The organism is Geopsychrobacter electrodiphilus DSM 16401 (assembly GCF_000384395.1).
Classification (GTDB): domain Bacteria; phylum Desulfobacterota; class Desulfuromonadia; order Desulfuromonadales; family Geopsychrobacteraceae; genus Geopsychrobacter; species Geopsychrobacter electrodiphilus.
Map to the genome: position 1 here is coordinate 921084 of NZ_ARWE01000001.1, position 57671 is coordinate 978754.

Here is a 57671-nt window from a genome sequence, read left to right on the forward strand (position 1 = left end):
CGCAATCAACTGATCATAAGCATCGCCAAGTTCAACCTGCAGCCAGGCTGTAAAGCCGACCGGGCAGCGGTTAAATTCCAACGTCAACGCATCAATCGACTTACCAGCCTCATCCCGATCGAACTCACGCTCAGTCGGTGCGCTGCCGTGCTTCATCAATCCAGATAGATCGGCTAAACTCATTTGAAACCCTCCATCAAAACGCCTGCTCAACTAAAAACGGGTTAGCCAGCTCAACCTCTAATCTGGCCTTCGTGGCCGCCAATACCCGATCGGCCATCTCATCACCATAAAAAGACCGGATATGCGGCTCACACAGCGTGTGCGAATCATTGTCTTGAGCGGGGATATTCTGCTCGCGTTGGCACAGACAGCAAATCGACCGAACTTCCATCACAGCCCCCTCGCCAGAAACGCATGATCAATCACACCATCGAGGCCGCGATACTTGCACGGCAGATAGTTCGGGCAATCAGGCAGCACCTCATCAGCCGCATACGCCGCCAGCGCCTCACGGCACCGCTGAGGCAACAACACACAGCTGGTTTTACGCAGACATCCATTACAATCAACGACGTTCTCAGACATTTGCAGCCTCCCTGTCTCGCAAGGGTTACCTGAAAAAAACCGATCACTTGTCGACACCAGCAACGCAATACCCAGGGACTTGCAGCTGGCTCTCAAGGTCAGACGTACCAGACCAACCGAAAGCCACCAAAATCAGCACCACCACCAGGTATCCATACAGATTCTTTTTCATGGTTTTGCTCCTGAATATAAAAAGGGCCAGGGACCGCAGGAGGGGGGTAGCAGCCCCCAGCCCTTTACACCTGCCAGCCGAATTGCCAGCAAGATCAAATTAAAATAAGTGCCTGTCTTTCCAGGCTGTCATGCGACCAGAGGTTTGTGCGGCTCCTAGTACCGGAAAACCTTTAGCGAGTCCCGGGAGTGCGGGTGTCTGGTAAACCGGGGACTGTCACGAGCGTCAACTCTGCCCCTAAATATCCATGAGGGTGCCGTTTCGCCCTTTTCACCTCTCCCTGTGTCGCAAACTCTTTCGCCGCCAACCGCTCACGCGCCACCCGCTTCAATCGCACCAATAGCGGGAACAGATTCTCGGCTAAATGCTGATACTGCTGGTCGGTCAGATCGGATCGCTGCACCTGGTAGGGTCGATTGACTAGATTCGTTGATTTATCGCTTGCCATCTGCCATCCTTCCCAAAACCAATCAGAGGGGATAAAAATGGAACTCATCACCTACCTGAACAGGTCCGCAGTTAAGATCACTTGCTCTTTTTGCGGATCACCGTTCGTCGTTTTTGTTGAAAACCTTGCGCCACATAACCTCTACCCGTGCCCAACCTGTGGAACCCGAAGAGAGTTCGTTAAAGAGGATCACCTTTCGATCCTCGCTCAGAAATCCGAACGGGATCTGCCTGGCAAGGGTTGAACGTTTTGCAACGTTCATTCAGGGCCATGATCTCCGTCTCAAGCCGCTGAGCATCTGCAGCGGTCGTCTCACGAGCCAGCGCAGGGGTAAACGGTAATGATCGCTCGGCATCGTCCCAATCCCAATCATCAATAAACTCAAGATGCTCACGATCCTCATCTGTCAGCGGCTCCAGGTCGTCAAACGAGCGACCCTGAATCTCGACACCACAGCAACGGCAAAAGGTCAGATATGATGGCGAGATATAAACGCAGTCGCCAAAGTCGTGGCCCTTGAATAGGCAGATCAGTTTTTTAATCAGGCGCGAAAGGTATTTCATGCCTTACCCCTCCGTGCCAGTACGACGATCCTCACCACTGCGCTCAGGCTTGTGATGACCGTGGTCGATACACTTCTGCTGTTGGTTGTCGATCACTTCTTGCAGTTCTTCCTGCGTGTGGATCTGCTTCAGCACCAGGTCAAACTTCAGCTCCTCAATCACCCGCTCAACATCAAGAATCTGCTCCATTGCCCGGACGAAAGTTGCCCGATATTCCGGATCACTCTTGAAGTCGATCTTCAAATACTTCTCGGCCAGATCATCAGTCGCCAAGAGCGCCTCTTTCATTTCCTTCTGCATTTTGGAAACGATAGACGCCGGGTCATTGCGGATATTGTTCAATTCTGGATAGTTGCGCAGCATAATGTGTTGTCTGATGGGGCAGGTTTGGCAGTGATGCAGGAGGATCTCAGGTGCGTTAAGGACCTCAGATATTCGGATTAATGTGCGAGCATCTGGCGGGTTCTTAAGCTCATCATTTTCAATTTTAGAGATAGTCCCCTTTGTTAACCCAACAAGAGCACCGAGGTCCTCTCCGCGCATCTTGGCTTTATTTCTTGCCGCTTTTATTTGCTGGCCTAAAGTCATTTCAACCTCCAATGTTTCCTTTTGTAAAACTTATAGTTGCTTAAAAGGATACTGTCAAGCATAAAAAATCATTATACGAAACATTTAGCACATAAAGGTTACCCTTGTATCACCATAAGCTACTAATTTATAAGGTGTATCTTTTAAAGAAACAAGTTTGACAAACGGAAATTTTTTATCTTAAATAGACACATGGAAGATAAAACAAGAGGCATAGGCAGGAGGGTTCGGGATATCCGCGAGAAGTTAAATCTCACGCAGGAAGACCTCGGAAAAATTCTCGGAGTTGAAAAAGGGACTGTCTCAAAATATGAAAATGAGGGTACAAAGCTGAGCCCAGATGCTCTCGCAACTATTGCGAGCATGGGTAAATCAACCATTGACTGGCTTGTGATCGGTAAAGGGCCAGGACCTGGCGCACACTCAAACACCAACGAAACACAAACGCCATACGGGGGCCTCAACCGAGAACTCGCGGCCGAGGTTGTCAGTTTCATCTTCGAAACTGCAAATGAACTCGGGGTGACGCTCATCCCCGAAAAAGCCAAAAACCTGTTCTTAATGATTCATGATGAATTCGCTGCCACCAAGCAGATCGACAAAGCCAAGGTTATTCAATTGATCCGCCTCGCGGCCTGATCCGCAACCACCACAGCAGAAGGAGGGGTCCTTGTCTGTAGAACAGTTCAACCAACAAAAACGAAGTCTTGCCCAGGCGTTCAGGGGGGCCGTTGATGCAGGTAAGCCTGGTCACAGCAAACAACCAGCGGCCATTAAGTGGCTGATACCGGTGCTGCTGATCTGCACCATGCTACCTATCGATGCTGCTGCCGTTTTTTTATCATTGACCGCAGCCATTACAATAATGATCACCATTGCAGCCGCCTGGCAGAAGATCATCATCCTCAACAAATCGACAACGCAGATCATTGCGGGTCTTGCCATCGTCTCGATTCTCTCCGGGTGTGGCCCGGTATTGTTCGGCACCCCAAATGACCTCAGCTTCTTCGACCTTGGCCACCACCCAGACGTCAAAACCTATACTGTGCAAAAAGTCGGTGTCTTCGGCTTCGGCCTTGAAGGGGCAACAGTTGAAACAGCCATGAAAGAAGCCGACATCAAAAATGTTATCGCCATGCAAACCGTCCGTGGTTACGGGCTGATCAGCATGTCGCGTATCACGATCGCTGGGAAATAAGAAAAGGGAACGAAAATAATGAGATATATAATTCTTATGGCCGCAACTGCTCTTTCAGGCTGTGTTTCATCAATGATTCTAAACATCCCTGATTTTTCAAAAATAGAAGACAACCATAAAACGCTAATAGCAGAGACAACCGATATCGGGCTGCAGACCTTGTATGAAAATCAAAGTTTGACCCACTACATTGTTGGAAAAACTAATGTGTATTGTTCCGAGTTGTTCTCAATGGATAAAGATAAATATCGATGTTTTTCTCTTGAAGGTAAAAACTTAACTCAAGGGATGAATCCGCTAACATTCAAACTGGCACCACTTAAAACTGTGGTCCCTGTAAAATTCGCAGCGTTGCATCAATAACGTAAATGAACGCCGCAATCCGCGGATCAGCGTCGCCGGAAAATAAGTAAAGGGGAGGGGAACAATGGCAGGAGCTATTCTCGCGAGTCTAATATTGGTAGGCATTCTGATATTCGCGATGGTTGCCTTTGCGAAGAAATCTCGGCCAGAAAACTATAACCAGTCAACGCAAAGCCCACTATCCGACACAAATTCGTTTGAAGCCACAGTTACCCGTGTCATTCGTACAGTAGATAGCCCAAAAAAAGACGCCTCACTTGAAAAAATGATCCTCGGCACAAAATGTCGGATCGAATGGTTTAGCGACTACCTGGATGTTTACAAAATATCAGACTCAGAAGAGCAACACGACGACCCAAGGCGGTGGGTTGATGTCTTTGTTGATAACGAGCGCTATGGATATGCATGGGGAGAAGGATATTGGACCCACAACTCAGATAATCTCGATAGAAGAGGTGATATTGAGCGGTGGATTTGTGAAATTCTTAACCAAAACTATGAGAGCTGCCTCCCTCACCAGCTTGAAACGCTATCAACGTTTGAGCAAGCCGGTGAATTTTGCATTAGAGGTAAGGGACCAACATTTAAGGTAACCGCCTGGATCAAAAAAAAAAGGCTATGTTGCTAATTTTCAGATAGACGATTTTTACAAAGGGAAGCTCAACATTAGATCCCAAAACATAGAACTCCCTATAAGGTGTTCAGGAATTTCTAGTAGTATTGTCGTTTGGCTTACCGCAGAAATTCATAAACTGCAAAAAGCAGAAGCATAGCGAGGTCAACACAATGATATATATTGTTGTTTGGGTTATTTGTGGGTTTATCTGCTCAGTAATCGCCGGATCAAAAGGTCGAAGCTCTGGAGCTTTTTTCTTTCTCGGAATTCTTTTTGGCCCCATCGGTATAATTATTGCCGCAGTCATCCCCAAAAACGACCTGGTTATCGAAAAAGATGCTATTCAAAACGGACATATGAAGAAATGTCCCAAGTGTGCTGAAGCGATAAAAGCAGAGGCTGTTGTTTGCCGATATTGTTCCTACGAATTTGGCGCAAAAAATGAACCCATTATAGGCGAAGCTCAACCCAATGAAATGAAACAGGTTGACTGCGGACATTGTTCAACAACTATCAACTACTCCACAAAACTTGCAGGGACAACGGAGCGTTGCCCAAAGTGTAGCAATTTGATGATCTTCCCAGCATAGATAACCAGTTGCCCGCAGGGTACACCCCTAACGGTCGGCCCCCTCCGCCTGCGGGGGGGCACTCTGCGGGCTTTTTATTTTTAAAGAATGAAACCGATGCTCGGCATCTGAAGAGGTTGGAAGCCGTAGCAGATGAATATCTCATCAAGGTTTGGACAACAGGAGGCGGGAACAATGGCAAACAAAGAAGTAACTGGCAAAAAAGCAGCTAGCGCAGCATCAAAAACTCTTAAAAGTCCCACTGCGAGCAAAGCCGCTAAGTCAGCAGCTGCATCTGCTTTGAGTCAGACAAAAGCACCAGCTAAAGTGACCTCACCCAAAGCCGCAACGTCAGCATCAAAAACACTTACAAGCTCGAAATCAAGCAAACCCGCAAAAAGTGCAGCGGCCTCGGCCTTAACACAGAAGCCAAATCGGAAAAAATAGATAAAACAGGAATAAACAGACAACCAGTTGCCCGCAGAGTGTTCCTTAACGGTCGACACCCCTCCTCCCGAGGGAGCACTCTGTGGGCTTTTTTATTAGAATCAAATACAAAAAGGTGGGGGAAATTAAGACCATATCGTATTTTGAACCCCCGTGTTACTGAAATTGGGTAATGCTCCAGCGCATGTAATTTTCTATGTGATTAATAATATTTGAAAAAGGAGTTAATGATGTACGTAAATCGAAAGGCAATGTATCAGGAATTGGAGCAGGCTAGAAATTCAAAAGTACTAGTTTATGTAACAGGAGATCGTCCTGGACTAGAAACCAGGATCGCGTCAGAAGTATATGACCTTTTTGTAAACCAGTTGGATAAAATTGGAATAACTAATAAAATCTCTCTTTATCTCTATACACGTGGTGGAGATACACTTGCTGCATGGAGTATTATTAATTTAATAAAACAATTCGCGGACGAAATTGAAGTTATAGTACCCTCAAAGTGCCATAGCGCTGGCACACTTATGGCCTTGGGTGCTAACAATATTATTATGACAAAGCAGGCCACTTTAGGGCCAATAGATCCAAGTATTAACGACCCACTGAACCCGCAGATACCAGGTGCTGCACCTGATGCAAAGGTTCCTGTTAGCGTAGAAGATATAAAGGGCTTCATAGAACTCGCAGTAGAAGAATGTAAAATGACAGGGCCAGAACACCTTAAAGACGTCATGTCAATACTTTCAAATAACGTTCATCCTTTGGTTCTTGGTCGTGTCTTTAGAGCAAAAAGCCAGATTCAAATGCTTGCAACAAAACTCATTAAAGAACACATTGAAGATGAAAGCATAGTAGAAAGGATTGTTAAGTTTTTATGTAGTGAATCTGGTAGCCATGATTACACGATTCACCGCAGGGAAGCACGGAATTCTCTGGGAATGTTAGTAGAAAAACCGGACGACGTACTTTACGCGAAGATAAAAAATATTTATGATGATATTGAAAATGAATTAGCATTGACCTCTCGATTTGAACCAAACAGCTTTCTTGGTACTGACAACCAAAAAACATATGGCCTTAAGCGGTGTTTGCTTGAAAGTGTTGAAGGTGGAAGTCACTACTACGTTAGTGAAGGTGTGATTCGTCGCCAGCAAATTCAGCCACAACCGGGGATAGTACAACAGGTAATCAATGATAACCGCAGCTTTGAGGGATGGAAATATGAAACACCATAGCAGCTCAGCAAAAGATTTTACAACTGAGCCACACTACATTAACTCTGTAGTTCACTCTCCCCAGATTCAAGGCTCGACTGACCCAACTTCTCTGATGTCGATCATAAAAAATCAGACGATGTACACCAGTGTTTTTAGTGTTACGCACTTCATTGGTGATTTAGAAGAAAATAGGTAGAGCTTTCATCATTCAATCTTTATCGGCTCTTCCCAATGCCCGTCTTCGTCTGTACTTGGAAGGCAATTCAATGTCTCGGGCTTGGGAACATGGTTCGAACGGACAAACTGAACATCACTGAACATCCGAATGGCCCGAGAGTCCAGGGATTGTTGAATGACCTGCGTATGGATCCACATGGTATCCTTGCCTGAGGCAGAATGGTTATCGAATAACCAGTTGCCCGCAGAGTGCTCCCGAGGGAACACTCTGCGGGCTCTTTCGTAAATAAGGCAAAATGAACGCCGCCATCTACATCCGCAAATCCCGTGAGGACAAAGACAAAGACTCCCACCGCCTCACTGTCCAACGTGAACAGCTTCCAGCCTATGCCATCGCGCAAGGCTGGAAGCCCCATATCTATGATGACGGCCACGCCAGCGCCGCCCGGGGTAAAGCCGAAGATCTGAAGCAACGCGCCCGACTCGAAGCCGACATCAACGCCGGTAAAATCAACATCATCCTCACCATCGAACTCTCGCGCCTCAGCCGCGACGACAGCTTGCAAGACTACACCGCCTGGTTGCATCTGTGCGGACAACACCAGGTTAAGCTCGCCACCCTCAGCCGCACCCTCGATCCAGCCCAAACCAGCGACTGGATGCTGCTGCTCCTGGAAGGCGGGTTCTCTTCGGTCGAAATGAAGATCATGCAGATCCGCATGGCAGAAGGGCGGCGGCAGGCGAAACTCGCCGGTAAATACCTGGGCGGCAAACCACCCATGCCCTACACTTATGATAAAGCCGAACACGCCGTCAAAATCGATCCACAACAGCTCAAAACCTTCGAACGCATCATCACCCTTGCTCACAACCACAGCGCCCGCAGCATCGCCGAGCAGGTGGGCCTGCCGCACATCCGCGTGCGCCGTATCATCGCCGATGATCGCCTGCTCTTTTACCAGGGCAAACGCCTCGACGAGCAGACCGGCAATGAGATCACCGGCCAATGGCCCGCCGTCATCGACGCTAAAACCGCCCACGCCATCGCCCAAAACCGCAAAACCGGACACCACAGCCCCCGGCGTGAGATCACCGGCATGCTCAGCGCCTGCGGCCTGATGATCTGCCAATACTGCGGCCGCTCCGTCCGCACCTGGGCCAACGGTAAGCCCCGCAAAAGCGACGGCCTCAAGCTACAATACTACGGCTGCCGACACCTCGACAAAAAAGGCGGCTGCGGATCCGCGCGCATGATCCCCCAGAGCGTCATCGACCAGCTCGTGCTCACCAACGTCTCCAACACCCTCGAGCGCCTCGATCAGATCAAAACCTACTGGATCGACCACAACAGCACCAACACCACCGCCCAGCAGATCAAAGCCATCAACACCGAACTCGACAGCCTGCAAAAACAAAAACAGCGCCTCATCGACGCCATCACCGAAGGCATTATCGACTTCGCCGACGCCAAAGAAAAACGCCAACAGATCGAAACTAGCAGCAACGCCTGTAAAAAACGCCTGGCCGAACTCACCAACCAAACCACCGAACCGCCCAACTGGGAGGACATCACCCTCACCCGGGCAGAGATCGACCAGCTCACCAAAAAAGAACAGCGCGAACTGCTGATAGCCATACTTGAAAGCATCACCATCGGCACCACCACCATCACTCTCAACTACAAATTTCCCCGCCACCCAGACGGCCGAACCACCGCCCAAATAAAACTCCCCGCACCCGGCAAAACCAACCCCAAAGGCCACTGGAAACCATAATAAAAAAGCCGCAAACCCTGACGGGCGGCGGCCTTGAAACTCATTATTATATAGCTCATACGCTCTACCAACTGAGCTAGGGCGGCAGATTGCGTCTGCAGTATTTAGCGCAATTGCCACCCTTAGTCAATCACTTCCAGCCAACCCTTCGAATTAGGCGCCGCGCTTAAGCTGGGCGGTCACCTCGGCAACATGCTGCCCCTGAAAGCGCGCAATGGCCAGTTCATTTTCACTCGGCATGCGTGAACCGTCGGCGCCGGCGAGAGTGGTGGCGCCGTAGGGCGAGCCACCCGAAACTTCGTCCAGGGTCAGGAGACGCTGTTCGCTGTAGGGAACTCCGACGATGATCATGCCGTGGTGCAGCAATGTGGTGTGAAAGCTGGTGATGGTGGTCTCCTGACCACCGTGCTGGGTCCCGGTTGAGGCGAAGACACTGCTGACTTTACCAATCAGGCCGCCTGTCATCCACAGTCCGCCGGTCTGATCGAGAAAGTTGCGCATTTGAGCTGTCATGTTGCCGAAACGGGTCGGGGTGCCGAAGATGATGCCGTCGGCCTCGGCCAGGTGGTCGGGGGTGGCCATCGGAATATGAGCAAAACTGTCACGGGCGGCTTTAGCGCCGCTCTTCTCCAGCGCCTCCTCCGACATGAGTTCGGGGACCTGGAGCAGGCTGACTTCAACCCCCGCGACCTGGCGAGCCCCCGCGCTGATAGCTTCAGCCAACTGATAAACATGCGAATACATGCTGTAAAAAACTACCTGGATTTTTGTCATGATGTGTCTCCTTATGCGTTCTGCGTCTGATGTTGGTTTTGGATACTTTTGCCTGTTGAACGCTTACTTGTCGGTCAGCATTTTGTCGACCGATAAGGCCCCGCCCCCCTTGATCAGCAGCACGACGGCAATGCCGATCGCCAGAAGATGAAACTCGAAACCTTCACCGCCCTGGTTGCCGGTCCAGTTCATAAAAAAGCCATTCTGCCAGTGGACCATGGCGATGGCGCCAATCATATTCGCTGCAACTCCAAGGGCCCCGAGGCGGGTCAGAAAACCAGTGATCAGACCGAGAGCACCTAATGATTCGGCAAGTATTACCAGCAGGGCTAATGCTCCCGGAACCCCCATCTGACCGGTCAAAAAGCCGTAGGTACCGGAGAATCCGTAGCCGCCAAACAGACCGATGGTCTTCTGCAGGCCATGGGGCAGGATGACGACGCCCAGGGTTAAACGGAGCAGCAGCAGCGACAGATCATTGTTGGTAGTGAGAAATTTTTTAAACATGATTGTTCCCTTTCGGCTGAATGAATCTGGTTTGAACGTTTGACCGAAAAAATCAGACCCCAAGGCCAAGTTTACGGCACAGGCGGCGCAGTTCAACCTGCTCAGGAGCGGTAAGCACCGCCAGACGGCGGGTAATATTTCCAATCTGGCACGGCATAATTTCTGCGATCAATTTGCGGCCGGCTTCGGTCAGCGCGACGCTATAGTAACGGCGGTCTTCAGGCAGTCTGTGCCTCTTGACCAGGCCGCGTTTTTCAAGGTTGTCGACCACTGTCGTTATGTTGCCACCAGTTTTGAGCAGCTTTTTACCGATATCCCGCTGACAGAGCGGGCCAAGGTGATAGAGGGCCTCAAGTGTTCCGAACTGCCCGACGCTCAAATTGATGGAGGCCAGATTTCGGGTGGTATCGCTCGTGACGGTCTCGGCACAACGTAATAAGCTGATGTAGGTGTTAAGGGCCAGGTCTTCCTGAGGGCTGCCCTGATGATGGGTCGGCAATTATGACTCCTTTAGTTATAATTTAAAGTTAAACTATCAAACGTCGAAGAAGTCTGTCAAGGGGGGCCGGGGACTTTTCCCAGTAGGAAGAGGCGTGATCTGTATGACTCGATTTTTGGAATTTTAGCTGCGTTGTTCGAGCGGCAGTTCAGTTTTTCGCACCACAGTTTTTAGGGCAAATGAGGATTGGACACGCAGCACGCCGGACAGGCTGGTGAGAAGGTTGTGGATGCGCAGGTAATCTGTATTGTCACGAACAATAACGCGCAGCAGATAATCACTGGCACCCGACATCAGATAGCATTCCAGGACTTCGCTGACCTTGATGATCTCTTTTTCGAACAGCTGCATCTTCTCTTGCTGCTGACCTTCCAGAGTCACCTGGACAAAGACGTTTCCCGGTTTGCCGATCGCCGCCTGATTAATCAGCATCACGTAACGGTCGATGATCCCGCTCTGCTCCAGGAGGCGCACCCGGCGCAGGCAGGCCGACTCTGACAGACCGGCCGCCTGTGCCAGTTGCACGTTACTCAGGCGACCATCTGTCTGCAGGGCGCTTAAAATACGGCGATCAATCGCATCAATGCTTATCTGTAGCTGATTATCCATGTTTTCCCTTGTTTAACGAAAGAATCTGCGACAAATATAGCAAATTAAAGCGCAGTTCGCAAGGACATGGCTAATGCTCTCTGATAGGCTTAAAAGTCAGGATGAGACAACCTACTAGTCGCTGCGAATAAAGGAGAAAGCTGATGATCGTTGGTATTTTGAAAGAGATCAAAACCGAGGAGAACCGGGTCTGTATGACACCGGCCGGGGCTGAAGTGATGTGTAATAACGGTCATCAGGTGCTGGTCGAAACCGGCGCCGGTATTGGCAGCGGCTTTAGTGACGCCGATTATCTGGCGGCTGGCGCCAGCATTGCTGCGGACAATAAAGAGGTTTTCGCCAAAGCCGAGATGCTGATGCATGTCAAGGAACCGCAGCCGAGTGAATACCCTCTGATTCGTCCCGGTCAGATCTTCTTCACCTATTTTCATTTTGCCGCCAGCGCAGAGTTGACCCGCGCGATGCTGAAGAGCAAGGCGGTCTGTATCGCCTATGAAACCATCACCCAGCCGGATGGCAGCCTGCCGCTTCTGACCCCGATGAGTGAGGTCGCCGGACGGATGGCGGCGCAGGAAGGTGCCAAATATCTCGAACGGTCGCAGGGCGGCCGCGGCATCCTGATGGGCGGTGTACCGGGGGTGGCCCCTGCGACCGTACTGGTTTTGGGCGGCGGGGTAGTCGGAACCCACGCGGCGCAGATGGCTTGCGGACTCGGGGCCAAGGTCTACTTGCTCGATATGAACCTTGATCGCCTGCGGCATCTTGCGGTCGTGATGCCGAAGAACTGTTTTCCGATGATGTCCTCGCCAGCCACGGTCCGTGACCTGGTGCAGGAGGCTGACGTCGTGATCGGCGCGGTCCTGCTGCATGGCGCCAAGGCACCGAAGCTGGTGACGCGCGAGATGTTGAAGACTATGAAGAAGGGGGCGGTGCTGGTCGATGTCGCCATTGATCAGGGGGGCTGCTTTGAAACCTCGAAGGCCACCACTCACAAGGATCCGATCTATGAGGTTGACGGGATCGTCCACTACTGTGTCGCCAATATGCCGGGCGCGGTGCCGCTGACCTCGACCATGGCGTTGACCAACGCGACGCTCCCCTATGCGCTGAGCATCGCGAGCAGGGGGTGGAAGGCGGTCGCCAAGAGTCACGTCGGCATCCGGGCCGGTTTCAACGTGGTCGAAGGGACTGTCTGCTATAAAGGGGTGGCCGAAGCGTTTGATATGGACTACGTTCCGGTCGAAGAGTTGGTGAAGGTTGAACCCTGACCCGTCTCGCGAGCTTCAATAAAAAGCCCCGGTGCAGAATTTCTGCGCCGGGGCTTTTTATCAGGTTGCCAGGTGTTTCTCGCGCAGCAGGCGCTTGTTGATTTTGCCGACGCTGGTCTTGTCAATCGCCTCGACGAACTGCACCTTCAAGAGCAGCGCCTGCTTGGAAACAATCCCCTTGTCGATGAAGCTGCGCAGGTTTTGCAACAGCTCCTTTTCGTTCAGCCCCGACTCGGCCTTTTTGACCACCAGGGCCAGGGGACGTTCCCCCCATTTCTCGTCAGGCAGCCCGATCACCGCGACCTCCGTAACCTGGGGATGGGTGCAGATCAGATCTTCGAGTTCGAGGGATGAAAGCCACTCGCCGCCGATCTTGATGACATCCTTAATCCGGTCGGTAATCTTCAGGTAATTCTGCTGATTGCGCTGGGCGACGTCACCGGTGTGCAGATATCCGCCCCGCCACAGGGTTTCAGAGTTCCGTTGATCCTTGAGATATCCCTGGGTCAGCCAGGGGGCGCGCACGACAATTTCGCCGACACTTTCGCCATCGCGCGGGATTTCGGCAAGGCTCTCATCGGCAATCCGCAGTTCGACCAGCGGCATCGGGCGGCCGGTTTTACAGCGCACCTCAACTTCTTCCTCTTCGCTCAGATCCTCTTCACCGATATGGGCGATAGTCAGCACCGGGCAGGTTTCGGACATACCGTAGCCGCTGAAGATATCGATCCCTTTTTTAAGCGCCGTCAGGCACATCGCCTTCGGCAGGGCCGCGCCACCGATCAGGACTTTCCAGTGGGAGAGGTCAATCTCGGCCCAGCGAGGATGGGTTATCAGCAGGTGCAGGATCGTCGGTACGCAATGGGAGAGGGTGACCCCCTCCTTTTCGAGGAGATTCAACAGCATCTCCGGCGCATACTTGCCGGGGTAGACCTGCTTAATGCCGAGCGCGGTCGCCACATAGGGGAAGCCCCAGGCGTGGACATGGAACATCGGCGTGATCGGCATATAGACATCTTTTTGATGAAAACGCCCCTGTCCGGCAGGCGTGCCCATTGCCGCTAAAACGCCAAGGGTGTGGAGGACCAGCTGACGGTGACTGAAGTAGACCCCCTTCGGCAGGCCGGTGGTGCCGGTGGTATAGAAGGTTGTGGCGCGGGTGTTTTCATCGAAATCGACAAAGGCGAAATGATCGTCGGCGCCATCGAGCAGTGCCTCGTACTCCCCCTCGAAACTGAGTGAGGTTTGGGGCTGCTGCTGCCCGTCCTGTAGCAGAATGTAGCTCTTGACCGTGTCGATCCGGCCCTTGATCTGTTCCAGGATCGGCAGGAACTCTTCGTTGACCAGGATGTAATCATCTTCGGCGTGGTCGATGGTATAGAGGATCTGTTCAGGCGACAGGCGGATATTGACCGTGTGCAGCACCGCCCCCAACATCGGCACCGCGTAGAAACACTCAAGATAACGGTGGCTGTCCCAGTCCATGACCGCGACCGTGTCTCCGGGTTTGACACCGATTTCGCTCAGGACATTGGCCAGTCGACAGACGCGCTGGCGAAACTCAGCGTAGGAAAAGCGCATCTGGTCGCGATAGACGATCTGCTGCTGCGGGTCGTCAACCACCGGCGCGTTCAGCAGATTTTTGATCAGCAGGGGATAGGAGTAGGCGCTCAGTGTGCGCTGGATCAGATTTGCGGACATCTTAAATGCTCCTGGCTCATCGCCGTTAGAGGATTCTGTGGGGAATATTCTTATACAATCTCACGCGGGGTCTGGTATGATCAAACTAAATTTATCCTTGTAATTAGCTCGGAAATGGAGGCTTGTCGATGTCAAAACCTTATCCATCGTTTACCCCACCTGATTTTTCTACCCCGGCATTGAGTGCTGCGCCAGCAGTTAAAGTTCAGGCGGCCAGTGCTGATGGTGTTGTGCCGGATAATTTTCATGGCACCTCCAATCATCCCGAATATATTCATTTAGGTGCAGGCCGCTGGGTGCTGGCTCCCGAAAGTCGGATGGATTCGGTGCTGGTCCTTAAGGGGGATGAACTCGATGTTATTGAGGCCCGTCGGGTTAAAAAGGGCGATCAGGTCGTGGTCGGCCGCACCGAAAACGGTGAAGAGGGGATTTTTGTCCACATTGATGGCTTTATTCCCCTCAGCGATGTTGCCGCGGACAAGTTCAGTTTTCGTACCCGAGGCACCCGGGAAACCCCTTTTTCACGCAGCTATGATGATCTCTATAAGGTGCTGCGCCATGATCGAGAGCATGGTCATATCGTCTGGGTGCTCGGTCCGGCGGTGGCTTTTGACAAGGATAGCCGTGATGCCATGCAGGGGTTGATCGAAAATGGCTACTGTCATGGCCTCCTGGCTGGCAACGCCCTGGCGACCCACGATCTCGAAGCAGCCCTTTTTCGCACCGGGCTCGGGCAGGATATTTATTCTCAACAGCTGCAGCCGCTGGGGCATTATAATCATCTCGATCTGATAAACAAGGTGAGGCGGGCGGGCTCGATCCGTCAGGCGATTGAGGATCTGGACCTGAAGGACGGCATCATTTACGCCTGTGAAAAGAAGAAGATCCCTTATGTCCTGGCGGGTTCGATCCGTGATGACGGCCCGCTGCCGGAAGTCATTCACAACGTCTATGATTCGCAGGATGCGATGCGCGTGCATGCGCGCAAGGCGACGACCGTGATCGCGTTGGCCACCCAGTTACATTCGATTGCTTTCGGTAATATGGTGCCCAGTTATCAGAGGATGGCTGACGGTGAGGTGCGGCCGGTCTATTTTTACATTGTTGACATGTCGGAATTTTCGGCCGATAAGCTTGCCAACCGTGGTTCAGCGCAAGCGGTCGCGATCCTCACCAACGCCCAGGATTTTATGATGAACCTGTGGAATAATCTCAAGGAGTGAAACCGATTTTGTCTAAACCAGATGACAAAGCCATGAAACAAAAAATTGTACGCATTATCGGGATCCCCATGGATCTGGGACAAAACAAGCGCGGCGTTGATATGGGTCCTGCGGCGCTGCGTTATGCGGGGTTGGCGGAGCGTTTGAAGCGGATCGGGCTGGTGGTGCAGGATGCCGGCAATATTATGGTGCCGGTGCGCGATGCGATCGATTCGCGCCAAAAGGGTTTTGTGCCGGCGATCGCTCAGGTGTGCAATGCGGCTTACCTTGCCGGAAGCCAGGCGGTCAGCGAGGGGATCATTCCCATCTTCATGGGGGGAGATCATTCCATTGCCATCGGCACCATCGGCGGTGTGACTGCCGATGGTGCCGAGACCGGAGTCATCTGGGTCGATGCTCATGCAGACTACAATACTCCTGAAAGTTCCCCTTCGGGCAATGTCCATGGCATGCCGCTGGCGGCACTTTTGGGGGATGGCCCAGATGAGCTGATCAGCGTCGGGCGCAGCGGCTTGAAGCTCAAACCCGAAAATGTGGTTTTAATCGGACTGCGTGATCTGGATGCTTCCGAAAAGGAACGCTTGAAAAAGAGCGGGATGCTGCTCTTCAGCATGCGCGAAATCGACGAGCAGGGGATGGGGAAGGTCGCCGCGGAAGCCATTCAGAAATTGGCCAACTGTACGCGAATTCACGTCAGCCTGGATGTCGACGCTCTTGATCCCAATGAGGCCCCCGGCGTCGGAACTCCGGTGCCCGGTGGTTTGAGTTATCGCGAAGCCCAGCTGCTGATGGAAATCATCGCAGACAGCCGTAAACTCACTTCTCTCGATATCGTCGAGATCAACCCGATCCTTGATCAACGCAACCGCACTGCTGAGGTTGCGGTTGAGCTGGTGGCTTCTCTGCTGGGCAAGAGCATTCTTTAGTTTCAACTCCTTAAAAGGTCACTCCGCAATTACGGTGAATATGCCGCAACTTGTGTTGCCCTCTCCGGCGGGCTGGGATGGAATCCTTGTCTGCCACCTGTTCATGGAATCCATTGTCATGCAGCTTCCCACCCCTCTTTTTGCCGGTCGTTTGCTCAGGCGCTATAAGCGTTTTTTGGCCGATGTTGAATTGGCAGACGGTACAATTGTGACCGCGCATACCCCCAACACCGGAAGTATGATGCAATGCGCCGTACCCGGCTTTGAGGTGCTGCTCTCGGCCAAAGATGATCCCAAACGTAAGCTGAAATTCACCCTTGAACTGATCCGAGTTAATGGCTACTGGGTCGATACCCACACTCAGCGCAGCAACCGGATCGTCGAGGAAGCTCTGCGCCAAGGCGCGATTTCTGAATTTCGCGACTACCATGTCAGCCGCGAATATTGCTTCGGTGCCAGTCGCATCGATTTTTATCTCGAGAAGGGCGAAGAGCGGGTGTTGCTCGAAGTCAAGAATGTCACCCTCTGTGATGACGCCGTCGCGCGTTTTCCGGATGCCGTGACGAAGCGCGGGCAGAAACATCTGCAGGAACTGAAAATGGCGGTTCAACAAGGCTGGCGCGGGGTCATTTTTTATCTGGTCCAACGTGGCGAGGCCACAAGTTTCAGCCCCGCCGACGAGATTGATGGCGAATATGGTCGCCTGTTACGTGAAGTGGTGAGCGCCGGGGTCGAAGCGGTCGCTTATAGAACCCTGACCAGTGACACGGAGAATCGCGTGGCGATGCGAATTCCGGTGATCCTGGATTAAAGGTCAAAAATGCGCGCAGTCGGTCTGATCACTGAATATAACCCTTTTCACAATGGGCATCTGCATCATCTGGAGCAGAGCAAAGTGCTGGCCGATGCCGAGGTTGCGGTGGCTGTCATGAGCGGGAATTTTTTACAGCGCGGTGAAGCGGCGCTGTGTGACAAGTGGCGGCGCACCGAGATGGCGTTGGCGGCCGGGGTTGATCTGGTGGTCGAAATTCCCTACCTCTTCGCCTGCAACAGTGCGCCATATTTTGCGCGCGGGGCGGTTCTGGCGCTGGAGGGGATCGGTGGGATCAATGCACTCTGTTTTGGCAGCGAAGCCGGAACTCTGGCGCCCTTGCAGCGTTGTGCCAGTCTGCTGATTGAAATGTGGACCAAGGTAGAGCGGGGGACGCAGCGCCTGCTCCGGCAGGGAATGAATTATCCGGCCGCGCGTGCGGAGATTATGCGCGCACTGCTCGACCCGGAAGACGGAGAGATCCTCAATTCGCCCAACAACATCCTGGGGATTGAATATCTTAAGGCGTTGACCGAGGTCGGCTCTGCGCTGACACCCTTGACTATTGAACGGCGTGGCGTCGGGTATCATGATCAGCAGGGAGTTGGATCGATCGCCAGCGCGACCGGCATCCGTCGCATGTTGCTTGAGGGGGAGGATGTGAGTCATTTTCTGCCAGTGCAGACGACGACTGCGCTACTGAACGCGGCTAATTCGGGGGAAACCCCTGATCCTGAGCTGTTCTTACGTCTGCTGCTCGCGCGGATTCTGCGCGGGGCCGAGAGTCTGTCGGGCCTATATCAGCTTGAAAACGGTTTGGAAAATCGTCTGTTTGAGGCGGCCCTTGCGGCCAGGACGCTCGATGAATTGATTGACGGTGTCAAGGCGCGTCAGCTGACGCGCACCCGGGTGCAGCGGCTCCTCTGTCATCTCTTGAATGAGGTGGAAGCGCGGCCAACTCAGGCGTTGCTGAGACAGGGACCTCTCTATCTGCATCTGCTCGGATGTTCGCCGACAGGTGAGCGATTTTTGGCGGCCAGTCGCAAGGCGCGAAAATTGCCGTTGATCAGTAATTATTCACGGATCCATAATCAGTTGCAGCGATTTTACGGAAACAAGACGAAGTCCTATCAATTGGCGCTTGAACAGTTACGGCTCGAACTGCTGGCCAGTGATAATTATGCACTGCTTCAGCCAGGATTTTCAGCCCGCCGTCAGCGTGATTACTATGAGCCGGTGAGACGGGTAGAAGGCCTTGAGCGTGAGGTGTGAGGTGTGAAGGGTGAGGTGTACGTCTGGTTCCGAGCTTAAGGTCTTCCTCACTCCTCACGGCCTTTCAGTTCTTCATTCATCAGAGTCCATCTGCGGTGGTTGTTGCGGGCTGATTTCGATCAGTTCCGGGTTGTCAATTTCGCGCTCGCCAGCAACTCCCATCTCCTTGAAGCGCCGTGCGCTTACCAAAACCCGATGATCGAGCGAGGTCATGGCCCGGTTATAGCTGCCGACCGCTTTCTCCAGCCCTTTCCCCATGGCGTGAAAATGCTCCTCCAGGATCGCAATCCGGCCGTAGAGTTCTTTGCCCAGCAAACTGATCGCCTGCGCATTTTCGGTCAGCTGCTCCTGTCGCCAACCGTAGGCGACTGAGCGCAAGAGGGCGATCAGGGTGGTGGGGGTGGCGAGCAGCACCTTCTGGTCGACGCCGGTCTCAATCAGTGAGGGATCCTGTTCAAGCGCCGCTGAGAAGAAGGTTTCTCCAGGCAGGAAGAGCACGACAAATTCAGGGGTCGGCTGAAATTGCTCCCAGTAGTTTTTGGCCGACAATTTACCCAGATGGTCACGCACCTGACGCGCATGATCCACCAGGTAGCGCCGGCGTGTCTCTTCGTCACTCGCCTCCAGCGACTCAAGGTACGCGGCTAGGGGGGCCTTGGCGTCAACCACAATGTTGCGTCCGTTCGGCAGGCGAATAATCATGTCGGGGCGCAGGCGCCCCCCTTCGCTATTGGCCGACTGCTGTTCTTCGAAATCGCAGTGTTTGAGCATGCCGGCCATTTCGACCACGCGGCGCAGCTGTATTTCGCCCCAGCGTCCGCGTACCGTTGGTGCGCGTAACGCCTTGACCAGGTTGCCGGTTTCACGGTCGAGGTTGCGTTGGCTTTCCATCAGGGTTTTCAACTGCTCATCGAGCCGCGCGTAAGCACCGGTGCGAACCTGTTCGAGCTGGCCGATCCTTTGATCGACCTTGGTCAACGCCTCGTGCAGTGGCTTGACCAATTGATCGATCGCTTGCTGGCGGGTGGCCAGATCGCCCTTCGCTTCACTCTGAAATTTTTCCAGCCGGGTCTGGGCCAGATCCAGAAAACTGCGATTATTGGCACTGAGAGCTTCGGCCGAAAGGGCGCTGAAGGCCTGTTGCAGCTGTTGCTGGTTCTGTTTAAGCAGGGTCATTTTTTCTATCGAGGACTGTCGTTCCGCATCGAGACGTGCGCGATATTCAATGGCCAGTCTTTCGTGCCGGCTGGCGCGCTTGCGACCGAGGAGCAGTCCAAGGCCCAGTCCCAGCAGGCCACAGAGTAATGACGCGCCAATCACGAGGAGTAATGGGGAGATTTCATTCACGGGGATGTCCTGTCCTGGCTCGGGGTTCAGAAGGCATTGCGACAAGGTAGCAGAGACCCTCGCGCATCAGCAAGTCGGGGTTTGCGAGTCGAGAATTGCGCGATAAAATGGAAAGGACCGGACGAATCCAGGAGTTTTGCATGAGTCATACTTTCAGTTTCTCAGACGTCACCCGGTATTGCCGCAGCAGTTTTCTGGCAGATAGTGCTCCGCAGCAGCAGCGTCTCGACTCTCTGCGTTGCTATTGTCTGGCGCAGCTGGATCAGTATCACCCGGCGCGTGCCAGCATGCTCGACTGCAGGGCCGGGTGCGGCACCTGCTGTAGTGTGAATGTTTCAGTTCTGCTCCCGGAAGCTTTGGCGATCGTCGATTACCTTGAAAGTCAGCCTGGAACAATCCAGGGAATCAAGGTTAAGCTTGATTCTCTATGGATCCGTATTCGCGGTATCGATGACGAGGATCGGGTCTGCATGCGACAGCCCTGCGCTTTTCTTGATGATGTCGGGGCTTGTTCCATTTATCCGGTGCGGCCGTTGTTGTGCCGCGGGGTGACGTCAACGGATGTGGAAAGCTGCCGCCAATCTTTCAACGCATTTCTTTTCAATCAAACCCTTGGGGTGCAGATGAATCTGTTTCAACGGGATCTATATGCCGCAGCTTATTTGGGCCTGAGTGAAGCTCTGGTCACACTGAAGTGTGATGCTCGGGGGTTTGAACTGACCGGGATCGTCCGTTATCTGCTGCATAATCCCCAGCAGCGTAGTGCATTGCACTCCGGGCTATGTCTTACCTGGAATGATCTGGCGTGATGACGGAGGCTCTTTAACCCTGGTGACTGATTAAGATAGAATACGCGAGCAGGCCGAAGACTGAGACACACGACATGAAAATCAGTGATGACCAGATGTGATCGGCCTTGCGTCGCTTGCGGCGACTGTTGATGAGCAAACCGCCGAGGCTGCTGAAGAGACAGATCAACAACAGGTAGCAAATGTACTCCATCAGTTCCAGATCCCAGGATTTTTGCAGCCTGAGATCGTAGAAGCGATCGAAGAAGGTTTCGACTTCAGGTTTTGCACGTGCCGTTACAAAGAGAGCGGCTACCAGGCTGACACCACTGAGGAGTCCTGATCCGGTCAGGAGTTTTATCCAGAGATCAGGGCCTTCTCGACGATCGGTGTTCCGGTGGGTCATCGGTCTCTCCTTGGTCCCTGTTCGGTCGATTACGGTTGTGCTAGGATAATGTTTCTAACAGATACGGGAGCATGCTACGAAAATGGGTCAGGGACAGCAACTGCCATCAGCCTCAAGCAAAGAGCGGGAGAAGACCAGCACTCCGCCGCTGTTTAAGGTTTTGATGCACAACGACGACTATACCACGATGGAGTTTGTCGTCGAGGTTCTCCAGGCGGTTTTTCATCTGAGTGACTCCGCGGCGGAACGGATCATGCTGGCAATTCACTTTCAGGGGCTGGGCCACTGTGGCACCTATCCCTATGCGATTGCAGAAACCAAGGTGCAAGAGGTTTGTACGCGGGCGCGCAAGGCGGGTTTTCCGCTGCGCTGTAGTATCGAAAAGGAATAAAACGAGGCTCTATGTTTAATCATGATGTTCAAATTGCATTTACTCTGGCGGTTCGTGAGGCGCAACGCCGGCGTCACGAATATCTGACCACCGAACACATCCTCTACGCCCTGCTCTTTGAGGGGAGCGGCCAGCAGATTATCAGTGTCTGCGGCGGGGATGTTGAAGATCTGAAGCGCCAGTTGGAAGAATTTTTTGACCAGCATCTTGTTTCATTGCCGGTCGAAGTTGAGGATGACGAAATCCCGCGTCAGACCCTGGCGCTGCAGAGGATGCTGCAACGCACGGTGCTGCATATGCAGTCGTCGAATCAGGCAGAGGTCGGAGTCGGTGACCTGCTGGCGGCGATCCTTGAAGAGGAGAACAGTCACGCCTGTTTCTTTCTGGTCGAACAGGGAATTGAGCGGGTCGATCTGCTTGATTATATCTCGCACGGCGGCGGAGATAACCTGACGGCGGAGCCCACTCCGGAACAACCGGGGGAACCTCAGCCGGATGAACGGAACAAGCCCAAACGGACGGCCACCGACCCCTTAAAGGCGTTTACTCATGATCTGGTGGCCAGGGCCAAGGCGGGGAAGATCGACCCCCTTATCGGTCGGGTGCCAGAGCTCGAACGTACCCTCCTGGTCCTCTGCCGGAGACGCAAGAATAACCCGATTTTTGTCGGTGAACCGGGAGTGGGGAAAACCGCGATGGCCGAAGGGCTGGCCTTGCGCGTGGCGAGCGGGGACGTGCCTGATCTGTTGCAGAACAGTGAGATCTTCGCGTTGGATATGGGGGCGTTGCTCGCGGGGACCAAGTTTCGCGGTGACTTCGAAGAACGACTGAAGGCTGTAATCAAGGCTTTGCAGAAGCGCGAAAAGGCGATCCTGTTTATCGATGAAATCCATACTATTGTCGGCGCCGGAGCGACCAGTGGCGGTAGCCTGGATGCGTCCAATATCCTCAAACCGGTTCTTGGCTCAGGCGAATTGCGCTGCATCGGCTCGACCACTTACGAAGAGTATCGCAACCTGTTCGATAAGGACCGTGCGCTCTCCCGGCGGTTTCAAAAAATCGATCTGGCCGAACCTTCGAGCGAAGAGAGCCGGGATATCCTTGAAGGTCTCAAAGATAAGTACGAAGAGCATCATCAGGTTCGGTACACTCCTGGAGCCCTTGATGCAGCGGTGCAGCTGGCGGTCAAGCATCTGCCGCAGCGACATCTGCCCGACAAGGCGATTGATGTCATCGACGAGGCTGGTGCCCAGCAGCGGTTGGCCCAGAAAAATAAATATCCGATCAGGGTCGATGATATTGAAAAGGTGGTGGCGCTGATGGCGCGTGTGCCGGTGCGGGCGGTCAGCGGTTCCGATCGTCTGCAGCTGCGTCATCTTGAACGTGATCTGAAGCGTGTGGTCTTCGGCCAGGATGGCGCGATTGAAAATCTGGTGCGCAGTATTCACCGCTCACGTGCCGGCCTGGGGCATCCCGATAAACCCGTTGGTTCCTTGCTCTTTACCGGTCCGACCGGAGTCGGCAAGACCGAAGTCGCCAAACAGTTGGCGCTGACCCTGGGGGTCAAGTTTCTGCGCTTTGACATGAGCGAATATATGGAGAAGCACTCGGTGTCGCGTCTGATCGGAGCCCCGCCCGGCTATGTCGGTTTTGATCAGGGTGGTCTCTTGACCGAGTCGGTACGCAAACACCCCTGGTCGGTCCTGCTGCTTGATGAAATTGAAAAGGCGCACCCCGATCTGTTTAATATCCTGCTGCAGGTCATGGACCACGGTACCCTGACAGATAACAACGGCGCCGAAACCGATTTTCGCAACGTCATCCTGATTATGACCAGCAATGTCGGTGGGCGTGAAATGAATATCACGCCGATCGGGTTTGGCGAGCGGAATGCACCAGCGTCCAAACTGGCGGTCGAGAAGACCTTTTCGCCTGAATTCCGCAACCGCCTGGACGCGACCCTGACCTTTTCCGCGCTCGGGCCGAAAGTGATGCTGCAGGTGGTGGATAAATTTGTCGCTGAACTCTCGGCGCAACTCGCCGAGCGTAAGGTGCTGATCAAATTGAGTGCGGCGGCACGGCGCCAGTTGGCCGAGCGGGGCTATGATCCGCTGTTCGGCGCGCGTCCGCTGGGACGTCTGTTGCAGCAGGAGATCAGTGATCCCCTGGCGAGCGAAATTCTCTTTGGCCAGCTTAAACATGGGGGCGAAGTGAAGGTTGGGTATCGGAACGACAGGTTCAGCTTCAGCTATTCCTGAGCTGCCTGTGTCCTGCCTCTACCTCTCGGATAAACTCTGGTTTCCGCCGGTCGAAGAAGCCGATGAAATTGGTCTGCTCGCGATCGGCGGTGATCTTTCCCCCGAGCGGCTGCTTCTTGCTTATAGCCTCGGGATCTTCCCCTGGTACAATCCGGGAGAGCCGATTCTCTGGTGGTCACCCGATCCGCGTTGTGTCCTCTTTCCCGAGCAGGTCCATATTTCAAAATCGTTACGGAAGGTGCTGCGTCGCGCCGAATTTCTGGTGACCTTCGACCGTGATTTTAGCGGTGTCATTGACGCCTGCCGTGCAATGCGCCGCGAGACGGGGACCTGGATTACTCCCGAGATGCAGCGCGCTTATATCCTTCTTCATCGACTCGGGTTTGCCCATTCAGTTGAGTGTTGGCAGGGCGAAGAGTTGGTTGGAGGACTATATGGGCTCGGTCTCGGCGGGTGTTTTTTTGGCGAGTCAATGTTCAGCCGAGTGGCCAATGGGTCAAAGGTTGCGATGGTTACCCTTTGTCGTCATCTCAGCCAGCTTGGAGTGCGGCTCATCGATTGTCAGCAGACGAGCCATCATCTGTTGAGCCTGGGGGCGTGTGAAATCTCACGCGCAGAGTTCTGTCAGGTGGTGAACGAAGAGCTGCTGGATGAGCGTCAGCATTTACGCTCCATCTTTCCAAAGGCGGTTTGAAGCGACACAGGCTCCGCCCCTTCAGAGGGGGCGGAGCCTGTGTCGTTATTAAGTCATCCGTTCACTTTAAGCCTGTTCCTTAAACCAGGCGATTATCTTCGCCGCTTCGGTGTCCCAGCCGGAATTCAGACGGCGCTCAAAAAATGTCTTAATCAGGCTGGCGAAGAGCTGCTCCCCCTCTTCGATACTGACCATTTTTGAGTAGAAGGCGGCTTCGACTTCAAGTTTTGGGTCATCAACCGGATCCTTATCCGGTTTGATCATCGGAGTGCGAAATCCTCCGAAGCTGAAACGCTCCCCTTTGAGGGTCAACTTCCAGCTCTGCTCTTCGCCGAGGCTCAGGTGCAGGGTCGCCTCGGCGATCCTTTTGCCACTGCGCAGGGCGGCACAAACTTCGGAAAAACGGTCCTGCGGCCCGGCGACCGAGATTTTTTGCTCTCCTTCAGTGCCGCTGCCGACCAGCAGCAGGCGGTTGTCAAGCCAGGCGTTGAACGGCTGGTTCATCAGTAATGGCCCTGGGGTGCAGACCGCATAGCCCGAATCCGAATTGAGGCTGCGGTAGAGCAGCCACTGCAGCAACTCTTCCCCCATCCAGCTGTTGGCCTCGATCTCCTCGAGGGCGGTATCGCTGTTGGCCTGATTCAACTCAGCCAGCTGTTCTTTCTGCTCAGCATTGGCGACGGCATTTGCGCGTGCCAGTGGCGTCAGCAGGCGCAGACGCAGTTCGGGGAAACTCTGGTGAAAGAGCCCCTGGAAACTATCGATCCGATTCTGGCTGAGGGAGGTAAAACGCAGGAGTCCGGAGTCAATCTTCCAGACGATGTCCGAAACCGCCGGCACCGGCAGGGTGCGACTGAAGAGCTGGCTGCTGGCGAGATCACGGATCGCCTCCCGTTCACTTTTTGGCACCCGATTAAATGTGGGGTGAGCTTCGAGGTACTCGGCGCTGATTCGCGTTATCTCACGTTTGAGCAGCGCCGCCGGGATTTTGCGGCGATCTTCGCGCAGGGCAAAACAGAGGGTACGTTCGCGCAGCAGCTGACGTTCTTCAGCGAACTCCGCTGCGTCATGGTCATCCATTTCAACCCAGCCGCAGCTGTATTCATCTATCGATTTTTCGATCGAGCGGAAGCGCTCGTTGTGCAGACGTTCAGAGACGAATTGGAATATTTGATCGGAGGGCAGGTCGCCGATAACTTCAAAATGACAAAGACTCGCAGCAGGCGCAAGAAGTCCCATGGTGTTTAATCCTCTCAGTTGGATGAGTGTGGCTGGGGGTTAACTATGGTCGTAAAAACGGCGGAGGTTCCAATATTGCAGATTGCGGTCCGCTACGCTGTTCAGCAGGGCGCTGAATGCCCCGCCTTATACCCCGAATTGATCCTGGGTGACAAGCAGATTAGGCGCCGCCTTTTTGCGAGCGGCTGCGGTTGGCTGTGGGCGGCGGGTTGCGTGATATTCAGGAATGATCCTTTATGAAACGCTCAATCCGTTTCTGATCCTGGTCCATAATGTTGATGAACTGCATGCCGGCGGTGAGGGTGCCATCGGCTTGTGGTTCTGTGACCCAGACGATTTCAGCGAGGGCACAGATCGGGGGGTTGCCGTCGTTGAGGTTGATCAGCATCAGGCAGATATCGGTTGGGTCGGCCGGCGGGTGGAGTGAAAAGCGGATGCCGGAAGAACTGATATTGAGTTGGCAGGCGGTGAACCCGTGCAGGGTCGGGAGGGTTTTGGCATTGACCAGAATTGAGGCGTTTTTTTCCCAGGTTGTACGCAGCTTTTGAAATGAGTTTTTCCCGAGGGTGAAGCGGGTGTCAAGAGTACAGTCGATCCGGGGTTGAGCCCGGCGTTGGAACATCTGCAGGTCTGGCAACACCAGGACTCTGATTAGGTTTCCCTCGAGTTTGGTGAGAAAATTCACCGAAACCCTGACCCCCAGTCCCATCGCATCGGCACTCAATTCAAACTGCATGTCTTCATGAAAGGCATATTGTTTGACGGCGTTGGGACCGTAAGGGAGACTTAAATCAAAGTAGTTTGTATCGCCACTTTCGATTTTGGCGCTCAGGAGTTCATTCCGTCCTTCAGTGGGGAGTGGTTGTTTGGCGCGGAGCTGCACCCTTTGCCCGGTTTTAAAGTAGCGTTGATAGATCATTTTTGGCCCGTTACAAAAAAAAGGGCACTATATTAGTGCCCCCCAGCAGAAAAACGCCTGATAGTCACAAAAATCAGAGGCTTACATGTCGTGGCATTTACTGCAATTATCCTCAACGGTAAACGCGGTTTCGCCGTCGTGGCAGGCGCCACAAGCCTCCCCCTTGCCCATCTGCTCCATGGTATAGTGCTTGTTCTTTTTTTGGTCGGGGATAAAAATACCGGGGTGACAATCGCTGCAGCCATACATGGCGGTATGGGTAGCGTGGGGGAATTTCGCGTCGCCGTCATCTACTTTAAAAGTAATGTCATGGGTCGGATGGCAGGAGTTACAGTCATCATCCACCGCAAACGCCCGTGTGCCGTTATGGCAGGCGCCGCATGCCTTCCCTTTACGCATATCATCCATGGTGAAAACCGGGTTTTTGCTCCGCACAACATTAAAGATCTTGTTGTGGCAGAGGGTGCATTTTTTCCCCAGAGCTTCGAGATGATTGGAATGGCTGAAGGTGACCGGACCAGTCGCTTCGACGTCAATTTTGACCGTATCTTTGATCCAGCGGGCCGAAGCCAGCCCAGGGAGAATGAGAACCAGGGTCAGAGCTAAAAGCAGTAGTGTACGCGACATGTATGTTGTCTCCTGTCAGGGGGATGAAGCGGGCATTATACAGAAAAACCAACAAAGGGCAAAATGGTTATTTACTTCTGCCCCTGATCGAATCTGGTGAGCCTGCCATAAGGCATGCTATGGTTCTGCCGCAGGAGGAATAAGTATGGCTCAGCCAAAATTTAATTGTTTTGCCGTGACCCCGCCCGGGGCCGAAGAGATCTGCGGACAGGAGTTGAGAGCGCTTGGGCTTGACCCGCAAGTGCAGAGGGGCGGTGTTGATTTTACGGTGATTGCGCGTGATCTGTATCGCGCAAATCTCTGGAGTCGTGTCGCCTCGCGTGTGCTGGTGCGCATGGGCCAATTCAAGTGCCGGGACTTCCCCGAGCTTTATAAGCAGTTACTTAAATTACCATGGGGGCGCTTTGTGCGTCCGGGGGTGCGCTGTTCCGTTCGCGTCAGTTGTCAGACTTCGCGGCTGACCCACACCGGGAGAATCAGCGAGACTGTTCTGACTGTGGTTGAAAAGGCGTTGGGGGGCGCCTCCGAGACGAGCGCGTTCGAGCAGCTGATCTTTGTCAGGTTTGAGAATGATCAGTGTCAGATTTCGATCGACAGTTCCGGTGAGCTGCTTCATCGGCGCGGCTACCGCAAGGCGATGGTGGCGGCACCTTTGAGAGAGAATCTGGCGGCCGCGATTCTGCTGAAACTCGGCTATGATGGTCGACAACCTCTGGTCGACGCAATGACCGGTTCGGGGACTTTCGCCATTGAAGCGGCTCTGATCGCCGGCGGGATAGCACCGGGGCGTCTGCGTGCCTTCGCCTTTATGGAGTGGCCACATTTTCGTCAAAAGGCCTGGGACGTCTGTCTTCAGGAGCAAGGGATTCAGGTCGAACCTGCCGGACTGATTCTGGCCCTGGACTCTGATCCGCTGGCGGTAGCTGCCGCCAGGGTGAACGCTCAGGCTGTACAGGTCGAACCCCGGATTGAGTTCAGGCAGGGGACGATGCAGGATTTGCATGCGCCCACAGCCAGGGGAATTCTGGTGATGAATCCCCCCTATGGTGAGCGACTGGGGGATGTCGCTCAGTTGCGGCCGCTTTATGCCGCCTTTGGTCAGCTGTGTCGTGATGTGTTCAAGGGCTGGACCATCGGCTGGATTTCGGCTGATCGGCGCTTTGAGCGGGAAGCGCAGCTTAAGTGCCAGCGACTCTGGACATTTTCGAATGGCGGGATCAAAGTCGACCTGCGTTTGCGGGCTGTCAGGGCGTCAGAAAAACCAGAAACAACTTGACTTGAATCGGGTGAATCGATATATATTGCGCCCTTATGGTTCACGCCATAAAAAATGAATGGAAGAGAGGTGATTGTTAGTGGAAATTACCGTCATCGATGGCAACGTCGAAAAGGCGCTTAAAGTTTTCAAACGCAAGCTTCAGCAAGAAGGGCTTTTCCGCGAAATGAAACAGCGGAAGTTCTATGAGAAGCCGAGTATCAAACGGAAGCGTAAAGAGAAGGAAGCCCAGCGTCGTCTGCGTAAGAAGCAGCGTGCCATGCGTCGTTTCACTTAAGAAGCTGCCACAGGTTCAATAAAAAAGGCGATTCCCATAACGGGGATCGCCTTTTTTATTGGTTTATTTTTGACCCCGTGACTTTATGTCGAAGGTGTCAAAAATGTGATTACCTGGGGAATTTCTTCCACTTCAGCCCGGAAATCTCTTCGACAAAACGCACGACCTGGTGGCTGTAGCCATACTCATTGTCATACCAGACATACAGGACGCAACGGTTCCCTTCAACGATTGTTGCCAGTGAATCGACAATCCCGGCGTGGCGTGAACCGACCATATCGCTGGATACGGCATCCGGCGAATTGGTGTAATCGATCTGTTCCTGCAGCTGGGAATTGAGCGAAATATCGCGCAGGTAGGTGTTGAGCTCCTCGACGCTGGTCCCTTTTTCGAGGGTCAGGTTGAGAATCGCCAGCGACACGTTGGGGGTCGGGACGCGGATGGCGTTTCCGGTCAGTTTTCCCGCCAGTTCCGGTAGCGCCTTGGCTACGGCTTTGGCTGCACCGGTTTCGGTAATCACCATATTCAGCGCGGCGGCCCGGCCGCGACGATTCTTGTTGTGATAGTTATCGATCAGGTTCTGGTCGTTGGTGTAGCTGTGACAGGTTTCGACGTGACCCGAGACAACGCCGAACTGATCATTGACCGCTTTCAATACCGGGACAATTGCGTTAGTTGTGCAGCTGGCCGCGGAGAAGATTGTTTCTCCGGCCTTAATGTCCCCGTTGTTGACGCCGTAAACGACATTCGGGATATCCCCTTTGCCCGGCGCGGTCAGCATGACCTGGGACACCCCTTTGGACTGCAGGTGCCGGCCGAGCCCTTCACGATCACGCCACTTGCCGGTGTTGTCGATAACAATCGCGTTCTTGATCCCGTATTGGGTGTAGTCGATCTTGTCCGGTGCGTCAGCGTAGATGATGCGGATCATGTTGCCGTTGGCAATGATCGCGTTCTCCTCTTCGTCGATTCTGATCGTCCCCTCAAAGTGGCCGTGAACCGAGTCACGACGCAACAGGCTGGCGCGGCGGGCGAGATCATCATCGCTCCCTTTGCGCACCACCGCAGCACGTACGCGCAGTTTGTTGCCACCTCCGGTCTGGTTGATCAGGATGCGCGCGACCAGGCGACCGATGCGGCCGAATCCGTAGAGGACCACGTCGCGTGCTTCGCTCAATTGATGGGCGCGGCCGGTATTGATTTCTGCGAGCTGTTCGGCAATGAAGGTGTCGATATCAGTGATCTTTTGTTCCTGGACCATGATTGCCAGTTTGGCGAGGTCGATCCGGCTTGGCGCCAGGTCGAGTTTGGCGACTGCTTTCAGAATCGGGGCAGTGTCGCTGACCCAGAGTTCTTTGTCGATGATCTGGCGGGCAAAACGATGTGCGCGCAGGATATCGATAGTTGATTTCTGAACCAGGGAGCGATCGAAGACTGTGCAGATCACTTCGCGGTCGCGGTAGAGGCGACCGAGCAGGGGGATCATTGCCTCAGCGATCTCTTCACGTTGTTTCCAGTCTTTGAAATAATTGTCGTCTTTACCAGTGGTCATTGGTCGAAGCCCTTTCCTGTGACAGTGCCCCTATAGGCACAGGTGGAGGTGTGGAAATCTATTGCGTTTTGGGGTGCCTGTCCGGCGCGGTGGATGGAAATCGCCGGTATACTAATCGAAATTTATTGGGGATGCAACAGCGGGCCGGGTGGGGGCTTGAAAGCCCGGTTGACGGTCTGATATTTCCCCCTGAAAACTGGACAACCCTGGTTTCTGCTGATATGAATATCTGATGACTGTAATCAATACGATATCGTCCTAAAAGGAGTATTTTCTATGAGTAAAACTGTCAGTTATAAGGATTTGGGGTTAGTCAATTCGCGTGAGCTGTTCCGTAAGGCGGTCTCCGGCGGTTATGCAATCCCTGCATATAACTTTAATAATCTTGAGCAGTTGCAGGCGATTATTCTGGCTTGTGTCGCGACCCGGTCGCCAGTGATTCTGCAGGTCAGCAAGGGCGCACGGAGTTACGCCAACGAAACCATGCTGCGCTACATGGCGTTGGGTTCGGTCGAGATGGCGCGCGAAATGGGAGCCGAGTTGCCGATCGTGTTGCATCTTGACCATGGCGACTCTTTCGAACTGTGCAAGTCCTGTGTTGATTCCGGGTTCTCCTCCGTGATGATTGATGGCTCCCATCTTCCTTACGCCGAGAATGTTGCTCTTACTCGGCAGGTGGTTGAATATGCCCATCAGTTTGACGTGAGTGTCGAAGGTGAATTGGGTGTTCTCGCGGGGATTGAAGACGAGGTTGTGGCCGAGAAGTCGACATATACCCAGCCGGATGAGGTGGAAGATTTTGTAGAGAAGACGGGGGTGGATTCTCTGGCGATCTCTATCGGCACCAGCCATGGTGCTTTCAAGTTTAAACTCAAAGCAGGTGAGTCTGTCCCTCCGTTGCGGTTCGATATCCTGGAAGAGATCGAAAAACGGATCCCCGGTTTTCCGATCGTGTTGCATGGCGCCAGCAGCGTGGTGCCGGCCTATGTCGCCCTGATTAATCAGTATGGTGGCAAGATGGAAGGGGCGATCGGCGTGTCGGAGGATCAACTGCGCCGCGCCGCCAAGAGCGCGGTGTGTAAAATCAATATCGATTCTGATGGCCGGCTGGCGGTGACGGCGAAGATTCGCGAATTCCTCGCCAATAACCCCGGCGAATTTGATCCGCGTAAATATCTGGGGGTCGCACGCAGTGAACTGGTTGAACTGATAAAACACAAGAATGAGGCCGTGGTCGGCAGTGCCGGCAAGGCTTAATCGGTGAGGTGTGAAGAGTGAGTTGAGGCGGGTCAGAAATGACCCGCCTCTGTTTTTTTGATTTTGTGCCGCTGGCTAAAACTCTGCCGTGAGAAGCAAATGTTCCTCGCCCCGTTGAATCTTCAGTTGCAGACTTTCCCCCTTCTGCATATTCATCAGCAGATAGAGCAGGTCAAAGCGTTCTTTCAGCTCAGTCGTCTGCGCTTGCAGTAGAATATCCCCTTTCAGGAGCCCGGCCTTCGCGGCGCTTGAGTCTGGCAGCACCATGGTGACCAGAATTCCCCGAGGATCTTCCTCAATTCCAACCCCGAGTTTGACCCCGGTTTTAACTTTTTCATAGCGTGTCAGCTTCAGATAATCCCAGGCCCGCATCGGGAACCCTGGCATCTTGACATCCATCAGTTCAGCTTCGCGCTCCTTGGGGATCTCGATCTCCTGCGATCCGATCAGCAGATAAGAGACCGGCAGGCGGCGATGCACGCGCCGCGGGATGCCGAAGCCGTAGCGCACGTGATTGCCGCCGGCTACGACCACGACCTGACGATCTTCACCGAGGGGGCTCCGCAGGTAGGTTACCAGATTCTGGGCCATGGTCTCGTCCCACAGAGTCTGAACGCGGATGAAACCATCGCGCATCGCTTTTCCCATGCTGTGGCCGCTATAGATACTCTCAGTCATCGAACGCTGATAGATATCAGTAAAATCGAGTTCCGGGAGTTGGGCGCGCAGCTCTTTCGGTAATTCCGTCAAGGGGGTTCTTCCGACCTTGTGCACCAATGATTTGGGTGCGTTCAGCGCGATCACCGGGATGTGTTTGTCGCGGCAGAAGTCAAGCAGTGGACGATAGAGTGCGAAGTTCATCTGCCAGTTTTCGAACCACTTGACCTGGCGTAAAAACTCAGCCTCCGTCAGTTCGCCAGCCGTCCAGCGGTCAAGGAGCGGCTGTTGTTCGGGAGTAAACATCTCCATCGCGAGGGTTACCCCCCCCGGATTTTTCTGAAAAAGACCGGCAAGAACATCAACCTGCAGTTGGTGTGAGGCCGGATTGTCATGGGTTTCTCCCACATAAACGACGCGGGTGTCGCCGATCGCGGCCAGCATCTCCTGCTCGGAAACCCTATGCCCTGTCGCGACGTGAAACAGATCACCTACTCTGGGGTTATTGAACGGGTAGGGCATTTCCGGGTTGCCGAGCAGTCGAGGGTTCGTGGTGCAGGCGGTCAGTGACAGCAGGATAAGGCCAATAGCCGCGGTGGTTAGTCTGGAGACCAGCGTCTGTTTCATCTGTTTCTTTCCTGGCATTGAAGGCTGTTATATTGAGGGGAATATCTTCTTTGTCGCTGATTAAAGCATGAGGTGACAATCTCCTTCAAGGGCCAAGCGATCGGTAAGACTTTTGAACCCCAATGTTTTTTTATTGACATCAAAGCGCCGATCGTATTATTCGTTCCTGACTTTTTGATTAGTATAACTAAACTAGAGGAGGGTATGGTGAACATCGGAGCTCGGCTGAAACGGCTCAGAATGCTGGATGCGCTGACCCAGGAAGAGCTCGCCAGCCGTACGGATCTGACCAAAGGCTATATCTCCCAGCTGGAGAACGACACCACCTGTCCGTCGATTGCGACCCTTAAGGATATCCTTGACGTGTTCGGTGTCAGCATGCAGGAGTTCTTTAGTGAACCGGTAGAGACCGAGGTTGTGTTTGGTAGCAGTGCACGGGTACAGTCGAGTGTCGCTGGCGGGGCGATCAAGGTTGAATTGCTGGTTCCGGGTGCGCAGAATCGTGACATGGATCCTGCGCTGGTGACGCTTGCGCCCGGAGCAGAGATGGCGCTGCAGGATGTGCACGAAGGGGAAGAGTTTGGCTATCTGCTCCTCGGCCGGGTCGAGATTGAGCTTGATGACCGGCAATATGTCGTGAAGAAGGATGAATGTTTCCTCTTCGCTTCGGATCGAAAGCACCGAGTTCGCAATGTGGGTAAGGGGCCGGCGAAAATCCTGTGGGTGGTGACGCCGCCGACCTTTGATTACACAGGCTAACGAAATAGATATTTTACTCCTGCTGCCCACGGGTGGCATGACAAAAAAAGGAGATGCTGATGAGTAAGGTACTGATTATTGGGGCTGGTGGTGTGAGTCGGGTGGTGGTGCACAAGTGCGCCCAGCGCCCCGATATCTTCTCTGCGATAACCCTGGCTTCGCGGACCCTGTCCCGCTGCGAGTCGATCGCCGCCGAAATCACAAATATCAAGGTGGCGACGGCCCGGGTCGACGCGGACGACGTTCCCCAACTAGTGGCACTGATCAAGCAGGAGCAGCCGCAGCTGGTGATCAACGTCGCTCTCCCCTATCAGGATCTTACGATCATGGACGCCTGTCTTGAGACCGGCGTTGATTATCTCGATACCGCCAACTATGAGCCCCTCGACACCGCACACTTTGAGTACAGCTGGCAGTGGGCCTATGAGGAGCGCTTTAAACAGAAGGGGATCATGGCCCTGTTAGGGAGCGGTTTCGATCCGGGGATGACCAACGTCTACACCGCGCTGGCGGCCAAAAATTATCTCGATGAAATTGAAGAGCTTGATATCATCGATGCCAATGCCGGCAACCACGGGCTCCCCTTTGCGACCAATTTCAACCCGGAGATCAATATCCGCGAGATCACCGCCGCCTGCCGCCACTGGGAAGACGGTTCTTTCGTTGAAACCCCGGCGTTGTCGACCAAGCGCAGATTCGACTTCCCCGAGGGGATCGGACCGATGAATATCTATCGTCTCTATCACGAGGAGATGGAGTCGCTGGTCAAGCACTTCCCGACGATCAAGAAGGCGCAGTTCTGGATGACCTTCTCTGACAACTATCTCAAGCACCTTGAGGTGCTGCAGAACGTGGGCATGACCCGCATTGATGAGGTCGAATTTCAGGGGCAGAAGATCGTGCCGATCCATTTTTTGAAGGCGCTGCTCCCCGATCCCGCGACCCTCGGACCTCTGACCAAAGGGAAGACCTGCATCGGTGTCATTGCGCGCGGCAAGAAGGATGGCGTGCGCAAGCAGGTCTACATCTACAATATCTGTGACCACGAAGCCTGCTACGCCGAGACCAACTCCCAGGCGATCAGCTACACCACCGGCGTGCCGGCGGTCACTGGCGCGATCATGATGCTGAATAAATCCTGGCATGCACCGGGGGTGTGGAACATGGAGCAGTTTGATCCCGAACCCTTCATGGCTGAAGTCGGGCCGATGGGATTGCCGTATGTAATAGTCGAAGGAGAATGGCCTCAGCTGTAGTAGGAATCCGGATTTTTCGCCAACTCGGCGTTGCCGGCGTCAGTCGCTTGTGCGACCTAGCCTCTGCTAGGCCTCCGCGCTCTTCCTTGGCGCCTTGATTTGACGAAAAATCCGAATCCCGGATAATGCAGCAATAATTTGAAGGATTGATATTACTTGATCGGTATTGATGTAGAAAAAATTCTTGAGCTTGCTCCCTCACCGGCCTATGTGGTCGATCTGGGACGTTTGCGGCATAATCTGGCGATTCTTGAGGATGTTCAGCAGCGCAGCGGGGCGAAGATCCTCATGGCTCTTAAGGCGTTTTCGATGTGGTCGACTTTTCCGCTGATGCGCAAGAGTCTGCAGGGGGTCTGTGCTTCATCTCCCTGGGAGGCGCGGCTGGGGCGTGAAGAGTTTGGCGGCGAGGTTCATTCGTTCTCGGCGGCTTTCAAACAGAGTGACGTTGTTGAACTGCTGAAGATCTCCGATCATCTGGTGTTTAATTCGTTCAACCAGTTTGAGCGCTTCCGTCCGCTCTGGGAGCAGGCGACAGGTCGGGTCTCCATCGGATTGCGGGTTAACCCGGAGCATTCCGAAGGGACGACCGAGATCTACGATCCCTGTGCCCTTAACTCGCGTCTGGGGATTCCTCGGCGCGAATTTGACGGGCGTTCACTGGCCGGGGTCGAGGGGCTGCACTTTCACACCCTGTGCGAGCAGCTGTTTGAACCACTGGCAAGGACTGCTGCCGTCTTCGAAGAGAAGTTCGGCGAGTATCTGCCGGGGTTGAAGTGGATCAATTTTGGCGGCGGACATCATATCACCCGCGCGGGGTACGATATCGATGGCCTGATTGCGCTGATCAAGTACTTTCGTGAAAAATATGGCGTCGAAGTCTATCTCGAGCCTGGCGAGGCTGTAGTGATCGGCACCGGACTGCTGGTTGGCGAGGTGCTCGATCTGGTTGACAACACAATCCCGACCGCGATTCTTGATGTTTCGGCGACCTGCCATATGCCGGATGTGCTCGAAATGCCCTACCGCCCCGAAATCCTGGGTGGTGCAGAGCCCGGCGCCCAGGCCTACACCTGTCGTCTGGGCGGGCCATCCTGTCTCGCCGGCGACATCATCGGCGACTGGTCGTTTCCTCAGCCGCTACAGGTCGGAGAGCGGCTGGCGTTTCTCGATATGGCACATTACACCATGGTGAAAACCAGCACCTTTAACGGCATTCAGCATCCGCATCTCTGTACCTATGAGCCGCAGACGGGGGAGTTGAGGGTGGTACGCAGCTTTACCTATGAAGATTTTCGCAGCAAATTGTCTTAAGGCTTGCCCTGCAAAAAAAAGGGCATTAACACAGATATCAAGACAGGGACACTATGGAAAAGTGGTCAATCAAGGACTCTGCCCGGGTTTATAACTTAGACAACTGGGGTGATGGTTTCTTCTCGATTAACAAGAAGGGGCATGTTTGTGTGCACCCCTCACCGAATTCGAAGTATGCCATCGATCTGCGTGGCCTGGTTGACGACCTGATCAAGCGTAAAATCAAACCGCCGATCCTGCTGCGTTTTATGGATGTCCTGCAGGGGCGGGTCTCCGCGATCAACCGCGCCTTTAAAAATGCCATCGTCGAGTATGATTATCCGGCCGGCTACCAGACCTTCTATCCGATCAAGGTCAACCAGCAGCGTCAGGTGGTCGAGGCGATCACCGAGTTCGGCAGCAAGTACAACATGGGCATCGAGGTCGGTTCCAAGCCAGAGCTGGTCGCGGCGATCTCCTTTGCCACCGGGAAGAAACTGCCGATTATCTGCAATGGCTACAAAGATAACGACTTTATTGAAACCGTGCTCTACGCTAATCGTATCGGCTACGATATCACCATCGTCGTCGAGAAGCTCTTTGAGCTGGAAAAGATCATCGCTCTGTCGAAGAAGCTCGGTATTACACCGAAGCTCGGCATCCGGGTCAAGCTGTCAGCGCGCGGCACCGGTAAGTGGGCCACCTCGGGCGGCAGCGATGCCAAATTCGGGCTGAAAATCTCAGAGCTTTTAGCGGCGGTTGAATTGCTTGAGGAGAACAACCTGCTCGGCAATGTCAAGCTGCTTCATTTTCATATCGGCAGCCAGATCACCAAGATCGATAAAATCAAGAATGCCCTCAATGAAGGGGCACGGATTTACGCAGAGCTGGTCAAGATGGGGGTCGGCCTGGAGTATCTCGATGTCGGCGGCGGTCTGGGAGTCGACTATGACGGCTCTAAGTCGAGCTATTTTTCGAGCGTCAACTACTCTGTGGAAGAGTATGCCAGCGACGTGATTTACCAGATCAAGAACGTTTGCGTCGAAGCGCAGGTCCCTTGCCCGAATATCATTTCAGAGTCTGGGCGGGCTCTGGTTGCGCACTATTCGGTGCTGGTAACCAATATCCTCAACACCAATACCCAGAACGCGCTGCCTGATTATGAAGAGTACCTGGAGGATGCCGAGGATCTGTCGCCGACGGTGCGCAAGCTGCGTGATATCTATCGCAGCATCGATCGTCATTCATTGCGTGAGGATTACCACGATACCCTGCAGCTGATTCAGGAGGCGGTCAGCCTCTTTACCCTTGGCTATCTGACCCTGAATGATCGCGCCCTGGCCGAGTGGCTGTGTAGCAAGATCTTCCTCAAGATCAACAACATCGTCGAGCGCATGCGTCCAGTACCGGAGGAGTTGCAGTCCTTTCAGCTGGCTCTGCGTCAACCCTACTTCGCCAACTTCTCGCTGTTTCAGTCGGTTCCCGACTCCTGGGCGATCGACCAGCTTTTTCCAATCATGCCGCTGCAGTGGCTCGGGCAGAAACCTGAGGTCATGGCGACCATAGCCGATATCACTTGTGACTCCGACGGTGAAATCAGCAGTTTTGTCGGCGAGAATGGGCGTACCAAGTATCTGCCGCTGCACAAGGTCGGGGAGGAAGAATATTACGTTGGTTTCTTTATGATCGGGGCTTATCAGGAGATTCTGGGGGACATGCACAACCTGTTCGGCGATACCAATGCCGTGCATATCACCTTCAACCGCAAGACCGGTTACCAGATTGATACGGTGATCAATGGCGACTCGACCGCGGAGAGCCTGAAGTACGTCCAGTACAAGGGACCGGAAATGCTCAAGCAGGTGCGCGACAGCCTGGAGAAGAATGTGGCCTTACGTCAGGTATCCTTTGAGGAAACCAGTCATTTCGTCGAACTGCTCGACAAGATGCTGACCTCCTACACCTATCTCTCCGAGTAGTCTGATTAAGTTCAAGAAAAACAAAAAAACCGGGGCCACTTTAAAAGTGACCCCGGTTTTTTTTGTGGAAATTGTGTGGCTGATTAAATCAGGCGCCTTTTTGAACCGTTTTACGTTCGTTCATAACCTTGTAGGCGCAGAGTGAACCGCACATGGTGCAGGCGCCATGTTCTTCGTCAACTCCCGACTCGGCCCGTAGGCGGCGAGCTTTTTCCGGGTCGATGGCCAGCTCGAATTGGGTTTTCCAATCCAGCTCTTTACGGGCCTTGGCCATGGCATGGTCTTTTTCAATGGCGCCGGGGAGTCCCTTAACGATGTCTGCGGCATGGGCGGCGATGCGGGCGGCCATCACCCCTTCGTGGACATCTTCAACCGTCGGCAGACGCAGGTGTTCACTCGGTGTGACATAGCAGAGAAAATCGGCACCGGCGGCACCGGCGATCGCGCCCCCGATGGCCGAGGTGATATGGTCGTAGCCGGGTGCAATGTCAGTCACCAGTGGGCCAAGGACATAGAACGGAGCGCCATGACAGAGGCGCTTTTGCAATTTAATATTCGCCTCTACCTGATTTAAAGGCACATGCCCTGGTCCTTCGATCATGACCTGAATGCCGGCATTTTGCGCGCGCTGGGTCAACTCGCCGAGGATAAGCAGTTCCTGAATCTGGGCGCGGTCGGTCGCATCGGCCAGACAGCCGGGTCGGAAACCGTCACCAAGGGAAAGCACCGCATCGTAGGGGCGCACCAGCTCGAGTAAACGATCAAAGTATTCATACAGCGGGTTTTCAGCATTGTTGTGGAGCATCCAGCCGACGGTAAAGGAACCGCCGCGCGAGACCACTTCCATGATCCGTCCCTCATTCTCCATGCGCGCTACGGTCTCACGGGTGACGCCGCAGTGAACGGTAATGAAGTCGACGCCGTCATCCAGATGCTTTTTGACCCCGGCGAAGATATCCTCAACCGTCATATCAACGATCGGTTTCCCCTGATGGAGGATGGCGTCACAGGCGGCCTGATACAGCGGCACGCTGCCGATACACAGATCGGTCTCGGCGATGACCGCGGCACGGATTTCGTCGATCGGGCCACCGGTCGACAGGTCCATCAGGGCATCGGCACCGGCCGCCTGGGCGACCTTGGCCTTTTCAAGTTCCTTGTCGATGCTGGTGTCGTCCTGGCTGGTGCCGATATTGGCGTTGGTTTTTGTGCGCAGCCCTTCACCAACGGCGAGGGGTTTCCCCCCCTTATGTCGTTTGTTCAGACAGATAACTACGGTGCCTGCGGCGAGTCTTTGACGCAGAATTTCCGGGTCAATATTTTCAATTTGCGCCGCCTGGCGCATCAAGTCGCTAATCTGCCCGTTACGGGCCATTTCCAGTTGAGTCATGATCTCCTCGAAAAAAACAGCAGCGCCACAGTCATTGGGGTGCTGCTGCTATGAAATGGATTGTGGTTTTCGACACCGGATCAGGCGAAGCCGTTTGGCCTGTGCCTGCGATGTCGGTTCAGCATAAAGGGGGAGAGACTTTCAGGTCAACTCCGATGCTCATGAAAATAGCGAAAGGCGGCCTCGACGTGATTGACCGAACCATGCCCCTTGCCAGATTCAACCGCCGTGATAATTGACAGGTCGATAAACTTTTTAGCCTCTTCAACGGCCTTGAGCAAGGGGAGTCCCTGGGCAAGAAATGTTGCAATTGCGGATGAATAGGTACAGCCAGTACCGTGGGTATTTTTGGTTTCGATTCGCGGAGAACGCAGTTCATGTTTTGCGTCACCAATCAGGAGCAGATCAACCGCATCATCATTGATAAGATGGCCACCCTTCATCAGCACATTACGTGCTCCAAGATCCTGCAGTAAGCGCCCTGCTTCTTCCATTTCGGCCAGATTCCGCACCTTGGTACCGGTGATCTTCTCGGCCTCAGGCAGGTTGGGAGTGAGCAGATAGGCTTGCGGGAGCATTTGTGAGAGCAGGCTGTCCAGGGCTTCCTTGTCCAGCAGGGGGGCTCCGCCCTTAGCGATCATGACGGGATCGACCACTGCCAGCAAACAGTGCCTGCGGATTGCCTGTGCCACCCGGGTGACGGTTCCGCCCCAGCTCAGCATGCCGGTCTTGATCGTATCCGTGCCGATATCATCAAGCACCGCGTTAAGCTGTTCGGTTACAAAATTTGAGTCGATGGGGAAGACCCCCTTGACCCCCAGGGTGTTCTGCGCGGTCAAGGCGGTGATGACGCAACTGCCATAACTGCCGAGCAGACTGATGGTTTTTAGATCCGCCTGGATGCCAGCCCCGCCCCCGCAATCGGAACCGGCAATCGTCAGTACGCGTCCGCGCGGACGGCCGAGTTTACGATTAAACAGGAGTGAAATTTCACGCGCGGCGATTCCTGGCGATCTGTCCTGCATGACCGAAGAGATAACGGCCACGGCGTCGGCACCCGCGTCAATGGCCAGATCCGCACCAGTGATATCGATGCCGCCGATGGCGACCAGGGGCACCCGGATGGCGCGCCGCACTTTACGCAGGGCGTCGATTCCGACCAGTTCAGGAGCGTCTTTACTTGACGTCGGAAAGATGCTGCCGAGGGCGATATAGTCGGCGCCGTGGGATTCGGCCTTTAAGGCTTGATCGACGCTGTGGGTGGAGACCCCGATAATTTTATCGCGGCCCAGCATTTGTCGCGCCTGGGAAACGGACATGTCATCCTGTCCCAGGTGAACGCCATCGGCATCGATCTCTTTGGCCAGTTCAGGAAAATCGTTGATGATCAGCTTTGCGCCCGCGGCATGGCAGGCCTTCCGAAGTTTTTGCGCCATGCCGAAGCGTTCGTCGGCCGTGGCCTCCTTAGCGCGATACTGGACGGTGCGGACACCGCCCTTCAGTGCACTCTCGACCCGTTTGAAAAGGCTTCCATCGCTATTATCATCGGTGATCAGGTAGAGTCCGGAAGGCATCAGCACGCTCCTGTCGAATGGGTTGAGGCGGCTAAAGAGCTCCGCATTGGCTGTTTAAAACGTTTTAGAAAATCGCGAGCAGCTGTCGATTTGGATCAGGCGAGCACAATGCGCTGGTTGAGCAGGTCGATTTCGCTGATAGTACCTGTAATCAGCCGGGTCTTGCCGAAGTTGTCGATCAGTTTCAGGCCATCGGCCAGCACCAGGATAGTTGAAATCTCTTCGAGGCTGGTTTCGTCGTCGCCAGAGATCAGTTTGTAGGGACCGTAATCAAGACACATGGATGGACCTCCAAGGGTAAAAAACTTAAGCTTGAAGATTAGCAGAGTGTGATAAATACTGTCAATTGGAAACCTCTGAGAGAGGCAGGATGGATTGTTCTCCCGGGCCCTTTACAGCTTGGTCGACAATCATTAAAATGCATCGACTTCATCCCTTTTAGCTCCGTTCGCGGTCAAAGGACAGGTATTGATAGCGCATAGTTTACGACCGACTCGGGCAGATATTGACCTCTCGGCTCTTGCTCATAACCTGCAGCAGGTCCGTTCCTGCTGTCATGCCGGGCAGGGTGTGATGGCAGTTGTTAAGGCCGACGCCTATGGCCACGGAGCGGTCACGATCAGCAGAGCCCTGGAAGCTGAGGGGGTCGAGCAGTTTGCGGTCGCTACACTGGAGGAAGGGCAGGAGCTGCGTGGAGCCGGGATCAAACGACCGATTCTGGTCTTTGGCGGCTGTTACCCGGGGCAAGAAGCGGCATTTGTTGAATACGCCCTGACCGCCGCGCTTCTCAGTCTGGCCGACGTGAAACGTCTGGAGGCGTTCGGCAGCGCACAGGAAAAACCTTTCCTGGTGCATATTAAATGTGACACCGGCATGGGTCGAGTCGGCCTGCTCCCAGAAGAAATTCCGCAGTTGATTACCCTGTTGTCTCAGTCCTGCGGGCTTGAGGTGAGAGGGCTGATGTCCCATCTGGCCTCTGCGGACGATCTGGCGTCCCCGGTGACATCCGATCAGGTACGGGTTTTTCGTGAGATTCTTGATCAATTTAAACTTGCCAATATCACCATCGCCGAGATTCATCTGGGCAGCAGTGCCGGGCTCTGCGCCTGGCCTCTACCTGAGGCTACGCTGGTGCGGCCGGGGATCATGCTTTATGGCGGCTACCCTTCAGCTGCATTCACCGAGCGTCTCGATCTGCGCCCAGTCATGACCTTTTCTACGCAGATCGCTCAGTTGCGCACCCTGGCAGCTGGTCAGGGGATATCTTATGGCCACACCCATCAAACCAGGGGGCCGACGCGTCTGGCAGCTCTGCCGGTCGGTTATGCCGATGGCTATAATCGTCTGTTTTCAAACTGTGGAGAGGTTCTGGTGCACGGTCAGCGGGTTTCGGTGGTCGGCCGGGTCTGTATGGACTGGATTCTGGTTGATGTCACCGAGGTCGCCGATGTCGCGGTGGGTGATCGGGTGGTGTTGCTCGGGAGCGATGGAGAAGAGACAATCAGTGCCGAGGACTGGGCCGAAAAACTCGATACAATCAATTATGAGGTTTTCTGCCGCATCAGTCAGCGCGTGCCAAGGTATCCGCATTCGGGACCGTTTGTGGGTTGAAAAGCCTTGCCCGTGGTCGATCTTTATGCTAGAAAAAAGCCCTTCTTCCGACATTTTTAACGCGTCGGGTCCCCCTATATATATTAATTGTTGATGGACAGCTGTTTGGCTGTCCATTCTTGTTTCGATTTTTCGGGGCCAGTTTGTTTCAGCAGCTGACCCGTTACGGAAAGGACAACTGTTTCTATGGCGACAATCAAGCGTGCCCTGGTGTCGGTCTCTGACAAGGCCGGAATTATCGATCTGGTTCGTGAACTCTGTGGTTTCGGAGTCGAAATCCTCTCGACGGGCGGGACTGCCAAAATGATCCGCGAAGCGGGTCTGCCGGTGATGGATGTCTCGGAATTTACCGGATTTCCAGAAATGCTCGACGGCCGGGTCAAGACCCTGCACCCCAAGGTTCATGGCGGGCTGCTCGGCCTGCGCGACAACCCGGCGCATGTCGCCACTATGGCCGCGCATGGCATTGAAAATATCGATATGGTGGTGGTGAATCTCTATCCGTTTGAGGCGACGGTTGCCAAGCCCGACTGCGCGCTTGAGGACGCGATTGAAAATATCGATATTGGTGGCCCGACCATGTTGCGCAGCGCCGCCAAGAATAATCGTTCGGTGACCGTGCTGGTCGATCCGAGCGATTACGCTCCGGTGCTGGCGGAAATGAAAGCCAGCGAAGGTGCGGTGTCGGCAGAAACCAACTTTGGTCTCGCGGTAAAGGTCTATCAGCATACTGCCTCCTACGATGGCGCCATCTCCAACTGGCTCGGCAAGAAGATGAGTTCAGACGATGCCGAATTTCCACCTGTGTTGAGTCTGCAATACAAAAAAGCCCAGTCGATGCGCTACGGTGAAAACCCGCATCAGCAGGCCGCTTTCTATGTCGAAAAACAGGTTGCCGAGGCATCCATCGCCACCGCGCGTCAGTTGCAGGGCAAAGAGCTCTCTTATAACAATATCGGCGACACCGACGCCGCGCTGGAGTGTGTCAAGCAGTTCAGCGAGGGTCCGGCCTGTGTCATCGTCAAGCATGCCAACCCCTGCGGTGTTGCCGTTGGTGAGACCCTGCTCGACGCCTATCTGCGTGCGTTTTCGACCGATCCTGAATCTTCTTTTGGCGGGATTATCGCAGTCAACCGAGAACTGGATTGTGCGACCGCCCAGGCGATTGTCGACAAGCAGTTTGTTGAGGTGATCATCGCCCCGGCTGTGGCCGAGGGCGTTTCAGAGATTATCGCGGCCAAGAAGAATGTGCGTCTCTTGGTGTGCGGCTACTGGTCCGAAATTCCGGCCGCACGATTTGATTTCAAGCGTGTTAATGGCGGGCTGCTGGTGCAGGATGCAGATCTGCTCTTGAATGGCGATCTTGAAGTGGTCAGCAAGCGTGTGCCGAGCGCCAAGGAACGTGAAGATCTGATGTTCGCCTGGCGGGTGGCCAAATTTGTCAAGAGCAACGCCATCGTCTATGGCCGTGATGGTATGACCATCGGCGTTGGTGCCGGGCAGATGAGTCGGGTCAATTCAGCGCGCATCGCGGTCATCAAGGCTGAGCACGCCGGTCTCGAAGTTCAGGGCTCGGCGATGGCTTCGGATGCTTTCTTCCCCTTCCGCGACGGAATCGACAACGCTGCCGCTGCCGGGGTCACAGCAGTCATTCAGCCGGGTGGATCGATCCGCGATGAAGAGGTTATTGCCGCAGCGGATGAGCATGGGATTGCCATGATTTTCACTAACATGCGCCACTTTCGGCATTAAGAGCGCGCCTTTTGCGCAATCTCGGCGTTACCCGGCGAAAAGACTTGTGCGACGTAGCTTGCGCTACGCCTCCGTGCCTTTTCTTGGGCGCCTTGACCTTGCACAAAAATCGCACTCCCGGATGAGGGGTGCTTGAAGGAGAGTCCTGATGAAAATTCTCGTAGTTGGCGGTGGCGGCCGTGAGCATGCGCTCTGCTGGAAGATTGGCCAGTCACCGCTTGTGGATACGCTCTACTGTGCGCCGGGAAACCCGGGCATCGCGGAGCTTGCCGAGTGTGTGCACATCGGCGCCGACGAGATTGATGCCCTGCTCGATTTTGCGCTGGCTGAAAAGATCGATCTGACCGTGGTTGGTCCCGAAGTTCCTCTGACCATGGGGATTGTCGACCGTTTTCAGGCGGCCGGGCTTGATATCTTCGGACCGAATCAGGCAGCGGCCCAGATCGAGGGGAGCAAAGGCTTCTCCAAAGATCTGATGGCGCGGCACCATATTCCGACCGCGGCTTATCAGAGCTTTACCGATCGTGATCAGGCGGTTGCATATATCAAGCAACAGGGTGCGCCGATTGTGGTCAAGGCCGATGGTCTGGCTGCCGGCAAAGGAGTCATCGTGGCGATGACCAAGTCTGAGGCGATCGCCGGAATCGATGACATCATGCTTGATAAGGTTTTCGGTACTGCCGGGTCGAGTGTGGTGATTGAAGAATTTATGGAAGGGGAGGAGGCGTCGTTCTTCGCCTTTACCGATGGCAAAAATATTCTGCCTCTTGCCTCATCTCAGGATCACAAGCGGGTATTTGATGAGGATGAAGGTCCCAATACTGGCGGTATGGGAGCCTATTCTCCGGCGCCGGTCGTCACGCCGCAACTCCATGACGAAATTGTCGCAACCATCGTAAAGCCGACCATCGATGGTATGGCTGATGATGGTCACCCCTATGTCGGTATCCTCTATGTCGGGCTGATGATTAAGGATGGCAAGCCGCGGGTCGTTGAGTACAATGCGCGCTTTGGTGACCCCGAGGCTCAGCCATTGCTGATGCGAATGAAGTCGGATATTGTACCGGTGCTGCAGGCCTGCGCACGTGGGAATTTGGCCGCAAGCTCTATCGAGTGGCACGACAAGGCGGCGGTCTGTGTGGTGATGGCGTCCGGCGGGTACCCCGCTGGTTTTGAGAAGGGGTTACCGATCTCCGGACTTGAGGATGCGGCACAAATTAACGGGCTGATGGTTTTTCATGCCGGCACGACATTGAAAGATGGTGCGGTAGTCAATAACGGTGGGCGTGTGCTGGGGGTGACCGGTTTGGGGGACACTGTGGCCAGTGCCATCAACAGGGCTTATCAAGGGGTAGCGAAAATTAGTTGGAAGAATGTTCACTTCCGCAAGGATATCGGGCAGAAAGCCCTTAATCGCTGATAGTCTGTGAGGCATGAGGAGTAAGGCATGAGGTAGGGGGCGTACTCTTCACTCCTGACGCCTCACTCCTCACCGTTTTTAACAGAATGGAGACAGCTATGAAGAAGAAGCCGTTGGTCGGGATCTTGATGGGCAGCGATAACGACTACGACATTATGGTCGAGACCGGCCGTGCGCTCAAGCAGTTTGATATCCCGTTTGAGATGATCGTATCGAGTGCTCACCGCACTCCGGAGAGGACCACGACCTTTGTCCGTCAGGCGAAGACAAACGGGATTAAAGTGCTGATCGCCGGAGCTGGCGCTGCAGCCCATCTGGCCGGTGCTATAGCTGCCGAAACAACTCTGCCGGTGGTTGCGGTGCCGATTGATGCGACCGCGATGCGGGGGCTTGATGCCTTACTGGCAATGGTGCAGATGCCCGCCGGGATTCCAGTTGCGACCATGGCGATCGGTAAGGCCGGGGCTCGCAATGCCGGGATTTTTGCCGCCCAGATAATCGCCACAAGCGATGAAACTCTGGCCTTGAAGCTTGAAGCGTACAAACAGGAGATGGTTGCCGGAGTGATCAAAAAGGCCGATGCGCTGCAACAAAGATTGAAGGATGATGGGTTGGATTGACGCATCTGCAATGCATGATTACGTGGAAGACAAAACTGTTTAAACACGATCCTGTCGGTGCCCCTGTCGCCAGGGAAGTTATGCACACCAAGTGTAAAGACTGTCATTAACCTCAAAATGACCCAACCCAGGGTAAGAGTTCTGTAAGAAATAAATCGTAGTTCTTCTCTTAAGTTGTATCAGAAGGGCCGATCTGACCTCAGATCGGCCCTTCTTCTATATTTGGCGCCAGCTTTGCATGCTTAATACCCCACTTTTCACTGGAGTCAGTAAATTGAATCCTGTACCCTACCGGAGTTTTTTAATGTTCCAGCTCAAAGATAGGTGTTGGTTATGATTGTTTTTATCAGGGGTCTGTTGGTCCTGGCTCTGTTAGTCGGCACTGCGGCTAATGTGCTCGCGACCGAAAGCTGTGTGACAGCGAATTGCCATGCGATTCTTGGCAAGGCCAAGTTTGTGCACGGTCCGGTTGCCGCGCAGGAATGCACGGTATGTCATGAAGAGACCGGTAAAAAACACCCCGGCAGCAAGGGTTCGTTCAAATTTCCTGAAAAGGGTGCGGCGCTCTGCTACCTTTGTCACGATAGCAAGACGGAAGGCTTTGCCTCGGTCCACCCGGCTCTCGAAGATGGTTGTGTCGGTTGCCACTCTCCGCATCAGTCCAACTATAAGCTCTTTCTTTACAAAGAAGGAGCCGACCTCTGTTACATGTGCCATGACAGTAAAACAGAAGGGAAGTCTTCGGTCCATCCAGCCCTCCAGGATGGCTGCATCTCATGCCATTCTCCGCATGCAGGGCCCGCGGCCAAGATGCTGCCGGCCGAGGGCGCAAAGCTCTGCGTGACTTGTCATGATGATCCTCGGGCAGGGAAGAAGGTCCTCCACGCCCCGGTGGCTGAGGGTAAGTGTACCAGTTGCCATAACCCGCACGCGGGAGACGCACCCAACATGCTGCCGGCTGCCGGGAAGGCGCTCTGCTTTACCTGCCATGATGACTTTACGGTAGGGATGACCTCGATACACCCGGCCCTGGAGGATGGCTGTACCTCCTGTCATGATCCGCATGGTAGCAATAATCGCAAGATGCTGGTGGAGACCGGCAGTAAGCTTTGTTATCGGTGCCATGATCAGAAGGCCGGGAATAAAGGAATGTTCGGCCACCCTCCGGTGGTCGAGGGGGACTGTCTTGCCTGTCATAATCCTCATGCCAGCAAGCAGAAATCTTTGCTGGTCGAAGCGATTCCGGCGCTCTGTTATCAGTGTCATGAAAGTAAAACGGAAGGAAAATCGCACGTTCATTCACCGGTCGCAGCTGGTGATTGTACTGATTGCCACAACCCCCACGAAGGCAAAGCCAAGGGGATGCTTCCGGCTGTTGGGCAAAAGCTCTGTTACCAGTGCCACGACAACAAAGCCGACAAGAAGGTGGTGCATGGTCCTGTTGCGGCCGGGGAATGTGAAAGTTGTCATGATGTCCATGCTTCGGATGCCAAATTTCAGTTAGCCGCTGAGGGCAACCAGCTCTGTTTTATGTGTCATGACGATAAGGAGGCCCTGGCGAAGATGGAGAATGTCCATCCGGCAGTGAAAGTTGGCTGCATTTCTTGTCATAATCCGCATAGCGGGCCACAAAAGTTCATGCTGCCCGAAAAGGGGGATGCGCTCTGTCTGCAGTGTCACGAGGATATTGGAGAAAAAGCCAAAAATTCCCCGGTCAAGCATGCCGCGCTTGAAGAAGGCTGTGAAACCTGTCATGACCCGCACGGCAACGGCAATTTACGGATGCTCCAGGGTGATCCGAAGGTATTTTGTGTGAGTTGTCATGATGACATGGGAGAGAAAATTGCTGCGGCCTCGTCCCAGCATAAACCTGTTGCGGAAGGTACCTGCTGGGCTTGTCATGATCCGCATGGCTCCAAGAATCGGGTGCTGCTGCGCCAATATTATCCTGAAGAGCTGTATGTCCCTTTTTCAGAAGAGAACTACGCGCTCTGCTTTCAATGTCATGATAGCCGTGCATTTATTTATCCCCGCACCAGTGAACTGACCAATTTTCGTAATGGCGACAAAAACCTGCATTTTGTCCATGTCAACAAGTCAACCAAGGGCAGGGCCTGCAAGGCCTGTCATGGGGTGCATGGCGCGGACCAGGACAAGCTGATTCTCAGTAAAATTACTGGCTTTGGCAAATGGGAAATTCCGATTAAATACACCCCGCAAAAATTCGGCGGCACCTGTACGGTCGGTTGCCATAAGCCCAAAACCTACAATCGTTCTCGAGCTGTGCAGAATGATTGAAAGTTATAGGCAGGGGAGAGATTCATGCCATATCTGAAGAGATTTTATATCTTCCTGAGCGTTCTGGTGCTTTCAGGTTGTGCGATCCAGGGCGGACCGAAACCACGCTATTTCTGGCCGATCGGTGGACTTGAACCTAAAATAGAATATGTCGACTTCTACGAATCGGACCGTGATGTCAAACATCCGGAGAGCGCGCTCTCTCAAGCAGTGCTCGGGACGGAGTTGGGAAAGCCGCTCTTCACCTCACCTCATGGTATCGGCAGTCGCGGCGATGAGGTCTTTGCCGTAACCGACCCCGGCGTCGGAAGGGTATTCGTGCTCGACCTGCCGAAAGGGGAGTTTCGCAAACTGAAAAACCCTGCAGGAGAAGATTTTGTATTTCCCATGCCGATGGCGGTGACTTATCGGCCTAATGGCGGCGGCTACGTCAGTGACACCAAACTCGGAGCGATCTACCGCTTTACCCCCAATGAGGTTGTTGTTCAGAAAATTGGTGAGGGCGCCGGTCTCAATCGACCCAATGGTCTGGCATATGACCCCCGTCAAAAGCTACTCTACGTAGCAGACACCTTAAATCACCAAATTGCCGTCTTTGCCGAAGACGGTACCCTCCTGCGGCGGATTGGCAAGCGTGGGAGTGGCCAGGTTGAATTTAATTTTCCGCTTGATATCGCCATTGCGCCGGATGGTGATCTGGTGGTACTCGACTCATTGAATGCACGCGTACAGGTGCTGCATCCTGATGGACGTTTTGTCCGGATGTTTGGCGAGCGGGGTACCGCCGCCGGTTCCTTTAAATTACCCAAGGGGATCGCAGTCGACGGGTTTGGGCATGTTTATGTCAGTGACGGGCAGGCGCATCGTTTTGTTATTTTTGACCTGAAGGGCGATTATTTGATGAGTGTCGGAAGCCAGGCTGTTGTGGTCAATGGTGAAATACACCCGGGAGGACTTGACTTGCCCAAGGGGATCGCCGCCGATCCCGATGGCAAGATATACATTGTTGATAGCCTCAACCGCATGGTGCATCGCTATCAATTCGTCAGTGATGCTTACCTCAGGCAGCATCCGATTCTTAAAGGGGAGCAGTATGTCCCCGAAAAATTGCGTTAGGGCGGTCAGCCTTAACTCAGTCCGGGCGACAAACGTTTGAAAAGAGAATGTTTCTTTTTGGCAAGGCTCTCTGACCGCATTGCCGCCTGGGGCAGAGATCTCTGATTCATTTTGACGTTGTTAAGGCTAAGACCAATATCTCAGGAGCTATTTCATATGGTTAAAAGATTGTTCATCGTTCCCCTCCTTTTATTGATGCTGGTCTCTTCGTCTTATGCCCTGGATATCGTCTACCCGGGGGATGGTACTTATGTGATCCACTCTGATTTTCTTATTATTCAGGCGGGTCCGAATGTTGATGGCTTAACCCTTGATATTGCTGGGGAAAAGAGTGATCTTTTCGACATTTCAGGTGCCGAATATAAAGCCGCTTTTGGTGATTTTCTGATTGTTCAACCGAGCTGGGCGCCAGGTAAAAATACGGTCAAGGTTGAAGCCTACAAGGCCGGCAAGAAAGTCTCCGACAAAACAACAAGTTTCTTCTTTCAGAATAATCCGCTCGAGCCACCACCCCAGGGGTTTAAGCGTTTTGTGATGCACACCCCTGAGCAAGAGGCTTTTTGCGTGGGTTGCCACAATATGAACCCGACCCCTGATCAGCTTGAAATGGTTGGAGAGAAAAATCCCTGTGCCAGTTGTCATAAGCGCATGCTCAATCATAAGTATGTTCATGGTCCGGCCGGGGCCTGGCAGTGTGCCTACTGTCATGACAGCAAGAGTAGACCGGCCAAATATCAGCCAAGGTCGCTAAATGGCGATCTCTGTGCTGAATGCCATGAAGATATTATTGAAAAATTTAAGGCATCGAAACTCTTGCACGGGCCAGTGGCCGTTTCGATGTGTGGTATTTGTCACGATTCGCACGCATCTGACTATCCCGCACAAGTGGTGTTACCTGTCAATAAATTATGCCTTGGCTGCCACGAAGGGGTCGATAAGGGGCCTCATGTAATCACTGGTTTTACCGGGAAACAGCATCCACTTGAGGGGGTGCCCGATCCTAGTCGACCACAGCGCGATTTGGCCTGTTCCGGTTGCCACGATCCACATTCCGGGTCTGCACGGTATTATTTTCAAGGGGGTGTCACTTCCCGCATGATGCTCTGCCAGAGGTGTCATCAGAAATAGCCTTCTCCGTCTTTGAAAACGGGGTCCTTTTACGCAGGGACCCCGTTTTTGTCAATCGCCTTAACTGTGTAAACGCACAGTAGATATTTATAAAAATAATCCCATGAATTTCATTAAATTATTACATTTTCTGTCAGCCTGAGCTGGTCATTCAACCCGTTTTTTAGTGATATGGCGTGAGCGCGGACAGGGTGCTCTCGAAGAGGGCCGTAAATGCAGGCCTGGTAAGGGTTTTCGCCTAGGTATACATATTGCTAGACGTCAAGGAGATATTCTAAAAATTGTTATTTTGAGTAAGTTAATGCCCCGAGTTGAAAGTTCCAGATGACCTCAAGAATATTCATGGCTGTTGCAGTTATCATCATCACCCTTTCTGGGTCGGTGGCCGTTGCAGTTGCCTCTCCCGGGCATTTGTCCGGGCTTCTCGAGTGGCGCTATGGTCAGCATACCGCGACGGAAAACGGGACACAGGTTCTAGATGCCGGCCATTTTACCCAGAAATATTCCTTGCTTTGGGATAAAGAAGGTCAGCTCATGCACGGTCGGATGGGCAAGTATAATGTCTCTCTTGGCTATGAGTGGTCCTGGATCGATTCGCGGCGCGATAACGACGTTAAAGTCTCAATAGACAATCCGCTCGACAAAATTCTCTATCGAGGTGATGTCAGTATCACTCCCGGTGGTCTTCCGTTTAATTTGCATCTTTATTCTTACGATATGCAGTCGACCCGTTTCAATTATGAAGAACTCGGGCAACTGTTCAATGTCCCCAATCAAGGATACAAGGGCGGGACAATTACCAGCATGAACAACGGTACGACCAAGATTTCCGGTGCAACCCTCACTGCTGGCGTTGTGAATGGTCAATATGGTGGTAAATATCGTGATGTTCTGACGACTCTGCCTCGCCTTTTGATCGATTACCGACAGGCTGAGGTGCATGATGTCAGGGGCCCCTTCAAGCGCGACTATGTCGACCGAGATCTCGCCTTTATCTCCCTGAACCAAAAGAATAACTGGCTGCATTATCGGGTTTATAGTCACACCGACAACCTCGATTCCAGCCAGAATTATCGTGAAAAGACCTACTTGCTCGGTAATGTCGATCATCGTAATCAACGCCAATGGGTCAACCTGACTAACTGGATACAGGTCTCATCCGATATCAGCTATGGAGAACACGTCACCAGCCCGGGTGTTAACCAGAACCTTCAGAAGCGATACGATCTTAACCTGTTTACGAAGGCGTCCAGAACAAAGTGGGAGGGGTCAAACTTCACGACATTTAACCGGACGAGAGATGAGAATTCTCTCGATAGGCAAATATATGTCCCTTTCTATTTTAATGGCGAACTGAACAGAGATACCAACTGGCGATTTCAATTGGTCGGTGATCGCCTCGAGCAAGATTATTATGCCGGGGGTCGGCAGAATACAGAAAATCTTTTCGCTTCCGGAAAGGTCGAGACCTTCCGACAGTCGCGTTTTATTTTTTCGCCAATTATTGAGGCGGCGAGAAAAGCCGGGACCCTAGGCCATGGCGTAGCCGGTCATGTGGGAGCGGATTTTTATTCGAATCCGATATATCGTTCCCCTTATGATTTTTTGGGGCAACTTGATCTGCTCTATTTTAATGGGACGGCCGATGCGGGGACTGATGTTGACTATGCCGAATTGACGGCCCATATGCGGATTGAAAAAGATCTCAACGCTCAGTTTCGTGGCGGGGTTGAACAAAAATTTATCTTTGGGAATGGTGTTTACAGTAATACCGTCAGTGACAAGATTTTTTCCATCGCAAATATCGTCTCGACTACTCAGCGGGACTCCGCTCTGCGCAGTACTACCGGGGTTTTTCTTGAGCACCATTCGCCATCCAGGTTGCGCAACCGGGTTGGAGCCAGCGTCGATTACCTGATCGGTGGCGTATCAGAGGGTGTGCAGCTGCATTTTGACCATGCCCTGGAGTATGACGGCAGGTCCTGGTCGGTCACGGCCAAGACCTCTTACCTGACCGGCGATGGCCTGCCTGCTGTGTCGGGGGTGACTCAGCAACCGACTAAAAATCAGCTCGATCACGTCTCGCGGATCAGCTATGCTCCCGGACGCACTGTCCATGCCAACGTCCAGTTTGATTACAACTATTACGATTATGGCAATAGTGTGACCCAAGAGCGCTATGGGGTGCGGCAGCTGGCGGAGTATGCTATCTGGAATCAGGCTGGGGTTATCCGTAAGTTGGCTGTCTTTGGTCAAGAATTTGAAATTGAAAACAATTATGCCACGGCGAGCGCTGTCGGAAATGATTTTACCGCCTTTACCTTGTATACAAATTATTATCCGACCAAAGCGACCCTTCTGGGCGCACGGCTACGCTATGACATTGACGGTACCCTTGGGACTGATTTGATCACCTGCTATTTGACTGCGGGTGTCGACTTTCGTCAGTTCAAGGTGAGTCTGGATTATTCATACGGCGACCGTACCCCTGGAGATGCAGTGTTGCGGCGTACTGAACAGCGGTGGGAACTCAACGTGCTGAAGACATTCTGACCCACTGGTTCCCTGTGATCTGGCTGCTTGCCAGAGAGTCGTTTGCACAGATTATCTTCTGCGCGGCATTGTCGTCAGGGTTGAGCTGGACCGGTGTCAGACTGTGCTGTAGAGCCTAATCAACCACTAAGAAAAATGCCCGCAAGGTCTTTACCTTGCGGGCATTTTTTTTTGGCAGTGCAACTCAAGTTGTCACCCGCTCAGGGTTTTGCTGGATTTTATCTCACCGCCCGTTTCTTCACGGAGGAGGCTTTTTTGTGCGTCCTGATCATTCAGGGTATTTACTATAGTCAACGCCAGCCATGTGGCCAAAGCCATAGAGATTGATTTTGCTGGGTCCGTATTGATTGCTGACGATAATTACATACTCAATTTTGAATCCAGGTGCCGCAAAGCGCTGCAGAAATGGAGCCGCTTCATAGCTGATGCTCACGCTGGACGGCAGCATCAGATCTTGTGGTTCAACGCCACCCTTGGCAAGAGCCATGTAAAGTTTGCCCTGAGGATTAAAAAGTTGCAGGTTTTCAAAGGCGGCGTCGAGGACGTAAATACGTCCATCATGATCGATAGCCATCCCTTTGGGCCGTGAAAAGGTGCCGCGGGTATCACCAAGTTGGCCGAATTCAGAGAGTTTTTGTCCCTCCGGTGAAAACTTGATTAACTTGAAGGTCAGCATATTGAGTACGGCGATATTTCCGTCAGGTGTTATTGCGACAGAGTCGGGCCAGGCAAGACCCGATTCTTTGTCGAAGGTTTTGACTACTGCGCCGCTTTTTTTATCAATAATATGCAGCAGGTTCTTGCTGACTTCGACCACGTAAAGGTAGTTGTCGTCAACCGCGATATCGTTCGGAAGCATACCTTCAGGTTGTTTATATTCCTTAAGGGGCTTGTTGTCTGGTCCGATCGCGAGGATCTGTTTTTTCCCAATATCGGCGACGTATTTGATCCCGCTCTTGTCAATCGCAATGCCCATGGGTTTGACAATGGACGGGTTGGCATACTCGAGCAGACTGGCTTTTTCGGTCTGCATGTTGAAACGCACCAGACCAGCGTAACCGATATCGGCTATATAGAAAGAGTCGCCATAAAATGCCGCGTCGCGTGCCCGCATCAGGGCCAGCCCTTTGTCGCCCACCTGTTCGGAGAGCATGCGTGAGAACCCGCCTTGCTTCAGGTCGTATTCGCTGCTGAAAGAGGTCAGAAACTGAATACGCGGGGGCGCCGGTTTGGCCGGATAGAAGACCTTCGGCAGCTGCGGAGTTGCACAGCCGGTTAATAAAAATAGGAGGCCGGTGATGAGCAGCAGAGGGAATTTTGCAAACTTAGTCATTGGAAAAACCCTTGTATTTTAAAGTGTTGGATCGGTGAGTCAGAGTGCCATTTCGGGCGGGGTTGGTCAATCGAAATAGTTGCCCTTAAACGCAAAAAGCCCGCCCTTGCGGGCGGGCTTTTTGTGCACTTGGTCTGGCGACTAATTACTTGGCGTGGCAGGTTAGACAGAGGGCCGAACCAGCGTTGTCGACGCGCAACAAGGCAGAGGCCGTTGCCGGGCCATTGTTGTGAACGTCGTGGCAGGAGGCGCACTCCATCTGGCCAGCGAAAAGCAGGTCTGAAACTGCTGTGGTCGTACCTGGGTCGTTCAGACCGCCATCAGCGCTAGCCAGGGCTGAGTCATAGAGGAATCCGACCGGGTGGTCGTCACCCAGGTTGGTGCCGAGGTTGGCGGTCGTTCCAGGTACTGCAACAGATATGGTGCTGGCCCCGGCGTTAACGCCGAAGCTGTCAACGGCAACAGTGTTGTCGTGGCAGGAGAGACAGAGCTTGCTGATGCCCGATGGCTGCGCCATGGTCGCATTCAGGGTGGCGCTGCTGTAGAGGGTGTACGAAGCGGTGGTGGTCGTGTGGTCCCACAGCGGTGCGTTGGTAACGGTGGTGTCAGCGTTGTGCGGGGTGTGGCAATAAACGCAGATCTCGGTGGTGACGGTTGGCAGCATACCGCTGAAGTCGTGGGCTGAGCCGGTGATGACGGCGAAGGCCGGGCTGGCCATCAGGATCGCAACAATTGCGCTTAACAGAACTTTTTTCATTTTACTACCTCCTGGAATTTTCCCGATTCTCTATCGGGACAGTGACTACAGCTTCGCCGGGATACATAGGTCATCACGGCAGGATTTAATTCGAGACCCCGAAGTGGGCGCCGATTCTAAGTAAGTTGATATCATGGATTAGCAACCACTATGCCAATTTCATTTTGGGGTACAATGCGGCTGTCTGGTGGCCTCTTTGCTGATCTTGGGGCCTGTATTACGGGATGCATGCGGAAGGCACTGGGCCCTTTTGGCGAAAACACCCGGTCATATAGCGAGCATTTTACGGGGTGTCACTGAGGCCAAAACCTGGGGCCAGATATCCCCGCTTGATGTTGACCCCAAGGCAAGCTGAATTTATGCTGGCTGCGAATATGGCCGTAGGTTGATTGCTCCTTCAGCGGCCTGACCGGTGTTTGATAATTCTTAAGGTTTCTGCTTGAATCCTTCCGGGCGTAGACCCTGCTGCAAAGATTGAATCCGCTGGAGAAGCTTGTTTATGTCTTATTTAAAAACCTGGGGAAGTGGACTGCTTCTGGGACTGGCTTGTCTTGCTGTTTACGGGCAGACCCTTGATATCCCCTGGTATCTTGATGACCTCCCTGGAATCGTCGAGAACCCACTTGTCAAGAGCGTGTCTGCCAGCCTTGCACAAGTCTTTCAACCCCGTGGTTTGTCAACGCTGAGCTTTTCCCTTAACCACTATTTTGGTCTGTTCGAGCCTGCGGGTTATCACCTTGTCAATGTTCTGTTGCATCTTCTGGTTTCCTGGCTGGTTTTTTTGCTCCTCGCAAGAGTCTGTAATTTCAAGCGCTGGGTTTCACTTTGCGGAGCTTTGTTGTTTCTAGTTCATCCGGTGCAGACCCAGGCCGTAAATTATGTGGTACAGCGGAGCACTCTGCTGGCTGCTTTTTTCGTTCTGTTGAGTATTCTCAGCTTCTTTGCCGCAGAGCAGACCCTGTCGCCGGGGAGCGGAGCAACCAGCAAGCGGCGATACTGGTTTTTGTACCTGCTAGCATTGCTCAGCGGAGCCTGCGCCGTCCTGACCAAGCAGAATACTGCGACCTTGCCACTGCTGCTGTTTCTTCTGGGGTGCTATCGTCAAACGCATTCCTCGCGTTGGCTTGCCCTACGGATTGCGCCATTTTTCGTAGCTCCTGTCATGGTTTTAGTTTACATGGTGCTGCTTCCGGTGTTGTCGGGGGAAGGCCTGGCGCGAGTCGCTTCGACCCATCTGCTGGCTAACCTGGAAGGGACGTCACCGCTGCATTATTTTGCAACCGAGCTCTCGGTCCTGCCACTCTATATCAAGTTAATTCTGTATCCGGTCAATTTGAGGCTCGATTACGCTTATCCGATTGTTACCCAGATTTTCACTGTTAAAAATATATCGTTGTTCGCCGGGCATGCTGCTGTGCTCGGGTCTGCCTTCTGGGCCCAAAAACGTCAGCGTGCATTATCTTTTGCCATTCTCTGGTTTTATGCGGCGCTTCTGGTTGAATCTTCGTTTATCCCACTGGATCCTGTTTTTGAGCATCGTCTCTATCTGCCGATCATCGGGCCGATCGTGCTTTTTTGTGCCCTTCTTGACTGGGGGCGGAGTAGGACAAGATGGATCGTGGCAGGGGCGGGTGCGTTGATACTGGTTTGCGGGGTGTTGAGTTGGAACCGCAATGAACTCTGGCGTCATCCGATTGCGTTTGCTGAACACGATGCCAGCAAGAGCCCCTATTCAGAAGGCCCCTGGGTTGCATTGTCCGGTCAGTATATGAAGGTTGGGCGGTTAGCCGAGGCGCGCAAGGCACTGGAACGTGCGCTTGAAATCAATCCGCAGTATCCCCTTATTTATGTCAATCTGTCCTCCATCAGTCTGCGTCAGGGCAATCCAGTCTCAGCACAAAATGAAGCTCTTGCTGGATTGAGGCATAATCCCGGCAATGAAAAACTGCAGAGGAATCTGGCTATTGCCTTTCTTCAGAGCGGTGAGCTGTCACGTGGCGTCGCCCTGCTTGACGGTCTAGCTCGCCGTCACCCCGAGGATTACAGTCTGCGCGTGTTGATAGGTCAGGCTTATATCGACCAGAAGCAATGGGGGCAGGCTGAAAAATGGTTAAAAAATGCAGTTGACATTGGGACCGACGGTGACCCTCTGCCCTACTATCTGCTGGGGGTTATTTCTTACCAACAGAAAAACTTGAAAGCGGCTGCT

Annotated in this window: 57 protein-coding genes (2 of these 57 cut by a window edge); 33 read left to right on the forward strand and 24 right to left on the reverse strand. The window is 53.5% G+C overall.

Annotated features, from left to right (window positions below):
* The 7 genes from D888_RS0104280 to D888_RS20660 all read right to left on the reverse strand — a co-directional run.
* Positions 1–183, reverse strand: the 5' portion of a protein-coding gene (locus D888_RS0104280) for a hypothetical protein (RefSeq protein ID WP_020675300.1). The gene continues 156 nt to the left of window position 1, outside the view; the window shows 183 of its 339 coding nt (coding positions 1–183); it begins with the start codon at positions 181–183; its stop codon lies beyond the left edge, outside the window.
* Between the two features lie 13 nt (positions 184–196).
* Positions 197–394, reverse strand: coding sequence for a hypothetical protein (locus tag D888_RS0104285; RefSeq protein ID WP_020675301.1), 198 nt, complete (start codon positions 392–394; stop codon positions 197–199).
* Positions 394–588: a hypothetical protein gene (locus D888_RS0104290; protein WP_020675302.1), complete on the reverse strand. Its 195-nt coding sequence runs from the start codon at positions 586–588 to the stop codon at positions 394–396. Before D888_RS0104290 ends, D888_RS0104285 begins: the two co-directional genes overlap by 1 nt.
* A 43-nt stretch (positions 589–631) precedes the next feature.
* Complete coding sequence (locus D888_RS24735) at positions 632–760, reverse strand: hypothetical protein (RefSeq protein ID WP_020675303.1); 129 nt, start codon at positions 758–760, stop codon at positions 632–634.
* 172 nt (positions 761–932) lie between these two features.
* Entirely contained in the window at positions 933–1208 is a 276-nt protein-coding gene (locus D888_RS0104300; RefSeq protein WP_020675304.1) for a hypothetical protein, read from the reverse strand.
* A 179-nt stretch (positions 1209–1387) separates the two neighbouring features.
* Complete coding sequence (locus D888_RS0104305; protein ID WP_020675305.1) at positions 1388–1771, reverse strand: hypothetical protein; 384 nt, start codon at positions 1769–1771, stop codon at positions 1388–1390.
* Between the two features lie 3 nt (positions 1772–1774).
* A complete protein-coding gene (locus D888_RS20660) occupies positions 1775–2371 on the reverse strand; it encodes a helix-turn-helix domain-containing protein (protein WP_020675306.1) in 597 nt (198 codons plus the stop codon).
* A 180-nt stretch (positions 2372–2551) separates the two neighbouring features.
* On the opposite strand from D888_RS20660, the gene D888_RS0104315 reads away from it, so the two are divergent.
* The 8 genes from D888_RS0104315 to D888_RS0104355 all read left to right on the forward strand — a co-directional run bounded on the left by D888_RS0104315 (position 2552) and on the right by D888_RS0104355 (position 8721).
* Entirely contained in the window at positions 2552–2998 is a 447-nt protein-coding gene (locus D888_RS0104315) for a helix-turn-helix domain-containing protein (RefSeq protein ID WP_020675307.1), read from the forward strand.
* Between the two features lie 31 nt (positions 2999–3029).
* Positions 3030–3557: a hypothetical protein gene (locus D888_RS0104320; RefSeq protein ID WP_020675308.1), complete on the forward strand. Its 528-nt coding sequence runs from the start codon at positions 3030–3032 to the stop codon at positions 3555–3557.
* An 18-nt stretch (positions 3558–3575) separates the two neighbouring features.
* Complete coding sequence (locus tag D888_RS0104325) at positions 3576–3920, forward strand: hypothetical protein (protein WP_020675309.1); 345 nt, start codon at positions 3576–3578, stop codon at positions 3918–3920.
* A gap of 64 nt (positions 3921–3984) precedes the next feature.
* Positions 3985–4548 (forward strand): hypothetical protein, encoded by a 564-nt coding sequence (locus tag D888_RS0104330; protein ID WP_020675310.1) that lies wholly within the window; start codon positions 3985–3987, stop codon positions 4546–4548.
* A 158-nt stretch (positions 4549–4706) separates the two neighbouring features.
* The gene (locus D888_RS23920) at positions 4707–5126 is read left to right on the forward strand and encodes a zinc ribbon domain-containing protein (protein WP_156826944.1); all 420 of its coding nucleotides are present in this window, start codon (positions 4707–4709) and stop codon (positions 5124–5126) included.
* 174 nt (positions 5127–5300) lie between these two features.
* Positions 5301–5552, forward strand: a complete 252-nt coding sequence (locus tag D888_RS23555) for a hypothetical protein (RefSeq protein ID WP_083928770.1) — start codon at positions 5301–5303, stop codon at positions 5550–5552.
* Between the two features lie 227 nt (positions 5553–5779).
* Positions 5780–6787, forward strand: coding sequence for an SDH family Clp fold serine proteinase (locus D888_RS0104345; protein ID WP_211215657.1), 1008 nt, complete (start codon positions 5780–5782; stop codon positions 6785–6787).
* 455 nt (positions 6788–7242) lie between these two features.
* On the forward strand, positions 7243–8721 hold the full coding sequence (locus D888_RS0104355; RefSeq protein ID WP_020675315.1) for a recombinase family protein: 1479 nt from the start codon (positions 7243–7245) through the stop codon (positions 8719–8721).
* 153 nt (positions 8722–8874) lie between these two features.
* Here D888_RS0104355 and wrbA read toward each other — a convergent pair whose 3' ends face one another.
* The 4 genes from wrbA to D888_RS0104375 all read right to left on the reverse strand — a co-directional run bounded on the left by wrbA (position 8875) and on the right by D888_RS0104375 (position 11110).
* Positions 8875–9495, reverse strand: coding sequence for an NAD(P)H:quinone oxidoreductase (gene wrbA / locus D888_RS0104360; RefSeq protein WP_020675316.1), 621 nt, complete (start codon positions 9493–9495; stop codon positions 8875–8877).
* A gap of 63 nt (positions 9496–9558) precedes the next feature.
* Entirely contained in the window at positions 9559–10002 is a 444-nt protein-coding gene (locus tag D888_RS0104365; RefSeq protein ID WP_020675317.1) for a DoxX family protein, read from the reverse strand.
* A gap of 52 nt (positions 10003–10054) precedes the next feature.
* Entirely contained in the window at positions 10055–10501 is a 447-nt protein-coding gene (locus D888_RS0104370) for a MarR family winged helix-turn-helix transcriptional regulator (protein ID WP_020675318.1), read from the reverse strand.
* Positions 10502–10624: 123 nt separating this feature from the next.
* The gene (locus D888_RS0104375; protein WP_020675319.1) at positions 10625–11110 is read right to left on the reverse strand and encodes an Lrp/AsnC family transcriptional regulator; all 486 of its coding nucleotides are present in this window, start codon (positions 11108–11110) and stop codon (positions 10625–10627) included.
* Between the two features lie 143 nt (positions 11111–11253).
* Here D888_RS0104375 and ald point away from each other — a divergent pair, with 143 nt between their 5' ends.
* A complete protein-coding gene (gene ald / locus D888_RS0104380; protein WP_020675320.1) occupies positions 11254–12378 on the forward strand; it encodes an alanine dehydrogenase in 1125 nt (374 codons plus the stop codon).
* A gap of 60 nt (positions 12379–12438) precedes the next feature.
* Here the strand turns inward: ald and D888_RS0104385 are convergent, their stop codons facing one another.
* On the reverse strand, positions 12439–14079 hold the full coding sequence (locus D888_RS0104385; protein WP_020675321.1) for a fatty acid--CoA ligase: 1641 nt from the start codon (positions 14077–14079) through the stop codon (positions 12439–12441).
* A gap of 128 nt (positions 14080–14207) precedes the next feature.
* Between D888_RS0104385 and D888_RS0104390 the strand changes: the two genes are divergently transcribed.
* The 4 genes from D888_RS0104390 (at position 14208) to D888_RS0104405 (ending at position 18311) form a co-directional block, all read left to right on the forward strand.
* A complete protein-coding gene (locus tag D888_RS0104390; protein ID WP_020675322.1) occupies positions 14208–15302 on the forward strand; it encodes a putative NPN-dependent ornithine cyclodeaminase in 1095 nt (364 codons plus the stop codon).
* Between the two features lie 8 nt (positions 15303–15310).
* Positions 15311–16228 carry an arginase gene (rocF, locus tag D888_RS0104395; RefSeq protein ID WP_020675323.1) on the forward strand — a complete coding sequence of 306 codons (918 nt, stop codon included), beginning with the start codon at positions 15311–15313 and terminating at the stop codon, positions 16226–16228.
* Positions 16229–16346: 118 nt separating this feature from the next.
* The gene (gene sfsA, locus D888_RS0104400; protein WP_020675324.1) at positions 16347–17039 is read left to right on the forward strand and encodes a DNA/RNA nuclease SfsA; all 693 of its coding nucleotides are present in this window, start codon (positions 16347–16349) and stop codon (positions 17037–17039) included.
* Between the two features lie 9 nt (positions 17040–17048).
* Positions 17049–18311, forward strand: coding sequence for a nucleotidyltransferase (locus tag D888_RS0104405; RefSeq protein WP_020675325.1), 1263 nt, complete (start codon positions 17049–17051; stop codon positions 18309–18311).
* Between the two features lie 72 nt (positions 18312–18383).
* On the opposite strand, the gene D888_RS0104410 is transcribed toward D888_RS0104405, so the two are convergent.
* On the reverse strand, positions 18384–19658 hold the full coding sequence (locus D888_RS0104410) for a DNA recombination protein RmuC (protein ID WP_020675326.1): 1275 nt from the start codon (positions 19656–19658) through the stop codon (positions 18384–18386).
* Between the two features lie 140 nt (positions 19659–19798).
* On the opposite strand from D888_RS0104410, the gene D888_RS0104415 reads away from it, so the two are divergent.
* A complete protein-coding gene (locus tag D888_RS0104415; protein WP_020675327.1) occupies positions 19799–20467 on the forward strand; it encodes a YkgJ family cysteine cluster protein in 669 nt (222 codons plus the stop codon).
* 13 nt (positions 20468–20480) lie between these two features.
* Here D888_RS0104415 and D888_RS0104420 read toward each other — a convergent pair whose 3' ends face one another.
* On the reverse strand, positions 20481–20852 hold the full coding sequence (locus D888_RS0104420; RefSeq protein WP_020675328.1) for a hypothetical protein: 372 nt from the start codon (positions 20850–20852) through the stop codon (positions 20481–20483).
* Between the two features lie 82 nt (positions 20853–20934).
* Here D888_RS0104420 and D888_RS0104425 point away from each other — a divergent pair, with 82 nt between their 5' ends.
* The 3 genes from D888_RS0104425 to aat are packed head-to-tail and all read left to right on the forward strand — an operon-like array spanning position 20935 to position 24195.
* Positions 20935–21243 (forward strand): ATP-dependent Clp protease adaptor ClpS, encoded by a 309-nt coding sequence (locus tag D888_RS0104425; protein WP_020675329.1) that lies wholly within the window; start codon positions 20935–20937, stop codon positions 21241–21243.
* Positions 21244–21254: 11 nt separating this feature from the next.
* Positions 21255–23501 (forward strand): ATP-dependent Clp protease ATP-binding subunit ClpA, encoded by a 2247-nt coding sequence (gene clpA / locus D888_RS0104430; protein WP_020675330.1) that lies wholly within the window; start codon positions 21255–21257, stop codon positions 23499–23501.
* 7 nt (positions 23502–23508) lie between these two features.
* Positions 23509–24195 carry a leucyl/phenylalanyl-tRNA--protein transferase gene (gene aat, locus D888_RS0104435; RefSeq protein WP_020675331.1) on the forward strand — a complete coding sequence of 229 codons (687 nt, stop codon included), beginning with the start codon at positions 23509–23511 and terminating at the stop codon, positions 24193–24195.
* 66 nt (positions 24196–24261) lie between these two features.
* Here aat and rdgC read toward each other — a convergent pair whose 3' ends face one another.
* The 3 genes from rdgC to D888_RS20665 all read right to left on the reverse strand — a co-directional run bounded on the left by rdgC (position 24262) and on the right by D888_RS20665 (position 26980).
* Positions 24262–25434, reverse strand: coding sequence for a recombination-associated protein RdgC (gene rdgC / locus D888_RS0104440; RefSeq protein ID WP_020675332.1), 1173 nt, complete (start codon positions 25432–25434; stop codon positions 24262–24264).
* Between the two features lie 220 nt (positions 25435–25654).
* Positions 25655–26353 carry a PilZ domain-containing protein gene (locus D888_RS0104450; protein ID WP_020675334.1) on the reverse strand — a complete coding sequence of 233 codons (699 nt, stop codon included), beginning with the start codon at positions 26351–26353 and terminating at the stop codon, positions 25655–25657.
* An 81-nt stretch (positions 26354–26434) separates the two neighbouring features.
* A complete protein-coding gene (locus tag D888_RS20665; RefSeq protein ID WP_020675335.1) occupies positions 26435–26980 on the reverse strand; it encodes a cytochrome c3 family protein in 546 nt (181 codons plus the stop codon).
* Between the two features lie 145 nt (positions 26981–27125).
* On the opposite strand from D888_RS20665, the gene D888_RS20670 reads away from it, so the two are divergent.
* Positions 27126–28256: a THUMP domain-containing class I SAM-dependent RNA methyltransferase gene (locus tag D888_RS20670; RefSeq protein ID WP_020675336.1), complete on the forward strand. Its 1131-nt coding sequence runs from the start codon at positions 27126–27128 to the stop codon at positions 28254–28256.
* 79 nt (positions 28257–28335) lie between these two features.
* A complete protein-coding gene (rpsU, locus tag D888_RS0104465; protein WP_020675337.1) occupies positions 28336–28533 on the forward strand; it encodes a 30S ribosomal protein S21 in 198 nt (65 codons plus the stop codon).
* A 109-nt stretch (positions 28534–28642) separates the two neighbouring features.
* On the opposite strand, the gene D888_RS0104470 is transcribed toward rpsU, so the two are convergent.
* Positions 28643–30085 (reverse strand): glyceraldehyde-3-phosphate dehydrogenase, encoded by a 1443-nt coding sequence (locus D888_RS0104470; RefSeq protein WP_020675338.1) that lies wholly within the window; start codon positions 30083–30085, stop codon positions 28643–28645.
* Positions 30086–30361: 276 nt separating this feature from the next.
* On the opposite strand from D888_RS0104470, the gene D888_RS0104480 reads away from it, so the two are divergent.
* The gene (locus D888_RS0104480) at positions 30362–31342 is read left to right on the forward strand and encodes a class II fructose-bisphosphate aldolase (protein WP_020675340.1); all 981 of its coding nucleotides are present in this window, start codon (positions 30362–30364) and stop codon (positions 31340–31342) included.
* Positions 31343–31417: 75 nt separating this feature from the next.
* On the opposite strand, the gene D888_RS20675 is transcribed toward D888_RS0104480, so the two are convergent.
* Entirely contained in the window at positions 31418–32626 is a 1209-nt protein-coding gene (locus tag D888_RS20675) for a ChaN family lipoprotein (RefSeq protein ID WP_020675341.1), read from the reverse strand.
* A 207-nt stretch (positions 32627–32833) separates the two neighbouring features.
* Between D888_RS20675 and D888_RS0104490 the strand changes: the two genes are divergently transcribed.
* From D888_RS0104490 to speA, 4 genes are all read left to right on the forward strand, one after another.
* Positions 32834–33385: a cupin domain-containing protein gene (locus D888_RS0104490; RefSeq protein ID WP_026362209.1), complete on the forward strand. Its 552-nt coding sequence runs from the start codon at positions 32834–32836 to the stop codon at positions 33383–33385.
* A 59-nt stretch (positions 33386–33444) separates the two neighbouring features.
* Positions 33445–34641, forward strand: a complete 1197-nt coding sequence (locus D888_RS0104495; RefSeq protein ID WP_020675343.1) for a saccharopine dehydrogenase family protein — start codon at positions 33445–33447, stop codon at positions 34639–34641.
* A 156-nt stretch (positions 34642–34797) separates the two neighbouring features.
* Positions 34798–35952, forward strand: coding sequence for a carboxynorspermidine decarboxylase (gene nspC, locus D888_RS0104500; protein WP_020675344.1), 1155 nt, complete (start codon positions 34798–34800; stop codon positions 35950–35952).
* 53 nt (positions 35953–36005) lie between these two features.
* A complete protein-coding gene (gene speA / locus D888_RS0104505) occupies positions 36006–37910 on the forward strand; it encodes a biosynthetic arginine decarboxylase (protein WP_020675345.1) in 1905 nt (634 codons plus the stop codon).
* Between the two features lie 88 nt (positions 37911–37998).
* Here speA and thiC read toward each other — a convergent pair whose 3' ends face one another.
* From thiC to D888_RS0104520, 3 genes are all read right to left on the reverse strand, one after another.
* Positions 37999–39300, reverse strand: a complete 1302-nt coding sequence (gene thiC / locus D888_RS0104510; protein ID WP_020675346.1) for a phosphomethylpyrimidine synthase ThiC — start codon at positions 39298–39300, stop codon at positions 37999–38001.
* Positions 39301–39446: 146 nt separating this feature from the next.
* Entirely contained in the window at positions 39447–40874 is a 1428-nt protein-coding gene (gene thiD / locus D888_RS0104515; protein WP_020675347.1) for a bifunctional hydroxymethylpyrimidine kinase/phosphomethylpyrimidine kinase, read from the reverse strand.
* Positions 40875–40969: 95 nt separating this feature from the next.
* Positions 40970–41155 carry a CooT family nickel-binding protein gene (locus D888_RS0104520; RefSeq protein WP_020675348.1) on the reverse strand — a complete coding sequence of 62 codons (186 nt, stop codon included), beginning with the start codon at positions 41153–41155 and terminating at the stop codon, positions 40970–40972.
* Between the two features lie 187 nt (positions 41156–41342).
* Here D888_RS0104520 and alr point away from each other — a divergent pair, with 187 nt between their 5' ends.
* The 8 genes from alr to D888_RS0104560 all read left to right on the forward strand — a co-directional run bounded on the left by alr (position 41343) and on the right by D888_RS0104560 (position 53372).
* Positions 41343–42485 (forward strand): alanine racemase, encoded by a 1143-nt coding sequence (alr, locus tag D888_RS0104525; RefSeq protein WP_020675349.1) that lies wholly within the window; start codon positions 41343–41345, stop codon positions 42483–42485.
* A gap of 186 nt (positions 42486–42671) precedes the next feature.
* Positions 42672–44237 carry a bifunctional phosphoribosylaminoimidazolecarboxamide formyltransferase/IMP cyclohydrolase gene (gene purH, locus D888_RS0104530; RefSeq protein WP_020675350.1) on the forward strand — a complete coding sequence of 522 codons (1566 nt, stop codon included), beginning with the start codon at positions 42672–42674 and terminating at the stop codon, positions 44235–44237.
* A 148-nt stretch (positions 44238–44385) separates the two neighbouring features.
* Positions 44386–45657 (forward strand): phosphoribosylamine--glycine ligase, encoded by a 1272-nt coding sequence (gene purD / locus D888_RS0104535; protein ID WP_020675351.1) that lies wholly within the window; start codon positions 44386–44388, stop codon positions 45655–45657.
* Between the two features lie 98 nt (positions 45658–45755).
* The gene (gene purE, locus D888_RS0104540; protein ID WP_020675352.1) at positions 45756–46277 is read left to right on the forward strand and encodes a 5-(carboxyamino)imidazole ribonucleotide mutase; all 522 of its coding nucleotides are present in this window, start codon (positions 45756–45758) and stop codon (positions 46275–46277) included.
* A 333-nt stretch (positions 46278–46610) separates the two neighbouring features.
* Entirely contained in the window at positions 46611–48575 is a 1965-nt protein-coding gene (locus tag D888_RS22900) for a cytochrome c3 family protein (RefSeq protein WP_020675353.1), read from the forward strand.
* 24 nt (positions 48576–48599) lie between these two features.
* Positions 48600–49691 carry a 6-bladed beta-propeller gene (locus D888_RS22905; RefSeq protein WP_020675354.1) on the forward strand — a complete coding sequence of 364 codons (1092 nt, stop codon included), beginning with the start codon at positions 48600–48602 and terminating at the stop codon, positions 49689–49691.
* 156 nt (positions 49692–49847) lie between these two features.
* On the forward strand, positions 49848–50819 hold the full coding sequence (locus tag D888_RS0104555) for a cytochrome c3 family protein (RefSeq protein ID WP_020675355.1): 972 nt from the start codon (positions 49848–49850) through the stop codon (positions 50817–50819).
* A gap of 342 nt (positions 50820–51161) precedes the next feature.
* Complete coding sequence (locus D888_RS0104560) at positions 51162–53372, forward strand: hypothetical protein (protein WP_020675356.1); 2211 nt, start codon at positions 51162–51164, stop codon at positions 53370–53372.
* 268 nt (positions 53373–53640) lie between these two features.
* Here D888_RS0104560 and D888_RS0104565 read toward each other — a convergent pair whose 3' ends face one another.
* Together D888_RS0104565 and D888_RS0104570 are read right to left on the reverse strand one after the other, a co-directional pair.
* Positions 53641–54705, reverse strand: a complete 1065-nt coding sequence (locus tag D888_RS0104565; RefSeq protein ID WP_020675357.1) for an NHL repeat-containing protein — start codon at positions 54703–54705, stop codon at positions 53641–53643.
* A 145-nt stretch (positions 54706–54850) separates the two neighbouring features.
* Positions 54851–55462, reverse strand: a complete 612-nt coding sequence (locus D888_RS0104570; RefSeq protein ID WP_020675358.1) for a cytochrome c3 family protein — start codon at positions 55460–55462, stop codon at positions 54851–54853.
* A gap of 499 nt (positions 55463–55961) precedes the next feature.
* Between D888_RS0104570 and D888_RS0104575 the strand changes: the two genes are divergently transcribed.
* Positions 55962–57671: the 5' portion of a tetratricopeptide repeat protein gene (locus tag D888_RS0104575; RefSeq protein ID WP_020675359.1), read on the forward strand. Its footprint extends 204 nt past the window's final position; the window shows 1710 of its 1914 coding nt (coding positions 1–1710); it begins with the start codon at positions 55962–55964; its stop codon lies off the right edge, out of view.

Coding starts and splice junctions, on each gene's coding strand:
- clpA (WP_020675330.1), top strand. CDS start 21,255: ATGTTTAATCATGATGTTCAAATTGCATTTACTCTGGCGGTTCGTGAG.
- D888_RS0104285 (WP_020675301.1), bottom strand. CDS start 394: ATGGAAGTTCGGTCGATTTGCTGTCTGTGCCAACGCGAGCAGAATATC.
- D888_RS0104385 (WP_020675321.1), bottom strand. CDS start 14,079: ATGTCCGCAAATCTGATCCAGCGCACACTGAGCGCCTACTCCTATCCC.
- ald (WP_020675320.1), top strand. CDS start 11,254: ATGATCGTTGGTATTTTGAAAGAGATCAAAACCGAGGAGAACCGGGTC.
- D888_RS22900 (WP_020675353.1), top strand. CDS start 46,611: ATGATTGTTTTTATCAGGGGTCTGTTGGTCCTGGCTCTGTTAGTCGGC.
- D888_RS0104365 (WP_020675317.1), bottom strand. CDS start 10,002: ATGTTTAAAAAATTTCTCACTACCAACAATGATCTGTCGCTGCTGCTG.
- D888_RS22905 (WP_020675354.1), top strand. CDS start 48,600: ATGCCATATCTGAAGAGATTTTATATCTTCCTGAGCGTTCTGGTGCTT.
- D888_RS0104570 (WP_020675358.1), bottom strand. CDS start 55,462: ATGAAAAAAGTTCTGTTAAGCGCAATTGTTGCGATCCTGATGGCCAGC.
- D888_RS0104315 (WP_020675307.1), top strand. CDS start 2,552: ATGGAAGATAAAACAAGAGGCATAGGCAGGAGGGTTCGGGATATCCGC.
- thiD (WP_020675347.1), bottom strand. CDS start 40,874: ATGCCTTCCGGACTCTACCTGATCACCGATGATAATAGCGATGGAAGC.
- D888_RS0104560 (WP_020675356.1), top strand. CDS start 51,162: ATGGCTGTTGCAGTTATCATCATCACCCTTTCTGGGTCGGTGGCCGTT.
- D888_RS0104345 (WP_211215657.1), top strand. CDS start 5,780: ATGATGTACGTAAATCGAAAGGCAATGTATCAGGAATTGGAGCAGGCT.
- sfsA (WP_020675324.1), top strand. CDS start 16,347: ATGCAGCTTCCCACCCCTCTTTTTGCCGGTCGTTTGCTCAGGCGCTAT.
- D888_RS20675 (WP_020675341.1), bottom strand. CDS start 32,626: ATGAAACAGACGCTGGTCTCCAGACTAACCACCGCGGCTATTGGCCTT.
- purE (WP_020675352.1), top strand. CDS start 45,756: ATGAAGAAGAAGCCGTTGGTCGGGATCTTGATGGGCAGCGATAACGAC.
- D888_RS0104420 (WP_020675328.1), bottom strand. CDS start 20,852: ATGACCCACCGGAACACCGATCGTCGAGAAGGCCCTGATCTCTGGATA.
- D888_RS0104415 (WP_020675327.1), top strand. CDS start 19,799: ATGAGTCATACTTTCAGTTTCTCAGACGTCACCCGGTATTGCCGCAGC.
- D888_RS0104405 (WP_020675325.1), top strand. CDS start 17,049: ATGCGCGCAGTCGGTCTGATCACTGAATATAACCCTTTTCACAATGGG.
- rdgC (WP_020675332.1), bottom strand. CDS start 25,434: ATGGGACTTCTTGCGCCTGCTGCGAGTCTTTGTCATTTTGAAGTTATC.
- D888_RS0104565 (WP_020675357.1), bottom strand. CDS start 54,705: ATGACTAAGTTTGCAAAATTCCCTCTGCTGCTCATCACCGGCCTCCTA.
- D888_RS0104300 (WP_020675304.1), bottom strand. CDS start 1,208: ATGGCAAGCGATAAATCAACGAATCTAGTCAATCGACCCTACCAGGTG.
- D888_RS0104520 (WP_020675348.1), bottom strand. CDS start 41,155: ATGTGTCTTGATTACGGTCCCTACAAACTGATCTCTGGCGACGACGAA.
- D888_RS23920 (WP_156826944.1), top strand. CDS start 4,707: ATGATATATATTGTTGTTTGGGTTATTTGTGGGTTTATCTGCTCAGTA.
- D888_RS0104355 (WP_020675315.1), top strand. CDS start 7,243: ATGAACGCCGCCATCTACATCCGCAAATCCCGTGAGGACAAAGACAAA.
- D888_RS0104470 (WP_020675338.1), bottom strand. CDS start 30,085: ATGACCACTGGTAAAGACGACAATTATTTCAAAGACTGGAAACAACGT.
- D888_RS20670 (WP_020675336.1), top strand. CDS start 27,126: ATGGCTCAGCCAAAATTTAATTGTTTTGCCGTGACCCCGCCCGGGGCC.
- D888_RS20665 (WP_020675335.1), bottom strand. CDS start 26,980: ATGTCGCGTACACTACTGCTTTTAGCTCTGACCCTGGTTCTCATTCTC.
- purD (WP_020675351.1), top strand. CDS start 44,386: ATGAAAATTCTCGTAGTTGGCGGTGGCGGCCGTGAGCATGCGCTCTGC.
- D888_RS0104305 (WP_020675305.1), bottom strand. CDS start 1,771: ATGAAATACCTTTCGCGCCTGATTAAAAAACTGATCTGCCTATTCAAG.
- D888_RS0104375 (WP_020675319.1), bottom strand. CDS start 11,110: ATGGATAATCAGCTACAGATAAGCATTGATGCGATTGATCGCCGTATT.
- D888_RS0104450 (WP_020675334.1), bottom strand. CDS start 26,353: ATGATCTATCAACGCTACTTTAAAACCGGGCAAAGGGTGCAGCTCCGC.
- D888_RS0104390 (WP_020675322.1), top strand. CDS start 14,208: ATGTCAAAACCTTATCCATCGTTTACCCCACCTGATTTTTCTACCCCG.
- wrbA (WP_020675316.1), bottom strand. CDS start 9,495: ATGACAAAAATCCAGGTAGTTTTTTACAGCATGTATTCGCATGTTTAT.
- speA (WP_020675345.1), top strand. CDS start 36,006: ATGGAAAAGTGGTCAATCAAGGACTCTGCCCGGGTTTATAACTTAGAC.
- D888_RS0104425 (WP_020675329.1), top strand. CDS start 20,935: ATGGGTCAGGGACAGCAACTGCCATCAGCCTCAAGCAAAGAGCGGGAG.
- D888_RS0104330 (WP_020675310.1), top strand. CDS start 3,985: ATGGCAGGAGCTATTCTCGCGAGTCTAATATTGGTAGGCATTCTGATA.
- purH (WP_020675350.1), top strand. CDS start 42,672: ATGGCGACAATCAAGCGTGCCCTGGTGTCGGTCTCTGACAAGGCCGGA.
- D888_RS24735 (WP_020675303.1), bottom strand. CDS start 760: ATGAAAAAGAATCTGTATGGATACCTGGTGGTGGTGCTGATTTTGGTG.
- D888_RS0104325 (WP_020675309.1), top strand. CDS start 3,576: ATGAGATATATAATTCTTATGGCCGCAACTGCTCTTTCAGGCTGTGTT.
- D888_RS0104495 (WP_020675343.1), top strand. CDS start 33,445: ATGAGTAAGGTACTGATTATTGGGGCTGGTGGTGTGAGTCGGGTGGTG.
- D888_RS0104555 (WP_020675355.1), top strand. CDS start 49,848: ATGGTTAAAAGATTGTTCATCGTTCCCCTCCTTTTATTGATGCTGGTC.
- D888_RS23555 (WP_083928770.1), top strand. CDS start 5,301: ATGGCAAACAAAGAAGTAACTGGCAAAAAAGCAGCTAGCGCAGCATCA.
- D888_RS0104290 (WP_020675302.1), bottom strand. CDS start 588: ATGTCTGAGAACGTCGTTGATTGTAATGGATGTCTGCGTAAAACCAGC.
- thiC (WP_020675346.1), bottom strand. CDS start 39,300: ATGACTCAACTGGAAATGGCCCGTAACGGGCAGATTAGCGACTTGATG.
- D888_RS0104480 (WP_020675340.1), top strand. CDS start 30,362: ATGAGTAAAACTGTCAGTTATAAGGATTTGGGGTTAGTCAATTCGCGT.